Genomic DNA, 55,902 nt, shown 5'->3' on the forward strand with positions numbered 1-55,902 from the left:
GCGTGCCACGCGTGCTCGGTGATGCCGAGACCGGGGAACGGTGACGTCGCCGATCGTTGCGAACCGCGTCGCGGACTCCTGGATCACCAAACCCCTTTTCCACAAACAGGATTGGGCGATGACGCGGCCGCGAATCTCGAGCCGCAAACCGCTGACGTCGGTGACCACCATCCGCGACGCGGTTCGAAACGATCGTCGACGGTCGACCGTTCACCGGTCTCGGCATCACCGAGCACGCGTGGCACGCCGGTCTGGTGGGCTCGCTGCGGGTGCTGCCGCGGATGGGCCCGGCGGCGCGGATGGTCATGCCCTGATCAGGGCATTGCCTCCGCCCAGGCGATGTGCCCGGCAAACTGCAGCGACCTCGCCATCTCGCCGTAGCGATTCTTCAAGTCCGCGTACGCGGCGGCGTCTCCGCGGGCGTGCGCCACAAGAGCTCTCAGTCGCAACAGCCAGATGTCGCGCATGGCCGAACCGTCGGTCGGCGCCGCCGCCAACCGATCGATCGCGGCCTCGGCCTCGGCGACGTCGGCGTCGGTCCCGCGGTCCAGCAGCGTCTCCACCAGGACCCCCGTCGCCGGAAAGCCCCAGGCTCCGCACATCTGCTGCCCGTCGCGGAACAGATCGTTGACGGCGGCGCGCACGAGCAATACGGCTTCGTCGCGATCTCCACCCCGCGCCCGCTCCCGCGCCAAATACGCGTCGACGAACCGCAATTCGCCCAGGTTCGCTCTGCGGCGCCGGAACATGTCGCTGAGCTCCGCCAGCAGCTTCTGGCCGCGCTCACGGTCGGCAGCCGCCGGCCGGTGCATCAGCGCGACGCCCGGCGCCATCTGGGTGAAGGCCAACGCGACGTCGTCACCGGATCGTTCAACGATCCGCAGCGCATCTTCGCTCTCGCGCACGGCCCGATCGTCGGCCGCCAGGACGCCGAGCGGGATGCCCGGGTTGTAGATGTAGGCGACGACCAAGGCGTATGACATGGGGTCGGCCTTGCGGGCCATGGCGAGGCCCTGCTGCTGGTCGTCCTGCCATCCGGGTAGGCCCAGGCTGATCCGGGCGAGCGCCCGTGTCGTAAGGGCGACCGCCAGGGGGGACCCTACGAAGAAGTTGCCCTTGGACGGGTCACCGTTAGCCAGGTCGATGACCGCCTGTGACCACCGCAGCACGTCGGACCACTGATTGTTTTCCATCTTGGCGAAGATCAGCGAAACGGACAGCCCCACCGTCAAGGTCGCGTCGCCGAGCGCCTCGGCGAGCGTCCAGGCTTCGGACGCCAGCTCCGCGGCCTCGGGCGCCCGGGCCTGATGCGCGTGCTCCATCACCAACCCGGCCATCCCGATGGCCAGTGACACCTTGTCCCCGACGGCGGCGCACAACTCCCGCAATTCGTCGAATCGGTCGGCGACCCCGCGCGCGTTGATCCGCCAGGCGATCCCGCACAACATGGTGCGCGGGGCGATGCGCATGGTTGCCCGATGGGGGTCCTCCGCGGGCAGCCGGTCGGCGATCGTTTGGGCTCGCTCCCAACTCAGTCGAGCGGCGTTCGCGTCGCGGTTGGTGGCCCACGTCGCCGCACGCATGTGCCAGCTGAATGCGGCATGCGGATCACCGGCGGCCTCCAGGTGCTCGGCGATCAGCGCCGCGTTCTGGTCGACCGTCGCCTGGTCGCGGGATTCGATCGCGGCGGCGACACGCCGGTGTAGCTCGGCGCGATCCGATCGCAGCTGTGATTCGTAGGCCACGGTGCGGATCAGCGGATGGCGGAACACGTACCTTGGTTCCCCGGTGAACGTGATCTGGTCGATGAGCTCGGCCGCCAGCAGGTCGTCCAGGCTGGGTTCAATGCCAAGCGTTTCCAGCAGGTCCGGGCTGAATCGCGACCCGATCACCGCCGCGGCGCTCAGGGTGCGCTTGGCCGCCCAGTCCAGGCGGTCGATACGCGCTGCGATAGTCGCCTGCAGCGTGACCGGCACGCGGACTTCGGTGACCGCCGCCGCCGATACGTAAGCACCGCGGTTGCCGCGCAGCACACCGCGCTCGGCGAGGTCGCGCACCATCTCCTCGACGAAAAACGGATTACCGGCGGCGCGCTCGGCGATCAAGGCCGCCAAGTCGCCGACCGACGGGTCCGGCCCGAGCAGCTCGCCGGCCAGTGCCGCGGCTTCCGAATCACTCAGCGGCGCAAGGGCGATGGTCTGCGCGCCGGTCACCTTGCTCAACGGGCCCCGATATTCGGGACGGTAGGTGAGCAGCACCAGCGAGGGTGTCTGCGGGGCCACCGCGACGAAGTCGGCCAGCATCGAGCCGCTGACCTGGTCGATCCAGTGCACGTCCTCGATGACATAGACGGCCGGGGATTGGCGGGCCAGCAACGCGGCATTGACCAGCGCCGTCAACCGCCGCCGCCGGGCATCCGGGTCGATTGTCGGCAGCGCGACGTCGGGATCGGCGATGCGCAACAGGTCGTCGAGGAGCAACAGGTCATCCGGCTCGGCGTCGGGCACCCGCGACCGCAACTCCGCGCGCGCTTCCGGCGGGTCGAGATCGGCCACCCGGAAGCTCGCACGCAGCATCCGCGCCACCAAATAGAAGGGGACGTCGCTTGCGTGCGATTCGCAGAAGGCGGTGAACACGTCGACACCCCGGGCCGCCGCCATCGCGGTGACTTCGCGCGCCAGGCGGCTCTTGCCGATGCCCGGCAACCCCACGACACTGACGACGGCGCCGTGCACGTCGATCGCGCGCTCCAGCAACCCCTCGATGGCCGACATTTCCCACTGCCGACCGACCAGATTCGACTCGGCACGCCGGACGGCACGATGGTCATCGCCCGCGCCCAACAGCCGATGGGCCCGGACCGGCGCGTCGACACCCTTGATTTGAACCAGCTCGGATTCACCGATAGCCGCGGCGCCCTCGACAAGCCGTGCGGTCGACGCGCTGAGCATCACCGCACCCGGCGGGGCCACCGATTCCATCCGCTGAGCGAGGCCGACCTGCTCGCCGATGGCGGTGTAACCGAACGGCCCGGAACCGATTTCGCCGGCGATCACCTGACCGGAATTTAGGCCGACGCGCAACCGCAGTTCGATGCCGTCGCGCTTGTCGACCTCGGCGGCCAACCGGGTGGTTTCTTCCTGGATGCCCAGTGCCGCGAGGCACGCCCGGAGGGCGTGGTCCTCCAACGCGACCGGCGCGCCGAACACGGCCATGATGCCGTCGCCGGTGAACTTGTCGACCGTCCCGCCGTACCGCTCGACAACCGCGGCACAGCGATCAGCCAGATCCGCCATGATTTGCAGCAGCCGTTCCGCACCGACCGCGGAAGCGATTTCCATCGAGCCGACCACGTCGGCGAACAGGACCGTGACCTGCTTGTACTCGGGGTGGGCGTCGCCGTCTTGGACTGCCGAGCCGCAGCTGTGGCAAAACCGCGCGTCCTTGAAGGGCTCCGTGCCACACATCCGACACAGTGCTCCGGCCGTCATCCGACCTCCGCCAATTCGGGCCCCCGATCGCTGGGTGCTCTAAGGATATGTTGCCGCGGCCACAAGAGCATGTTTGATATCAGTGTCGGCGATTTTGACCTGCGGGGATGACGATCGGTAAGCTGCTCGGTTGGCGTGCGGTACGCCGGGGCCTCGGGTCAATGTCGGTCGCCGAGAATTAGCCCCACCGCGGACGCCTGACTGGCACCCGGCTCGACCCGGGATCCACACCCTCGTACAAGAGGCCTGAGAAGAGAAGGTAAGCGCTGTGCCCACTTACGCGCCAAAGGCGGGTGACACCACGCGGTCGTGGTACGTCATCGACGCCACGGACGTGGTGCTTGGCCGCCTTGCCGTCGCGGCAGCCAACCTGCTGCGCGGCAAGCACAAGCCGACGTTCGCCCCCAACGTCGACGGCGGTGACTTCGTCATCGTCATCAACGCCGAAAAGGTCGCCCTGTCCGGCGACAAGCTGCAGCAGAAGCTGGCCTACCGCCACTCGGGCTATCCCGGCGGCCTACACAGCCGCACCACCGGCGAGTTGCTGGACAAGCACCCGACCCGCGTCGTGGAGAAGGCGATCGTCGGCATGCTCCCCAAGAACAAGCTCAGCCGGCAGATCCAGCGCAAGCTCCGCGTCTACGCAGGTCCGGAGCACCCCCACACCGCTCAGCAGCCGGTTCCGTACGAGATCAAGCAGGTGGCCCAGTGACCGAGACAACCGAGGCGCTCGAAACCCCGGAGACCCCGGAGACCCCTGCGGCCCCCGAGGCCGAGGCTCCCGCCGCCCGCCCCGCCGAGGCGTTCGTCTTCGAGCGGCCCATCCAGACCGTCGGGCGCCGCAAGGAGGCCGTGGTGCGGGTGCGCATCGTGCCCGGCACCGGCAAGTTCGACCTCAACGGCCGCAGCCTGGAGGACTACTTCCCCAACAAGGTGCACCAGCAGCTCATCAAGGCCCCGCTGGTCACCGTCGACCGTGTGGAGAGCTTCGACGTCTTCGCCCTGCTGCACGGCGGCGGACCGTCGGGTCAGGCCGGCGCGCTGCGCCTGGGCATCGCCCGGGCGCTGATCCTGGCCTCGCCCGAGGACCGGCCCGCGCTGAAGAAGGCCGGCTTCCTCACCCGTGACCCGCGTGCCACCGAGCGCAAGAAGTACGGGCTGAAGAAGGCGCGCAAGGCGCCGCAGTACAGCAAGCGCTGATCAGCATCACTTTTCGGCCGCAAAACCGCATCGTGCGGCGTGTCTGCGCGCGTTCGTGCCTGGTTTCGGTCAGAAAAGAACGGGCACGTTAGGTGTCTGAGCGTCAACTGTGAGAGGTTTTACCGCATGGGTCGACTATTCGGCACCGACGGTGTTCGCGGGGTCGCCAATCGCGAGTTGACCGCCGAGCTGGCGTTGGCCCTGGGCGCCGCGGCGGCCCGGCGCCTGGCGAGTTCGGGCGGACCGGGCCGGCGGGTGGCCGTGATCGGTCGCGATCCGCGGGCCAGCGGCGAGATGCTGGAGGCCGCGGTGATCGCCGGGCTGACCAGCGAGGGCGTCGACGCGCTGCGGGTCGGGGTGCTTCCCACCCCCGCGGTGGCCTACCTGACCGGGGCCTACGACGCCGACTTCGGGGTGATGATCTCCGCGTCGCACAACCCGATGCCCGACAACGGCATCAAGATCTTCGGCCCCGGCGGTCACAAGCTGGACGACGCCACCGAAGACCAGATCGAAGAGCTGGTTGCGGCGGGACCGGGGCTGCGCCCCGTCGGCGCCGGGATCGGCCGGGTCGTCGACGCCGAGGATGCGGCAGACCGCTACCTGCGCCACCTGTCCAAGGCGAGCACGCTGCGCCTGGACGGCCTGACCGTGGTGGTCGACTGCGCCCACGGCGCGGCGTCGTCGGTGGCCCCGCGCGCCTACCGCGCGGCCGGGGCGCGGGTGATCGCCATCAACGCCGACCCCAACGGGCTCAACATCAACGACGGCTGCGGTTCGACGCACCTGGACGCGGTGAAGGCGGCGGTCGTCGACCACCGCGCCGACCTGGGCCTGGCCCACGACGGGGATGCCGACCGGTGCCTGGCCGTCGACGCCAACGGGGAGCTGGTCGACGGCGACCACATCATGGTCGTGCTCGCGCTGGCGATGCGGGACGCGGGCGAGCTGGCCTCCGAGACGCTGGTGACCACCGTGATGAGCAACCTCGGGCTGCACCTCGCCATGCGGTCGGCGGGCATAGCCGTCCGCACGACCGGCGTCGGCGACCGCTATGTGCTGGAGGAGCTGCGGTCCGGCGACTACAGCCTGGGCGGCGAACAGTCCGGGCACATCGTGATGCCCGCGGTGGGCTCCACCGGCGACGGCATCGTCACGGGACTGCGATTGATGAACCGCATGGCGCAGACCGGCGCCTCACTGGCCGACCTGGCCTCGGCGATGCGGGCGCTCCCGCAGGTGCTGATCAACGTCAAGGTGGCCGACAAGGCCACCGCAGCCGCGGCGCCCTCGGTGCAGACCGCTCTCGAGCAGGCCGAGGCGGAACTGGGTGACACGGGCCGAATCCTGTTGCGCCCCTCGGGAACCGAGCCGATGATCCGGGTCATGGTGGAGGCGCCCGAAGAGGATGTGGCGCAGCGGGTCGCCAGCCGGGTCGCCGAAGCTGTGAGCGGCGCGCGCTGATCCCTTAGCGGGGAACCCCGGCGCGCCATCAGGCGTCGGATTAGGCATGAGATTCGATAGCTCGGTAGTGCTCAACGTCGCTGACCGGATGGACGCGGCCGCCGATCTCCTCAACCGCGCGGTGGCAGATCACTTGGCGCGGTTGACTTTCGGCGGTGCTGTCGCCGGCCGGGCGCACACCGCGCGCGGCGACGCCCTGCGGGTGCAGCTGGAGCGACTGGCGGCCGAGGTGACGCGGTGGTCGCGCGCGGCGGCAGAGACGGCCGCGGCCCTGCGGGCGGGCGCCGAGAACTACGCCGACGCAGAGTTGTACGCCGCGGCGCGGATCGCCTGATCGTGGCCGACCGGTTGGACGTCGCCGAGCGCCTCGCCGAGGGCCACTCCGCCGTCGAGCACACCGAGGCTTACGTGCGGGCCTGCCACGCGCTCGGCTATCAACATCCCGGCCTGACGGCGCATCCCGCCCAGGTCCGCGAGTGGTACGACGGCGAGGAAGGCCTGGACCTCCGCGTGCTCGACAACGACTGCGCGGAATTGCGGGCCGCGGCCGCGGCGGTCATGGAGGCGCTCGGGCTGCAGCGGACGCAGCTTGCCGAGCTCGCCGGGGCATGGCTGGGGTCGGGCGGCGACTCCGCGGTTCGGTTCCTGGAGCGCCACTGTGACGCCGCGAGCGCGGTGGCCGCCGAGGTCCGCGCTGCGGCCCAGCGGTGCGAGTCGCTGCGCGACAACCTGTGGTACCTGGTCGATTCCAAGGTCGCGACGGCCATCGCCATCGACGAGGGCACGCGCGCGCAGCGGCCGGCGTGGTTGGCCGCGGCCGCCGCGGTCACGACGGGCGCGGGGGATCGGGTCGGCGCCGAGGAAGTGGTCCGTCAGGAGATAACCCCCTACGTGGACAACGAGATTCGCGACGACTGGCTGACCACGATGCGTTCGACGGCCGAGGGGGTGGACACGTCCTACGCCATGGTGATCGACCGGATGGCCGCCGCGCCCGCGGCGTGCTTCGAGGTGCCCGGCGATCTCGGGCCCGGCCGGCAGCCCCACCCGTCGAACCCGCCGGCCGCGCCCCCGCCGTCCGCGGCCGGCTCGTCGGGGCGGGCGGTCGCGCCGACCCCGCTTCCCGGGCCGCCGGCGGATCCCGTTGCGGCGCCGGCGTTGTCGACCACCCCACCGGCGTTGCCCGACCTGGGGGCGGCGTCGGCATTGCCCGCGGGTGAGGCGGGCGGCGGCCCGGGCGGGCTCGGCGGGCTCGGCGGGCTCGGCGCGCTGGCCAATCGGATCGTCGATGCGATGGGCTCGCTGCTGGGCCCGCCAGACGACCAGGCGGCCGTCGACGACGCGTTCGACGAAGGAGATCCGTTCCACGACCCGAAAGACGTTGCCGAGGAACATGACTCGGAAGAGGCCAGGCCGGTGCAGGAGGGTGAGCCGGTTGACGAGGCGGCGGCCCCGGCGGCAGCGGCGGCTCAGCCGGTCGACGCGCCGGTGCCGGCCGCCGCGCCCGCGCCAGTGCCGGCGCCGCCGCAGCCGGCACCGGCGCCGCCGGCAGCCGAGGTATCGACGCCGTGCGAGATTGCCGCGGACCAGCTTCCGCAGGCCGGGCAGTGACGGCTCAGGCGGGCCGCATCTCGAGTACGTCCTCGACGAAGCGCATGGCTTCGCCGGGGTCGGCCGCCAGGGGGTTGACCAACAGCGTCGTCACGCCGGACTCGGCGAAGGCGGCCAGGCGTTCGGCGACGTATCCGCGGGGGCCGACGAGCGACATCCCGCGCACCAACTCGTCGGGCACTAACGCGGTGGCCTCGCGCTTGCGGCCCGACAGGTACAGCTCCTGGATCCGGTCGGCGACTTCGCCGAAGCCGTAGCGCGTCGCCAGGTTGTGGTAGAAGTTGCGGCCCTTGGCGCCCATCCCGCCGAGGTAAAGGGCCAGCTGCGGCTTGCTCCACGCCAGCCGGTCTTCCACGTCGTCGCCGATCGCCAGCGACGCGTGCACCATGACGTCGAGCGGCCCCAGCGCCGGGTCGCGCTTGGCGGCGCCGGCGGCCAACGCGTCGCCCCACACCAGGTGGGCCTTGTCCGGAAGGTAGAAGACGGGCTGCCAGCCCTCGGCGATCTCGGCGGTGAGCTCGACGTTCTTCGGGCCCAGCGCCGCGATCGAGATTGGAATTCGTTCGCGCACAGGATGATTGATCAGCTGGAGGGCCTTTCCCAGCCCGGTTCCGCGGTCCGCGGGCAACGGGATCTGGTAGTGCTTGCCGGCGTATTGCACCCGCTCGCGGCGCCACACCTGCCGGCAGATCTCCACGATCTCGCGGGTGCGGCCCAGCGGCGCGTCGAACTCGACGCCGTGGAACCCCTCCATCACCTGTGGCCCCGAGGTGCCTATGCCGAGGCGAAATCGCCCGTCAGACACGAAGTCCAGGCCCGCGGCGGTCATCGCCAGCAGCGACGGCGTGCGGATGTAGATGGGCAACACCCCCGACGCCAGCTCGACGGTGTTGGTCTTGGCAGCCAGATACCCGAGCTGGCTGACGGCGTCGAAGGCATACGCCTCGGCCACCACCGCGACCTCGATGCCGGCCTTCTCGAGTTCGACGACGCGGTCGACGGCCTCGTGAAAGCCGCCCGAGTAATCCAGAGCGATCCCGATTCGCATCAACGACTCTTACCACGGGCGTCGCGGCGCGCGGGCCGCGGGCGCGGCCGGGCATTAGTGCATCTCGTGGATGACCAGCCACACCAGCAACGCCACAACAGCGGCGAGGAACAACGCCAGCAACGCGAGTCCGTACACCATCGCGAACCGTTCTCGGCGGTCGAGCTTGCCGGAGGCGTACTCGTCGACGACCAGGGCGCCCAAGCCAAGCCTCCCAACAAGGTTCAGCCATTCGTCCTCGGTGACCAGATGGGTGGGGCCCTGTATCGACGAACGCGCTACGTTGCGGCGCCAGGCGTATCGGAATTGCTTGCCGCTCCACGCCGAATCTCGCAGTGGCGCGGTCCCGATCCTCAGGGCGGGCGCACCGGGAACCTGCAGGAGTAGCAGGGACTGCGTGTACTCCTTCTTCGGGGGGCCTTCGGGGTCATCGGGCACCATGCGTGCGTATCTGGCCGGTGTCGCGTCGATCTGGGCGAGCCCACGCGAGGCAACGACCCGTTCGGCGCCATCGACGACCCCGATGGCGCCCTCGACGCCGAAGTCGAGGATCAGGGGCGGCGGTGGCGGCACCTCGTCCAAGGGGGAGGGGACCGGAATCAGCTCACAGCGGACGGGATTCACCGACCGAGCCGATCCGTCGTCGCCGAAAGCCCGATCCATGGGCGCACGCTAGCACCGACCAGGCGCTACCGATCCCTACCCGCGGCGCGCTACTTCAACAGCGCCACGACCTTCTCTTCGAGCGCGACCGGCTCGGCCTCGCGGTCCACCGGAACGGTCCGCGGCAGCTTCACGTCCGGATCGGCGAAGTCGCGATACTTCTTGTCGCCGCCCAGCGCGTAGAGCAGGTATCCGGTCAGCAGCGCCCGGACCGATCGCTGGGTGCGTCGGTGTGGGCCCGGCAGCCCGACCGCCTTCGTCAGTCGCCGACCCTCGATGAGCCCCCCGGGCTGGGCCTTGGCGACGATGCGCAGCGTGGCCGCCTCCCACGCGGCATCCAGCGCCAGGGCGTTGGAGTTCAACGACTTCGGGTCGCCCGGCGCGGTCAGGATCAGGCCCGGGACCTTCAGCGCCGCGGCGGGCTGCTCGGCCGGGGGACTGGTGACCGCCGGGAAGAGCGCCGCGACGGCCGCGGGCTTGTCGGGCATCCCGGCCGCGGCGAACACGGCGGCCGAGCCGCCGAAGCCGTGCCCCACCACGCCGAGCTTGGCGGGATGCACGCTGATGTTGCCGGGCCCCAGGCGCACGCCCGCCACGATGTCGAGGGCGGTACCGAGATCGAAGCCGAAGTTCAGCACGGAGGGCGCCAGCCCGCGCTGGGTGTCGGGGGCACCGGCCACGATGCCCCAGGAGGCGAGGTGCTCCAGCAGGCCCGAATAGCGAGCCGCGCCGGCCAGCCAATCATGGCCGAACGCGATGCCGGGCAGGTTGAGGCCGGCTTCGGGCGTGTAGACCACTCCTGGCAAACCGGCGAAGGCCAGGTCGCCGCGCAAAACCCGGTGCGGGCCACGGCGGCTGAGGGCTGCGACGAGCTTGCGGGTGCGGGCCACGCAGTCGACGTTAGCGCATGGCGTACTAGGCGATGACCTCGATCACGCCCACCCGCCACAGCACCGCGTAAAGCTGACGCAGTGGGATGCTCAGCAAATGCGCGGCCGCGTCCGCCAAGGGGTCGCCCCCGGCGCCGATCGGCGACCGGCGAGGCCGCTTCGGCGCCGGCTTGACGGCCGCTCGGGCCGCGGGCGGGCTGGTCGCCACGTCGTCGTACAGAACAGCGGTCATGGTTCCCTCCTGGAAGCTGTTACGCGGGCGAAAGATTCAAGAGTTGTCTTTATCTGAATGCGGAAGACGCCCGATATTCGATTTGCTTTTGCGTTCACAGATTGCGGAAAATGACGCGTCTCCGGATTAGCTGAACAGTCGTCATTCATGATCTGACGAGTGTCAGTGCCGTCCCTTTCCGCTGGCCCGATGCCATAGATTTCGCAGTTCGCATTACTCCCCGGTGGTTGCCAGTACTAGCCGATGTCGCGAAGCTTAAATGCACAGTTCGCTGCAGCAATGACGCGCCCGAAAACGTCGGCGATACATCAGGTGAAATGAGCTTCGGGTTTATGAATAAGGCATGAATTCAAATGAACCCGCGGTGACGTCGGGTGGTCGGGCCTGGCGTGGGATTCCGGTCCGCGTCGCCGGCCTGACGGCGGAGTGCCCGGGTTAGCCCCAGGTCAACCGCGTAAAAGCGGTTTGCCGGGATGCCTGCCGTACCCTAGTCAGAATGTGCGGGATCGTCGGCTACGTCGGGCAGCGCCCGGCCTGCGAGGTCGTCATGGACGCGCTGCGCCGGATGGAGTACCGCGGCTACGACTCGTCGGGAGTCGCGCTGGTCGACGGCCACGGCAAACTCACCGTGCGGCGACGTGCCGGCCGGCTGGCCAACCTGGAGGCGGCCATCGAGGAAGCGGCCGCGACGGCGCCGCAATCGCTGGCCGGCACCACCGGCCTGGGCCACACGCGCTGGGCCACCCACGGCCGGCCCACCGACCGCAACGCGCACCCGCACCGCGACGCCGCGGGCAAGATCGCGGTCGTCCACAACGGCATCATCGAGAACTTCCCGGCCCTGCGCCACGAGCTGGAGGCGGCCGGGGTCGAGTTCGCCAGCGACACCGACACCGAGGTCGCGGTGCACCTGGTGGCGCAGGCCTACCGAGATGGAGCGACTGCTGGTGATTTCACGGCCTCGGTGCTGGCGGTGCTGCGCCGGCTCGAGGGCCACTTCACCCTGGTGTTCGCCAACGCCGACGAGCCGGGCACCATCGTCGCCGCCCGCCGCTCCACCCCGCTGGTGATCGGCATCGGCGACGGCGAGATGTTCGTCGGCTCCGACGTGGCGGCGTTCATCGAACACACCCGCAACGCCGTCGAACTCGGGCAGGACCAGGCGGTGGTGATCACCGCGGACGGCTACCGCATCACCGATTTCCACGGCAACTCCGACGTCGAGTACCGCGAGTTTCATATCGACTGGGACCTGGCCGCGGCCGAAAAGGGCGGCTACCCCTACTTCATGCTCAAGGAGATCGCCGAGCAGCCCACCGCGGTCGCCGACACGCTGCTCGGGCACTTCGTCGACGGCCGGATCGTCCTGGACGAGCAGCGGCTCTCCGATCAGGAGCTCCGCGAGATCGACAAGGTCTTCGTGGTCGCCTGCGGCACTGCGTACCACTCGGGGCTGCTGGCCAAGTACGCGATCGAGCACTGGACCCGGCTGCCGGTCGAGGTCGAGCTGGCCAGTGAATTCCGCTACCGCGACCCGGTGCTGGACCGCAGCACCCTGGTCGTCGCCATCTCGCAGTCCGGGGAAACCGCCGACACCCTGGAGGCGGTCCGGCACGCCAAGGACCAGAAGGCCAAGGTGCTGGCGATCTGCAACACCAACGGCTCGCAAATCCCGCGCGAATGCGACGCCGTGCTCTACACCCGCGCCGGCCCCGAGATCGGCGTGGCATCGACGAAGACCTTCCTGGCGCAGATCGCCGCCAACTACCTGGTCGGCCTGGCGCTGGCGCAGGCGCGCGGCACCAAATACCCCGACGAGGTCCAGCGCGAGTACCGCGAGCTGGAGGCGATGCCCGACCTGGTGGCCCGGGTGCTCGCGACCATCGAGCCGGTCGCCGCGCTGGCGCATCAGTTCGCGCAATCGTCGACCGTGCTGTTCTTGGGCCGGCACGTCGGCTACCCGGTGGCGCTGGAGGGCGCGCTGAAGCTCAAGGAACTGGCCTACATGCACGCCGAGGGGTTCGCCGCCGGCGAGCTCAAGCACGGCCCGATCGCGCTGATCGAGGACGGCCTGCCGGTGATCGTCGTGATGCCCTCGCCCAAGGGTCAGGCCACGCTGCACTCCAAGCTGCTCTCCAACATCCGCGAGATCCAGACCCGCGGGGCGGTGACCATCGTCATCTCCGAGGAGGGCGACGACACCGTGCGCCCCTACGCCGATCACCTGATCGAAATCCCGTCGGTGTCAACCCTTCTGCAGCCGCTCTTGTCGACCATCCCGCTGCAGGTGTTCGCCGCGTCGGTCGCGCAGGCCCGCGGCTACGACGTCGACAAGCCGCGAAACTTGGCCAAGTCCGTCACCGTCGAATAGTCTCTCCGCGCGGACAATTCATCCGAGTGAAGGGGAGGCACGTTGTCGGCCGATGGTCCGTCGCCGCGGGGGAGACGCTTCGGAAGGGTCTTGATCATCGGCCTGGTGGTCCTCTTCGTTGCGACCTATGCGATTACGGTGGGGCTCTACTCCAAGTCCGGGTGCGGCTGCCCCCGTCAGGTCACCGAGGGCCAGCCGGCGCCCGACGGCACCACCGTGACAGTCGATCTGCAAGAGCTTCAGTCGGTGAAGGGCGGGCTGACCGGCAACGTCACCGTGTCGCCCGGGCCCGAGCTGTTGGATCCGCTGACGGGCGGCCTCAAGGAGGACCTCACTGTCGCCGTCCATTCGGCGGTGTCGCCCACCCGGCGGACCTGGTCGAAGGGCATGGTGCCGGGCGTGATTCCCGTCCCGCTGACCATCACCGGGGACCCGTCGGATTACCCGTTCGATCACTACCATTCGGGGCCGGTCACGGTCGACCTTCTGCACGGGGCCTCCCAAGTGCCGCAACGGGCGTCGGTGACGTTCGTCGACCGCCTTCCTGGTTGGCGCGTCGACATACCCGTCAGCGGCAAGTCGGACATCCCCGCGCCCTACCGGGTGGAGCTGCACCGGTCGCCGAGCACGGTGGCCTTCGCCGCCGTCATCGTCGCCATGCTGATCGCGCTCGCCTCGATAGGCCTCTTCGTCGGCGTGCAGACGGCGCTCGACCGGCGCAAATTCCAGCCGCCGATGACGACGTGGTATGCCGCGATGCTGTTTGCGGTTATGCCCCTGCGCAACGCTCTGCCCGACTCACCGCCCATCGGGTCGTGGATCGACGTGACCGTCACGCTGTGGGTGATCGTCGCGCTGGTGAACGCGATGCTGCTCTACATCTACTGCTGGTGGCGCCACCTGCGACCCGAGGCGTCTTAGCCGAAGTGTTACCGCGTCACGCCAGGCGTGCCAAAGTGGACCACGTGGCGAACGCATCGGTCGGGACACGGCTGCGGCGAATCTGGTTCGCGGTGTGGCGTTTCGTCGTCACCGCGCCGCTGACCTACACCTGGCTGGTGGTGCTGGCGATCACGACGATCATCCAGAACGAACTGCCCGGGCGGCAACTGCACTCCGTGCTGTTGCACCGCTCCACCAACATTCACGCGCTCGGCACCGACCCGCTCGACGTGCTGTTCTCCAGCCTGCTGTGGATCGACGGCAAGAACCTGGAACCGTACCTGCTGCTGTTCTCCCTTTTCCTCGCGCCGGCCGAACACTGGCTGGGCCAGCTGCGTTGGCTCACAATAGGATTGACCTCGCACATCCTGGCCACCTATATCAGCGAGGGCATCCTGTACTTCGCGATCGAGGAGCACGAGGCGCCGGAACGGCTGGTGCACGCCCGCGACATCGGGGTCAGCTATTTCCTGGTCGGCGTGATGGCGGTGCTGACCTATCACATCGCGCGGCCCTGGCGCTGGGGCTATCTCGGCGTGCTGCTGGTCATCTTCGGGTTCCCGTTGCTGACCATGACCCGCCACGGGGTGAACTTCACCGCGATCGGTCATTTCGCCGCGATCCTCATCGGGCTCTGCTTCTATCCGATGGCCCGCGAGCGCAAGCGCCCGCCGCTGAATCCGGCGAAAATCAGGGCGGCTTTCCGGCGAATCGGAACGCGCGAGGGCTAGGCGATGGGGCGGCAGGTACGCGCGCTCTACGGCGCGTCGCTGTCCCCCGACGCCACCGCGTTCGCCCACCTCGTCGACGACGGCGGCTATCCCCATGCGGTGCAGCGCTTCCTGCGCGGCCGCCGGGCCAGCTCGTCGCGCAACGTCGAACTCCCGGTCGAGGGCCCGGTCTCACGGGTGATCCACTCCGCGGACGGGCACTGGCTGGCCTGCGAGGTGGCCCCGGAGGGCTCCACCCGCCGGCAGATCTGGGTCGTCACCACCGATCCCGACGACCGGATGGCCTGGCGCATCGACCGCGAAGAGGCCGGCACCGCCGAGCTGATCGGGTGGGACGGCACCCGGGTGGCGGCGATCCTGACCGGTGAGGACGGGGTCGGGCAGTCCTGCCTGATCGATCCGGCCGACGGCAATTGCGTTGTGCTGGACCGCCGTTCCGGCGCCCGGCTCGTCGACGCGTGGGCCGGGGCGGCGCTGATCCGGGTCGGGCCGCGCGGCTACCAGGAAATGGTCATGCTGCACGGGGAGACCGAAATCGCCCTGTTGCCTTCAGATCCCGGCTCGGTGACGGCCAAGGGCGTCATCCTCGACGACCACCATCCGCGCCGCCTGCGCTACGGCCCGACCGGCGAGCTGACCAGGCTGTACCGTCCGGGCGCGGGCGGCGACGGGTACTTCCGGGCCTTGCTCATTAGCGACAACGGCTGCGAGCACGCCCGGCTGGTGGAGGTCACCGCCACCCTGGACGGGGTCAGCTACTTCGTGGTCGCCGAGCGGCCCGACTGCGATCTGGACGAGTTCGTCGTCAGCGACGACATGTCCACCGTCGCGTTGCTGTGGAACCTGCATGGCCGCAGCGAGTTACAGATCCTGCACTACACCGACTACTCGCTGGCCGAACCGATCCCGCTGCCCGGCGACGTCGCCGGCGAGCTGACCATCAGCGCCGGCGGCTCGATGGTGGCGATGACCGTGCAGGGCCCGGCGATGCCGCGAACCGTCGAGCTGTTCGACACCCGCATGCGGGCATGGCAACTCATCGACTCAGAACCCAGTCGCGGCCCGATCGCCTCGGGCTTGGCCGCCCGGCCGTCCCTGGAGACGATCACGGCACGCGACGGCCTGCAGCTGCCGTCCTGGCTATACCGGGCGACCGAAACCTGCTCAAGCGCTTTGGTTTACCTGCACGGCGGCCCGGAGGGCCAGGCCCGCCCCGACTACAGCGAGATCTTCCCCGAACTGCTGGACGCCGGGATCAGCGTGCTGACGCCGAACGTGCGCGGTTCCGGCGGGCTGGGCCGCAGCTTCGTGCACGCCGACAACAAGGGCAAGCGGTTCGCCGCCATCGACGACGTCGCCGACTGCGTGCGCTTCCTGGTGGACAACGGGCTGGCCGACCCGGGACGGATCGCGTGTGCGGGCTGGTCCTACGGCGGCTACCTGACGATGGCGGCCCTGACGTTTCACCCGGACCTGTTCGCGGCCGGCGTCACCATCTGCGGCATGAGCGATCTGACCACGTTCTACCGCCACACCGAGCCGTGGATCGCCGAGGCCGCCTACCCGGAGTACGGCCACCCTGTCAATGACCGCGAGCTGCTCGAGCGGCTCTCGCCGCTGCGCCGGGTCGACGCGCTGACCGCGCCGCTGCTGGTGGTGCACGGCGCGCACGACACCAACGTCCCGGTCAGCGAGTCGGAACAGATCGTCGACGCGTTGCGGCGCGCGGGCCGGCCGGTGCGCTACCTGTTGTTCGCCGACGACGGCCACGAGATCACCAAGCGCGAGAACCGCGCCGCCCTGGCCGAGGCGATGACCGCATGGCTGACCGAGGCGTTCGCCCGGCGCGCCTAGGGCATGGAATGCTTGCGTTGATGCGGCACTACTACTCCGTAGACGCCATCCGCGACGCCGAAGCGCCGCTGCTGGCCAGCCTCCCCGACGGCGCGCTGATGCGCCGCGCGGCCTTCGGGCTGGCCACCGAGATCATCGCCGAGCTGACCGCCCGCGCGGGTGGCGTCGCCGGCCGGCGGGTGTGCGCGGTCGTCGGCTCGGGCGACAACGGCGGCGACGCGCTGTGGGCGGCGACCTTCATGCGCCGCCGCGGGGCGGCCGCCGACGCGGTACTGCTCAACCCGGAGCGCACCCACCGCAAGGGGCTGGCGGCGTTCCGCAAGGCCGGCGGCCGTGTCGTCGAAAGGGTTTCGCCCGCAACCGATCTCGTGATCGACGGCGTCGTGGGCATCTCCGGCTCCGGCCCGCTGCGACCGGCGGCGGCCGAGGTGTTCGCGGCCGCCGCGGGAATCCCGGTGGTCGCCGTCGACATCCCCAGCGGCATCGACGTGGCCACCGGCGCGATCACCGGCCCCGCGGTACACGCGGCGCTGACCGTCACCTTCGGTGGGCTCAAACCCGTGCACGCGCTGGCCGACTGCGGGCGGGTCAAGCTGATCGATATCGGCCTCGACCTGCCCGAGACCGACCTGCTGGGTTTCGAGGCCGCCGACGTCGCGGCCCGCTGGCCGGTGCCCGGGCCGCACGACGACAAGTACACCCAGGGGGTGACGGGCGTGATGGCCGGCTCGTCGACCTACCCCGGCGCCGCCGTCCTGTGCACCGGCGCCGCCGTCGCCGCCACCTCCGGCATGGTCCGCTACGCGGGCAGCGCGCACACACAGGTGCTGGCGCACTGGCCCGAGGTGATCGCGTCGCCCACCCCGGCCGCGGCCGGGCGGGTGCAGGCGTGGGTGGTCGGGCCGGGCTTGGGCACCGACGAAACCGGGGCCGCGGCGCTGTGGTTCGCGCTGGAGAGCGACCTTCCGGTGATCGTCGACGCCGACGCGCTGACCATCCTGGCGGCCCACCCCGAGCTCGTCATGAGCCGCGCCGCGCCCACGGTGCTGACCCCGCACGCCGGTGAATTCGCCCGGCTGGCGGGCACGCCGCCCGGCGACGACCGGGTGGCCGCGTGTCGCAAACTGGCCGACACGTTCGGCGCCACCGTGCTGCTCAAGGGCAACGTCACGATCATCGCCGACCCAGGCGGACCGGTCTATCTCAATCCTGCCGGGCAGTCCTGGGCGGCCACGGCCGGTTCCGGAGACGTGCTCTCGGGGATGATCGGCGCGCTGCTGGCGTCCGGTTTGCCGGCGGCCGAGGCCGCCGCGGCCGCGGCGTTCGTGCACGCGCGCGCGGCCGCGCTCTCGGCCGCCGACCCGGGTCCGGGCGAGGCGCCGACGTCGTCGTCGCGCATGGTCCCACACATCAGGGCGGCGCTGGCCGCACTGTAGCCGTCACCGAGAAAGGACTCCCGCTTTGGCCAGACGAGACCGCTGGGTGCCGTCACATTCGATCGCGCCCGCCTACACCACCCGCTTGTTCACCGCCCCAATCCCCGCGCTCCGGCTCCCCGAGGAGTCCATGGATCCCGAGGCCGCGTACCGCTTCATCCACGACGAGCTCATGCTCGACGGCAGCTCGCGGCTGAACCTGGCCACTTTCGTCACCACCTGGATGGATCCCGAGGCCGGGAAGCTGATGGCCGAGACGTTCGACAAGAACATGATCGACAAGGACGAGTACCCGGCCACGGCGGCCATCGAGCAGCGCTGCGTCTGCATGGTGGCCGACCTTTTCCACGCCGAGGACCTGCGCGACGACGACCCGAACAGCGGGATCGGGGTATCCACCATCGGGTCCAGCGAGGCGGTGATGCTGGGCGGGCTGGCGCTGAAGTGGCGCTGGCGGGCCAAGGTCGGAAAGGGTTGGGAGAAGCGCACTCCCAACCTGGTGATGGGCTCGAACGTCCAGGTGGTGTGGGAGAAGTTCTGCCGCTACTTCGACGTCGAGCCGCGCTACCTGCCGATGGAGGAGGGGCGCTACGTCATCACCCCCGAGCAAGTCGTCGACGCCGTCGATGAAGACACCATCGGGGTGGTGGCGATCCTGGGCACCACCTACACCGGTGAGCTCGAGCCGATCGCGCAGATCTGTGCGGCGCTGGACAAGCTGGCGGGCGGCGGAGGCGTGGACGTCCCCGTGCACGTCGACGCCGCGAGCGGCGGCTTCGTCGTACCCTTCCTGCACCCGGAGCTGGAGTGGGACTTCCGGCTGCCGCGGGTCGTGTCGATCAACGTCAGCGGCCACAAGTACGGGCTGACCTACCCCGGCATCGGGTTCGTGGTGTGGCGCAGCGCCGAGCACCTGCCCGACGAGCTGGTCTTCCGGGTCAACTATCTCGGCGGAGACATGCCGACGTTCACCCTGAACTTCTCCCGGCCGGGCAACCAGGTCGTTGGCCAGTACTACAACTTCCTGCGGCTGGGCCGCGAGGGATACACCAAGGTCATGCACAGCCTTTCGTCGACCGCGCGCTGGCTCGGCGAGCAGCTGCGAGAGGGGGAGCACTGCGAGCTGATCTCGGACGGCTCGGCGATCCCGGTCGTTGCGTTCCGGCTGGCGAAGGACCGCGGTTACACCGAGTTCGACGTCTCGCACGAGCTACGGGGGTACGGCTGGCAGGTGCCCGCGTACACCATGCCCGAAAACGCCACCGACGTGTCGGTGCTGCGCATCGTGGTGCGCGAGGGGCTGTCCGCCGACCTGGCCCGAACCTTGCACGACGATGCGCGCGCCGCCCTGGCGTCGCTGGACAAGGTCAAGCCGGGCGGGCACTACGACGCCCAGCATTTCGCCCACTGAGCCTCTCTGCTTGTCACATCCGTCACATTGTCCCCGGCGCGGGAGGGATGTCTCTTTGTGCCCGCCTCAGAGCGACAGCCCGGATGCGGTGGCGATTTGTCGCGGTGAGGCGGGCGCATCGTGGGCCGCCCCGAACGGGTGACCGCCGTGCCGGCTGAGGGCGAGGCGCGCTTCTCCCCGAAGGGGTCTGGGACAATGGGGGCCATGAAAGGGCCCGCCGCCGTTACGCCGATCTCCCTGACGCCCGGGGTCCTCGCCGAGGCCGTGGTGGACCTGGGCGCCATCGCGCACAACGTGCGGGTGCTGCGCGAGCACGCCGGTGGCGCGGGGGTGATGGCCGTGGTCAAGGCCGACGGCTACGGCCACGGCGCGACTCGGGTCGCCCGCGCGGCACTGGCCGCCGGGGCGGCCGAGCTGGGGGTCGCCACCGTCGACGAGGCGCTGGCGCTGCGCGCCGACGGGATCACCGCGCCGGTGCTGGCGTGGCTGCACCCGCCCGGCATCGACTTCGGCCCCGCGCTGCTGGCCGACGTGGAGATCGCCGTGTCCTCGGTGCGTCAGCTCGACGAGGTGACCGACGCGGTGCGCCGCACGGGACGAACGGCGACGGTGACCGTCAAGGTCGACACCGGGCTGAACCGCAACGGCGTCGCCCCGGCGAACTACCCGGCGATGCTGACCGCGCTGCGCCAGGCCGTCGCCGAGGACGCCATCCGGCTGCGCGGGTTGATGTCGCACATGGTGTTCGCCGACCAGCCCGAGAACCCCATCAACGACGTTCAGGCCCAACGGTTTTCCCACATGCTGGCGCAGGCGCGCACCGAGGGCCTGCGGTTCGAGGTTGCGCACCTGGCCAATTCGTCGGCCACGATGTCGCGCCCCGATCTGGCCTTCGACCTGGTGCGTCCCGGCATCGCGGTTTACGGGCTGAGCCCGGTGCCCCAGCTCGGTGACATGGGGTTGGTCCCGGCGATGACGGTGAAATGCGCTGTCGCGCTGGTTAAATCGATTCGCGCCGGCGACAGCGTGTCCTACGGGCACACCTGGACCGCGCAACGCGACACCAACCTGGCGCTGATGCCGATCGGGTACGCCGACGGCGTGTTCCGCTCGCTGGGTGGGCGCCTGGAGGTGCTGATCAACGGCAGGCGACGCCCCGGTGCGGGACGCATCTGCATGGACCAGTTCGTCGTCGACCTCGGTCCCGGGCCGCTCGACGTGGCCGAGGGCGACGAGGCGATCCTGTTCGGGCCGGGCACCCGGGGCGAGCCCACCGCACAAGAGTGGGCAGACCTGCTCGGCACCATCCACTACGAAGTGGTCACCAGCCCGCGGGGACGGATCACCAGGACCTATCGCGAGGCCGAAACCATTGAGCCCTGACAAAACCCGCAGGCGCCACGGGGGCAGAGCCTGGCTTGCGGGAGGGGCCGGGGTGACCGCCGTCGCCACCATCGTCGGAGCCTCCGCCCGCCGCTCGATGACCCAGCGCGCGACCCTGCTCGAAGACCCTTACGCCGACGAGGATTTCGACACGATCGACAACGACCGCGCCTACGTGGTGACCACGCCCGACGGGGTCCCGTTGGCGGTCCGCGAGGCCGGCCCGCGCGACGCGCCGGTGACCATGGTCTTCGTCCACGGATTCTGCCTGCGCATGGGCGCCTTCCATTTCCAGCGCACCCGGCTGCCGAATCGGTTGGCCCCGCCCGTCCGAATGGTGTTCTACGACCAGCGCGGCCACGGGCGATCCGGCGCCGGCGCGCCCGAAACCTACAACCTCACCCAACTGGGTGAGGACCTGGATACCGTGCTGAGGGCCGTGGCCCCCAGCGGGGTGGTGGTGCTGGTCGGCCACTCGATGGGCGGCATGACGGTGTTGTCGCACGCACGCCAGTTCCCCGGCCAGTACGGCAAGCGGATCGTCGGCGCCGCGATCATCTCCTCCGCGGCGGAGGGCGTGACGCGATCGCCGCTGGGCGAGATCCTGAAAAACCCTGCGCTGGACGCATTTCGATTCACCGCCCGCTCCGCGCCCAAGCTGATGCACCGCGGCCGCAACGTGTCCCGGTCGCTGATCGGCCCGATCCTGCGCGCCGCCTCCTACAGCGACCTGCAGGTCAGCCGCAGCCTGGACGCGTTCTCCCAGCGGATGATGAACGGCACCCCGATCGACACCATGGTTGGCTTTCTGGATGCCCTGGAAAAACACGACGAGACCGCCGGGCTGTGGACGTTGCTCAAGGTGCCGACCCTGATCGCGTGCGGCGACCATGACCTTCTCACCCCGGACGAATACTCGCGGAAGATGGCGGCCTCGCTGCCGCGCTCCGAGCTGGTCATCGTCTCCGGGGCCAGCCACCTGGCGCTGCTGGACAAGCCCGAGGCAATCAACGACGGGCTGGTCCGGCTCGTCCACCGGGCCGTCCCGGGCGAGATGGCGCTGCGGTACCGGCGACTGCGGGAAAGGTTGCGGCGCAATGGCTGATCGCGTCGACGGGCAGGGCACGGCCACCTGCGAGCGCGTCGAGGACACCGTCGCGCTGGGCTCGCGGCTGGGTCGGCAGCTGCGCGCGGGCGACGTGGTGGTGCTCTCCGGTCCACTCGGTGCGGGAAAAACGGTGCTGGCCAAGGGGATTGCGGCGGCGATGGACGTCGACGGCCCGGTCACGTCGCCGTCGTACGTGCTGGCGCGCGTGCACCCGCCGCGGCGACCGGGCGCGCCGGCGATGATTCACGTCGACATGTACCGGCTCCTCGATCAGGGCCGCGCCGACCTGCTCGGGGAACTCGACTCGCTGGACCTCGACACCGATCTCGACGACGCGGTCGTCGTGGTCGAGTGGGGCGAGGGCCTGGCCGAACGGCTTTCGGAGCGGCACCTCGACGTCCGGCTGGAGCGGGTCAGCCACTCCGACGTGCGGATCGCGACCTGGGAGTGGGGGCGCTCGTGAACGTGCTTGCGCTCGACACCGCCACCCCCGCCGTGACGGCGGGCGTCGTACGACTCGAGGACCTGACGGTCCTGGCCGAGCGGGTCACCCACGACGCCCGCGCGCACGCCGAGCGGCTGACCCCGAACGCGCTGGCCGCCCTCGCCGACGCCGGGCTGACCATGGCCGACCTCGACGCCGTCGTGGTGGGCTGCGGACCCGGCCCGTTCACCGGCCTGCGGGCCGGGATGGCGACCGCCGCCGCATACGGGCACGCGCTGGGCATCCCGGTGCGCGGGGTGTGCAGCCTGGACGCCATCGGGGTGCGCACCACCGGCGACGTACTGGTGGTCACCGACGCCCGCCGCCGCGAGGTCTACTGGGCCCGGTATCGCGACGGGTTCCGCATGGCGGGTCCGGGGGTCAGCGCCCCAGCCGACGTCGACCCCGGCACCGCCGTTGCGGTCGCCGGCTCGCCCGAGCACGCCGCCCTATTCGGCCTGCCGGTCTGCGGGCCGGTGCACCCGACGCCGGTCGGCCTGGTCGCGGCGGTACCCGACTGGTCCGAGCGCCCACTGCCGCTCGTCGCGCTGTACCTGCGCCGCCCCGACGCCAAGCCCCTGGCGGCACCCCGATGACCGCGTGCAGCGAGCCCGTGACCATCGGCGCGTTGACACCCGCCGACGCCGAGCGCTGCGCCGAGCTGGAGGCCTTGCTGTTCCACGGCGACGACCCCTGGCCCGCGGTGGCGTTCAACCGCGAGCTCGCCGCCAAGCACAACCACTACGCGGCCGCCCGGGTCAGCGACATCCTGGTCGGCTACGCCGGCATCTCGCGATTGGGCCGCGTCCCGCCCTTCGAGTACGAGGTGCACACCATCGGGGTGGATCCGGCCTATCAGGGCCGGGGCATCGGCCGGCGGCTGCTCGACGACCTGCTCGATTTCGCCGGCGGCGGCGTCGTCTACCTGGAGGTCCGCACCGACAACGAGGCGGCGATCGGCCTGTACCGCAGCGCGGGATTCACGCAGATCGGCCTGCGCAAACGCTACTACCGGGTCAGCGGCGCCGACGCCTACACGATGCGGCGGGAGGCGCTCACATGATCATCCTGGCGATCGAAACCTCCTGCGACGAAACGGGAGTCGGGATCGCGCGCCTCGACGAGGACGGCGCCGTGACCCTGCTCGCCGACGAGGTGGCGTCCAGCGTCGACGAACACGTCCGCTTCGGCGGCGTCGTCCCCGAGATCGCCTCGCGCGCGCACCTGGAGGCGCTCGGCCCGGCCATGCGCCGCGCGCTGGCGACGGCGGGGCTCGACAAGCCCGACGTCGTTGCGGCCACCATCGGGCCCGGGCTGGCCGGCGCCCTGCTGGTGGGAGTGGCTGCGGCCAAGGCGTATTCGGCCGCCTGGGGGGTGCCGTTCTACGCCGTGAACCACCTGGGCGGGCACCTGGCCGCCGACGTCTACGAACACGGACCGCTGCCCGAATGCGTGGCGCTGCTGGTGTCGGGCGGGCACACGCACCTGCTGCACGTACGCTCCCTCGGCGAGCCGATCGTCGAACTGGGCAGCACGGTCGACGACGCCGCCGGCGAGGCCTACGACAAGGTGGCGCGGCTGCTGGGGCTGGGCTACCCGGGCGGCAAGGTGCTCGACGAGCTGGCCCGCACCGGCGATCCCGACGCCATCCCGTTCCCGCGCGGCATGACCGGTCCCCGCGACGACCCCTACGCGTTCAGCTTCTCCGGGCTCAAGACCGCCGTCGCGCGCTACGTGGAAAGCCACCCCGACGCGACCACCGCCAACGTCGCCGCCGGGTTCCAGGAGGCCGTCGCCGACGTGCTCACGGGAAAGGCGGTGCGCGCGGCGAGCGAACTCGGCGTCTCGACGCTGCTGATCGCGGGGGGAGTGGCCGCGAACTCGCGCTTGCGGGAGCTGGCCACCCAGCGCGGCGCGGCGGCCGGCCTCACGCTGCGCATCCCCCGGCCCCGGCTGTGCACCGACAACGGGGCGATGATCGCCGCCTTCGCCGCGCACCTGGTGGCGGCCGGCGCCGCGCCGTCGCCGCTGGACGTCCCCACCGACCCCGGCCTGCCGGTGGTAAAAGCCCAGGTGGGCTGACGTTCGCTCAACGCGGACACGCCGGGAGGCGAGAAGCAACACGGCGCCCTTGAGTGCTAGCACTCGCATGTATAGAGTGCTAGGTGGCAATCGGCCAAGCCCCTGTGTCGGCACCCGCGACGACGGCGCGAGGGCACGGATGGATGCTGGGTCAACTGATAATCCGGCCGGGGCGAACGCCCCGGACCCGGATCTACACATGTCCGGGGCGAAGGCTCCGGCCCGATCTAACTAGTGGAGGGCTCCAATCGTGGCGAAGGTGAACATCAAGCCACTCGAGGACAAGATTCTCGTGCAGGCCAACGAGGCCGAGACCACGACCGCGTCCGGTCTGGTCATTCCTGACACCGCCAAGGAGAAGCCGCAGGAAGGCACCGTCGTCGCAGTCGGCCCGGGCCGGTGGGACGAGGACGGCGAGAAGCGGATCCCGCTGGACGTCTCGGAGGGTGACACCGTCATCTACAGCAAGTACGGCGGCACCGAGATCAAGTACAACGGCGAGGAGTACCTGATCCTGTCCGCGCGCGACGTGCTGGCTGTCGTATCCAAGTAAGGACCGTGTTCCGCCCCGGCGATCCCCGCGCATCCCGCGGGTGATTTCCGGGGCGGCATGCGTTGTGAAGGAGCCTGATGAGCAAAATTATTGAGTACGACGAAACCGCGCGCCGCGCCATGGAGGCCGGCGTGAACAAGCTCGCCGACGCCGTCCGGGTGACGCTGGGGCCGCGCGGCCGGCACGTGGTGCTGGCCAAGGCATTCGGCGGACCCGCGGTCACGAACGACGGTGTCACCGTCGCGCGGGAGATCGACCTCGAGGACCCGTTCGAGAACCTGGGTGCCCAGCTGGTGAAGTCGGTGGCCACCAAGACCAACGACGTCGCGGGCGACGGCACCACCACCGCGACCGTGCTGGCGCAGGCGCTGGTCAAGGACGGACTGCGCATGGTCGCCGCCGGTGCCAACCCGATCGCGCTGGGCGTCGGGATCGGCAAGGCCGGCGACGCGGTGTCCGAGGCGCTGCTGGCGGAGGCCACCCCGGTCTCCGGCAAGGAGGGGATCGCGCAGGTGGCGACCGTGTCGTCGCGCGACCCGCACATCGGCGAGCTGGTTGGCGAGGCGATGACCAAGGTCGGCGCCGACGGCGTTGTCAGCGTCGAGGAATCCTCCACCCTTAACACCGAGCTGGAGTTCACCGAGGGCGTCGGCTTCGACAAGGGCTTCCTGTCGGCGTATTTCGTCACGGACTTCGACTCGCAGGAGGCCGTGCTCGACGACCCGCTGATCCTGCTGCACCAGGAGAAGATCAGCTCGCTGCCCGACCTGCTGCCGATGCTGGAGAAGGTCGCCGAATCGGGCAAGCCGCTGCTGATCGTCGCCGAGGACATCGAGGGCGAGGCCCTGGCGACGCTGGTCGTGAACTCGATCCGCAAGACGCTGAAGGCCGTTGCGGTCAAGGCGCCGTTCTTCGGTGACCGCCGCAAGGCGTTCCTCGAGGACCTGGCGGTGGTCACGGGCGGGCAGGTGATCAACCCCGACGCCGGCCTGCTGCTGCGCGAGGTCGGCGCCGAGGTGCTGGGCTCGGCCCGCCGCGTGGTCGTCAGCAAGGACGACACGATCATCGTCGAGGGCGGCGGCTCCAAGGAGGCGGTCGCGAACCGCGTCAAGCAGTTGCGCGCCGAGATCGAGAAGAGCGACTCCGACTGGGATCGCGAGAAGCTGCAGGAGCGGCTGGCCAAGCTGGCCGGCGGCGTGGCCGTCATCAAGGTCGGTGCTGCCACCGAGACGGCGCTCAAGGAGCGTAAGGAAAGCGTCGAGGACGCCGTCGCGGCCGCCAAGGCCGCCGTCGAGGAGGGCATCGTCGCGGGTGGCGGAACGGCGCTCATCCACGCCCGAAAGGCGTTGCAGGAGCTGCGCGCAACCCTCAGCGGCGACGAGGCGCTCGGCGTCGACGTGTTCTCCGCGGCGCTGGCGGCGCCCCTGTACTGGATCGCCACCAACGCCGGGCTGGACGGCTCGGTCGCGGTGAACAAGGTCAGCGAGCTGCCCGTCGGGCAGGGCCTGAACGCCGAGACGCTGGAATACGGCGACCTGCTCGGCGCCGGCGTGATCGACCCCGTCAAGGTGACCCGGTCGGCCGTCGTCAACGCGGCGTCGGTGGCCCGGATGGTGCTCACCACCGAGACGGCGGTGGTCGAGAAGCCCGCCGAGGCCGAGGACGACCACGGCCACGGTCATCACCACCACTAGGTAGCGCTACACAGAACACCCCCGGCCCGACAGGGCCGGGGGTGTTTCCGTGTGTTTCGAGGTGGTGGGGATACGTGCGCACGGGATCTGAGCTGCTGCGCGACGTCTCGACGCGCGTTAGTGGAGCTCTCATGTCGGAGGTGGCGGATAGCGTGTGGTCTGCTCTCGCGTTAGCGCGTCGCTGCGTTCGCGAACCACCGGACAATCTCCCGCGAGTTCGACAGACAGGATGGATGAGGCATGGCCAGCATCGAACCCACCGAAACCCAGATGGCTGCACTACTATCGGCCGCGGCTGAAAGCGATGCGCCCGTCGTCATGGTCAACCTGCTGCAGTTCGGACCCGGTGGCGACAAGAGCTATCACCGCTATGCCGAAGAGGTCAAACCATTCCTCGAATCGGTGGGAGCCACCGTGCTGTATGCGGGAGACGCGAGCCATGTCGTGGTCGGTGATATCGACAAGCCGTGGTGGGACGCGATCCTCGTGGTCCGATACCCGTCACGTGCAGCCTTCCTAGCTATGGCAGGCAACTCCGACTACCACGAGAAGGCCAACGCGCACAGGGTGGCGGCGCTGGAAAGCACCCATCTGATCGCCACCGACCCGTGGAAGGTCAGCCGCTGACGAATCGCGGCGCAACGTGGCTGTAATTCGCTACCACCGAGACGGCGGTGGTCGAGAAGCCCGCCGAGGCCGAGGACGACTACGGCCACGGTCACCACCACCACTAGGTCAAGCGGTTAACGAGGCACCCCCGGTCACCGCGGCCGGGGGCGTTTTCGTTCTGAGCGGCCCGGCAGCAAGACGGGGTGGCAGCGGTGGCCCCTCGGTGGGAGCATTCGCTGATGGAGGCGAACGACCCCGAGCAACGCATCGCCGAGCTTGAGCGGCAACTTGCCGAGCAGCAGGGCGCTACAGAGCCGCGCCGTTTCGTGGCGACCAGTCCCCGGATGCAGACATGGCTCTACGTTTGCATTTACGCGGCGTGGGCTGCACTCGCGGCCGTGTTCGCAGTGATGTTCGCGGTTCGTTCCGCGTTCGCGATTGGCTGGGTGGTTATCGGCGTCATTGCTATCGGACTAGCCCTTTTCGGTGTCGTCGGCGTTCGGCGATGGGGTTGGAACAAAAGGATTCCGATTTACCTCACCAGCGATGCCCTGACGGTCAAAGACAGGACAGGCGAGGCCTTTTCATTCAAGGACGCGAAGCTGGGCCTGTTCACCGTTGGGCAGTCCATCACGTTGTCGGGTACGGCGCTTCACCTGCAATCCGGTCCGCACCGCTTTGTTCTCGGGGGACGAGACCATCGCCTCAGCACTGCAACACCACTGCGAGCCCCGCTCGCCAACACAGTCGACGGGTGGTTGCCGGCGGCCGACTTCGATGAGGTCCTCAACATGGTCGCCCGCCGCTCTGGGCTGGATGTCCGCGGGCCTGCTCCAGGCGAGCCGCTTCGCTGTCTGCTGTATCCGTCCGAACCGATGGGGCCGCGCGTAATCGGACGAAAACCACCAGCCCCGCGTCCCCCGCTTCTCCTTGAGGTGGGCAAAGATGCGGTCCGGGTGTTCGACCCGAACACCAACGCACTCATTGCCTCGGCTTCACAGGCTCAGGTGACGGCGACACCGGCAAATTACCGGCAGGTCGATGACACGTCGACGCGGAACGTGCCGCTCCTGGTCGTGAGCATTCCGGACTTGCAAACCCTGACCATCCGATGTCGCGGTAGGTGGCGTGGCCAGGTGCCAAAGCAAAAGACGGGACCCGATTTTAGGGTCACCGACGCGGATTCGCGGGCGCTCGTCGAGGAATTCGGCTTGACCGCGAACCTGGACGGTTAGGTAGCTGGGACTGACCCACCGGGTGCTCACGCCCTGAAGGGCAAGTCGAAGCCCCTTCGCCGGCGGGGATGGTTGACGCGGCTGCCGTACGAGGTGCAGTGTGATACTCGTCATATGACCACTGGTCATACCGGGCGGAGAGGCGAGAACTCATGACCACCAGGGACAAGTACACGGACGTACCCGAGCCCTACTCGTGGACGGTCCCCAGTGCCGGCGATGCGCGCTTCACCTGGGAGTACGACGAGGGTCGGGCCCGGCTCCTCTCTCTGTACCAAAAGGGAAAGGACAAACAGTGGGATGCGCAGTCGCGCATCGACTGGGCGCAAGACGTCGACCCCGACAACCCGGTCGGGCTGCCGGACGAGTTCCATCCGCTGTTCGGCAGCCCGGTGTGGGAAGCCGCAGACGAATCGCGTCGCGCGGAGATGCGCCGGCATTCCCAGGCCTGGCAGTTCTCCCAGTTCCTGCACGGCGAGCAGGGGGCGATGGTGTGCGCGGCCAAGATCGTCGAGGTCGTCCCTGACTTGGACGCGAAGTTCTACGCGGCCACCCAGACCATGGACGAGGCCCGGCACGTGGAGACGTTCTCGCGGTTCCTGCAGGAGAAGGTCGGTCTCGTCTACCCGATCAACAAGAACCTGACCCAATTGCTGGACGACACCCTGCGCGACTCGCGTTGGGACATGCCGTATCTCGGCATGCAGGTCCTCATCGAAGGGCTCGCACTCGCCGCCTTCGGGACGCTGCGCGACTTGGCGCCGCCGGACTCGCTGGCCAAGCAGGTGCTGGCATACGTCATGCAGGACGAGGCCCGGCACGTGGCCTTCGGCCGAATCTCGTTGAAGGACTACTACTCCGCGCTGACCGAAGCCGAGCGCGATGAGCGTGAAGAGTTCGTTGTCGACGCCTGCTACCTGATGCGCGACCGGTTCCGCGGCGAGGAGGTTTTCGAAACCCTCGGCCTCGACGTCAAGGCGTGTGCCGAGTGGGTCGACACGTCGCCGCTGATGATCCAGTTCCGCTCCCACCTGTTCAGCCGGATCGTGCCGATCGTCAAGGACATCGGGTTGTGGGGCGACAAGGTGCAGAAGGCCTTCACGGAGATGGGCGTCCTCGACCTGGCGGGCTCCAACATCGAGGCGCTGATGAAAGCCGACGAGGATCAGGCCTATGCGCTGGACAAGGCACACGCCGAGATGGCCGACCGGGCGCTCGAAGTGGACGAGGTGATCGCGGCGGGCGCGAGCTAACCCAACTAGCGCGGAGGAAGGCTGGGCGGGGTCGTCCAGGTGTAGCTCGGCGTGGTCGTGACGGTCGGGGTGCTGGTGACGGTGACGGTGCTCGTGCTGGTGCTGGTGGACGGCGGGGGCACGGCGGTCGTCACCGTGGTGACGGTGGTGGTCTCCGTGGTCGACGACGTCGTCGTCGCGGCGGCCGCGGTGATGACGCCGCAGGCCAGCCGCTTACCAGAATCACCGCTGGACGTGCCGCCGAGATTGTCGGCGGCCTGGTGGATGACCAGCGCGGTGCCCGAGCTGTTTCTCAGGTCCGCGGCGGTGAACGAGTTCGTGGTGGTGACGAGCTTCGCCGAGCCGTCGGAGCGCACTTGCAGCGCGGTCAGGTCGCCGCTAGCCGGATAGCCCGTGTGGCCCGGCGCCTGATACACGCTCCCGGCGGAGCTGAAGTCCCCGCCCTCGCACTTGCCCACCGCGTGGATTTGCAGCCCGTGGAAGCCCTGGGTCAGGACCTGGTTCGGGCCGGCCTCCACGGTCACCGTGGCGTAGCCGCTGGTGAAATCGATGGTGGCGTTGGCGACCTGGGTGCCGTCGGCGCTCTTCAACTGGGTGGTCATCCTCTCCGCGCCGGCCGACGCGCTCGAGGACGGTGACGTGGTGGACTGGTTGCCGCCCTGGTTTGCGCATGCGCCCAGCGGCGCGATGGTCGCGGTGAGCGCCGCGACCGCAAATGCCACTTCCCGTTTCATGGGCTGGGCCTACCCCGATGAGCAAATATCAAACGCCGAAAAAGATATGAGAGGTATGTGAGCAGGGTCGCGGCCGATGCTCCTCGCGCTCGCGGTGTGCGAGCGTGGGTTGGGTGGTCTCCGAACCGCAATTGGCGGAAGCGCTCAGGCAGGCGTCGAGCTACCTCTGGATAGCCGACGTGGCCCGCACGCGGAATCTGCCCATGATCCAGTCTCTCTACAGCTTTGCCGCCCGGCAGATGGTCGCGTACACCGAAGACGGCCAAGAGTGGCACCTGCGGGCCGCCATCGCCGCCGCACACGATGCCACCGCCATGCACAACCTGCTTACCGGCCGCGTTCCGCGCACGCCGGGCGCGCTGGGCGCGCCGACGAACCTCTGAAGGGCTACCCGCCCAGCGCGCTGAGCAGCGCCTTACGCCCGCGAACGCGGAGCCGGTGGATGCTCGATTCACGCAGCTCGACGATGCGCTCGATCATCCGGTTTCCCAGCGCCTCGAGCAGGACTGCATTCAAATCGATTGGGGCCGGGCATAAGTCGCGCTCTTCCTCGCTGGCGTGGGCGTCCAGCACGGTGACGAACGAGTGGCCTGCGGCGCGCGGCCCACTCCTAAGACACGGACTGCGGCCGCGAATTGTTCACCGACAAATTCGGCAAACAAGGAACTGTGCAGAATTCGCCAAGCCCCGCCCGGCACGCTCGGGACCAAGAGCGAAGCCGGAGGGAAAGAAATGACGATGCGCGGGAATAGCCTCGTGGCTCGCGGTGATGATCTCCTCCGGCGGCCTGTTGGGCGCCGGGGCGCACTAGGCCGAGCGGCGGATTCCGCGGTTGCGGCCGATGTCGCCCTTCAGCAGCATGTCGCGCTCGGATTCCGACAGGCCACCCCAAACTCCGTACGGCTCACCAACTTCCAGCGCGTGGGACCGGCACTCCTGGATCACCGGGCACCGCCGGCACATCTCCTTGGCGCGCTGCTCGCGCTGCATGCGGGCGCGGCCGCGCTCGCCGTCGGGGTGGAAGAACATCGACGAGTCAACGCCGCGGCACAGGCCTTGCAGTTGCCAGTTCCAGATGTCGGCGTTGGGGCCAGGTAGCTGCTCCGGCTGTGGCATTGGATCGTTCCCTCTCTGCACGGCACGCCCAGAAGTTCAGGTTCGCGAAGCGTCCGACAAGCGATTGTGCAACCGATTTTCGAGTGGGGTCACCGCTGACTACCCGTCGAAGTAGAACTTAGGGCGGGCGGCGAATTTCCGTCAATAGCCACTTAGGTCGCCAAAATATGTAAGCGTTGTAAGAGAATTAACTCGCCGTTCATGTGCCACGCTTTTGCTGACCAAAGACCGTGCTACCAGGCGCTTGACCGGACCGTGATTTCCCAGCTCAGCGCGCAAGACAGTGGGGGGAGCAATTAGTACGCAGCTCTTGGCGATTAACAGCTCGGTAACAAGAACAGCACGAAGTGTTTACTACTATCACCGTGATTGAAACTGGTCACACTTCGGTGATTAAGAGCACACTGGCCGCCGCCGCCTTCGGGGAGCAACCCGGAGCCTGGCCGCTGCCGTCCGCGAGCACTCCGCAGCAACTGTGGTGGCGGGCCGTCGCTGCGGGCGGGCAGGGCCGCTACGGCAGCGCCTACCACGACCTGGCGGAGCTGCGCCGCACCGGCGGCCGGTTGACGTCGCTGGCGCACAGCACACATGGCTCGTTCCTGCGCCAGCTCGGCTGGCATGAACTGGCGCGGGGCTGGGACGGCCGCGCGCTCGCGTTGGCCGGGGCGGACGCCGAGGCGCGCGCCGATGCGCTGATCGGGTTGGCGGCCGACGCGCTGGGGGTCGGCCGGTTCGCCGCCGCGGCAACGTTGTTGGGCCGTGTGGACCTGGGGGCGGTCCCGGACCGTCTCCCGGTGCGCCAGGGATGGGTGGCCGCCGAGTTGGCGATGGCCTCCGGGGACGGTGCGTCGGCCGTGCGCCACGCCGAGGAGGCCGTGCGGCTGGCGGAGGCGATGGTCGTTTCGTCGGTACGGCACCGGGTCAAGAGCGACGTGGTGCTGGCCGCGGCGCTGTGCAGCGCCGGCCGAATCGAGCGCGCCCGCGCCGTCGCCGAGGCGGCGCTGGACGCCACCGGCCGGTCCAATCTGATCCCGCTTCGATGGGCGCTGGCTTGCTTGCTGATCGACATCGAAAGTGTCACGTTTTCAACACAAAAGCTGCGTGAAATTCGCGATATCTGCGCAGGCCAGGTGCGGCGCGCCGGGGGCGCGTGGCGTTCCGCTTGAAACGGCCTTCGGCCCGTTATTGTCATTGCGTTAGTTAGCCCGCGATGTGTCCCGTTCGTAACGTTGGAGCAACCGCCGTCGATGACAATTCAAGGGGAACGTCTCGACGCTGTGGTTGCGGAGGCCGTGGCGGGGGACCGGAACGCCCTACGGGAGGTGCTGGAGACCATCCGTCCGATCGTCGTCCGATATTGCCGCGCGCGAGTCGGCACGGTCGCACGGGGTGGTCTGACAGCCGACGACGTGGCTCAGGAGGTGTGCTTGGCCACCATCACGGCGCTGCCGCGCTATCGGGAGCGGGGACGCCCATTCCTCGCGTTCCTGTACGGCATCGCGGCCCACAAGGTCGCCGACGCGCACCGGGCCGCCGGTCGTGACCTCGCCTACCCGGCCGAGACCATCCCCGAACGCTGGTCGACCGACGCGGGCCCGGAGCAACGCGCCATCGAGGCCGACTCGGTCAGCCGAATGAACGAGTTGCTCGAGATCCTGCCGGCCAAGCAGCGCGAGATCCTGATCCTGCGAGTGGTCGTCGGCCTGTCCGCCGAGGAGACCGCCGCCGCCGTCGGCAGCACGACGGGGGCGGTCCGCGTGGCCCAGCACCGGGCGCTGTCCCGGCTCAAGTCCGAAATCGTCGCGGCGGGTGACTATGCCTGAATCCCTGGACGAATTCGCCAGCACCGACTTGCTTCTCGACGCGTTGGCCGAGCGTCGGCCGGTCGATCTGGACGACCCCAACGATGACGCGTTGGCCGTCCTGCTGGCCGACTGGCGAGACGACCTGCGCTGGCCGCCGGCCAGCGCGCTGGTTTCCCCGGAAGAGGCCGTCGGGGCGCTGCACGCCGGGCTGGCCGAGCGACGGCGCGCCCGCCGCGGCCTCGCCACGATCGGATCGGTGGCCGCCACACTGCTGGTGCTGAGCGGTTTCGGGGCCATGGTGGTCGAGGCCCGTCCCGGCGACACGCTGTACGGCCTGCACGCGATGTTCTTCGACCAGCCGCGGGTCAAGGACAGCCAGATCGAGCTGTCGGCCAAGGCCGAACTGGCCAAGGTTCAGCAAATGATCGACCAGGGCCAGTGGACCCAAGCGCAGAATCAGCTGGCCGAGGTCAGCACCACAGTGCAGTCAATGAACGACGGGGCCAGCCGCAACGACCTGTTGGACGAGGTGAACCTGCTCAACACCCGGGTCGAATCGCGCAACCCGAACGCGACGCTGCCGCCGGCCGCGCCGAAGCCCAAGGCGCCGGCCGCGTCGTCCACCTCGCCCGCCGCGCCGACTACGACCCCACCGAGCCCATCAGCAAGTTCGACGACGAGCCCCACAACGAGCCCGTCGTCCGGGCGGCATCGGCATCACGGACACTCGTCCACGCCGCCCTCAGCGGCGCCGGACGACACGCCCTAGCTCAGCGGCGGTGAAACCCGTCCGCGTCTGACGTCGCTTCGTTCAGCGAGGCGTCGGCGTATCCCCGGCAGTAATCCCACGTGACATAGGAGTCGGGTTCGGGGTCGTAGGCGGGCTCGTGCGGGCGGACGGTGCCGTCGATGAGCAGTTGCAACAGGTTGGCGCGCAACATGTCCCAGTCGTGGTAGTGGTCCTGCTGACATTCGTCGCAGCACACCACGAGTCCGCGAATTCCCTTGTGCGCCAGCAGGGCCTCGTAAACGGCCAAATCGGCCAGGTCCGCCTCGACCGCCATCCGCTCTTGCTGATCCAGGGGTTGCCCCGGTTCGACGGCTTCGAGCGCAGCCGACGGATCGCAGGGGTCGTCGGCGAACGGGTCGGGTGGCAAACCCGGTGGGAGGTGGTCACGCACGCCTCTAGACTACGCAGGCGGGCCGTCATCGCGCCAGCAGGGAGACGCGCGCCGCGTGGCGCCCGGGCAAGCGGGTCCGCTGTCCCTGCGAGCCGATAGGATGGGCTTCTCACTCCGCGCGCGTATGGAGGGCCCCACCGATGTCCCGTGGCATGTCCCATTTAGAAGACAGCTCCGACCTGGTTGCCAGCCCGTACCTGCGCGACCCCCACATCCCCGGACTGGACCACGACCCGTTGCCTACCGGGGGCGACAACCCCTACAAAATCGCGATGCTCGGATTGACGTTCGACGACGTGTTGCTGCTGCCCGCGGCCTCCGACGTGGTCCCGGCCACGGCGGACACCTCCAGCCAGCTCACCAGGAAGATCAGGCTGAAGGTGCCGCTGGTCAGCTCGGCGATGGACACCGTCACCGAGTCGCGGATGGCGATCGCGATGGCCCGGGCCGGCGGCATGGGGGTCCTGCACCGCAACCTGCCGGTCGCCGAGCAGGCCGGCCAGGTCGAGATGGTGAAGCGCTCCGAGGCCGGCATGGTCACCGATCCGGTCACCTGCCGCCCCGACAACACGCTGGCTCAGGTCGACGCGCTGTGCGCCCGGTTCCGGATCTCCGGGCTGCCCGTCGTCGACGACGACGGCGCGCTGGTCGGCATCATCACCAACCGCGACATGCGCTTCGAGGTGGATCAGACCAAGAAGGTCGCCGAGGTGATGACCAAGGCCCCGCTGATCACCGCCCAGGAGGGCGTCAGCGCCGACGCGGCGCTGGGGTTGTTGCGCCGCAACAAGATCGAGAAGCTGCCGGTCGTCGACGGGCACGGCCGGCTGACCGGGCTGATTACCGTCAAGGACTTCGTCAAGACCGAACAGCACCCGCTGGCCACCAAGGACAGCGACGGGCGGCTGCTGGTCGGCGCCGCCGTCGGCGTCGGCGGTGACGCCTGGGTCCGCGCGATGATGCTGGTCGACGCCGGCGTCGACGTGCTGATCGTGGACACCGCGCACGCGCACAACCGGCTGGTGCTCGACATGGTCGGCAAACTCAAGGCCGAGGTCGGCGAGCGCGTCGAGATCATCGGCGGCAACGTGGCCACCCGGGCTGCGGCCGCCGCGCTCGTCGACGCCGGGGCCGACGCGGTCAAGGTCGGGGTGGGCCCGGGTTCGATCTGCACGACGCGGGTGGTGGCCGGCGTCGGCGCGCCGCAGATCACCGCGATCCTGGAGGCTGTAGCGGCCTGTCGCCCATCGGGCGTGCCGGTCATCGCCGACGGGGGCCTGCAGTACTCCGGCGATATCGCCAAGGCGCTGGCCGCCGGCGCGTCGACGACCATGCTCGGCTCGCTGCTGGCCGGCACCGCGGAGGCGCCCGGCGAGCTGATCTTCGTCAACGGCAAGCAGTTCAAGAGCTACCGCGGCATGGGGTCGCTGGGCGCCATGGCGGGCAGGGGCTCCGGCGGGTCGGGCGGGGGCAAGTCCTACTCCAAGGACCGCTACTTCGCCGACGACGCGCTCTCCGAGGACAAGCTGGTGCCCGAGGGCATCGAGGGCCGGGTGCCGTTCCGCGGACCGCTGTCGTCGGTGATCCACCAGCTCACCGGCGGCCTGCGCGCCGCGATGGGCTACACCGGCTCGCCCACCATCGAGGCGCTGCAGCAGGCGCAGTTCGTCCGGATCACCTCGGCCGGGCTGCGCGAGAGCCACCCGCACGATGTCGCCATGACCGTCGAAGCGCCCAACTACTTCGCGCGGTGAACAGCGAACTGGCAATGGTCGAGATCGGCATGGGCCGCGTCGCCCGTCGCACGTATGAACTGAGCGAGATCAGCATCGTGCCGTCGCGGCGCACCCGGTCGTCGAAGGACGTGTCGACGACGTGGCAGCTCGACGCCTACCGCTTCGAGATTCCGGTAATCGCCCACCCCACCGACGCTTTGGTGTCGCCGGAGTTCGCGATCGAGCTGGGCCGGCTCGGCGGGCTGGGCGTGCTCAACGGCGAGGGGCTGATCGGCCGGCACGCCGACGTCGAGGCCAAGATCGCGCAACTGCTCGAGGCCGCCGAAAAGGAGCCCGAACCGTCTGCGGCGATCCGGCTGCTGCAGGAACTGCACGCGGCGCCGCTGGACCCGGACCTGCTGGGGTCGGCCGTGGCGCGCATCCGCGAGGCGGGGGTGATCACCGCGGTGCGGGTCAGCCCGCAGAACGCCCAGGCGCTGACGCCGGTGCTGCTGCAGGCGGGGATCGACCTGCTGGTCATCCAGGGCACGATCGTGTCGGCCGAAAGAGTGGCCAGCGATGGGGAGCCGCTGAACCTGAAGACCTTCATCTCCGAGCTCGACGTGCCGGTGGTCGCCGGCGGGGTGCTCGACCACCGCACCGCGCTGCACCTGATGCGCACCGGCGCCGCCGGCGTCATCGTCGGCTACGGCTCCACCCGGGGCGTGACCACCAGCGACGAGGTGCTGGGCATCAGCGTGCCGATGGCCACCGCGATCGCCGACGCCGCCGCCGCGCGCCGCGAATACCTCGACGAGACCGGCGGCCGATACGTGCACGTGCTGGCCGACGGCGACATCCACACCTCGGGCGAGCTGGCCAAGGCCATCGCCTGCGGCGCCGATGCGGTGGTGCTGGGCACGCCGCTGGCCGAGGCGGCCGAGGCGCTCGGGGGCGGCTGGTTCTGGCCGGCCGCCGCGGCGCACCCGTCGCTGCCCCGCGGGGCGCTGCTGCAGATCGCGGTGGGTGAGCGGCCGCCGCTGGAGCGGGTGCTGGGCGGCCCGTCGGACGACCCCTTCGGCAGCCTGAACCTCGTCGGCGGCCTGCGCCGGTCGATGGCCAAGGCCGGTTACTGCGACCTCAAGGAGTTCCAGAAGGTCGGCCTGACCGTCGGGGGCTGATTACTCGCCACTGGTTCGATCACAAAGCGGTCAGGAGTTCGACGTCGCGACCGTTCGCGAGAGTGACGATGGCCGCGTCGAACGTGACGAGGCGGACGCCCCTGCGGCGGGCAAGCGCCAGCAGGTGTGCGTCCGTCACCTGGCGATAACCGGCAATCGGCGGGATGTCCTCGTCGGCAAGCGACACATCGTCGACCAGAAAGCGATGACCATCGGTGGCCCTCAGTGCCGATAGCACACGTCGTGCATCGGCGATCCCGATCGGACTGGCAAGCACCTTCGGGTTCGTCGATACGCGCACGAAACCGCTTTCGGTGACCGGGCAGGTTGCCCAGCCGCCCGACGCATTGGCGACGAACCACTCACGCATCGGGACGTGGTGGATGTGTGAATCCCATGCCAGGGCGACGAGGGCATTGACATCTAGCAAACCCACAGCGGGTCAATCTTCGTCGAGGGCGCGCCGCACCATCTCAGGCGTGATCGCCGGCGTGCCGGGTGGGACGCGGATGATCGGCAATCCGTCCTCCGCCTCAACTCGCGCCGGGGTGAGGCCGCGGCGCGCCAGCTCGGAGATGACGGCGCCTAACGACCGCCGCTCGCTTGCCGCGAGTTCGCGGGCCGCAGCCATCACGTCATCGTCGAGGTCGAGAGTCGTTCGCATCTTTTGATGTTATCGCATCAAAACATCAATGCGGATTACAACCACTGGTTTGTTACCGGCCGGTATGGCCATACTGGTGCAATGAAGCCGGATTACGACGTCCTGATCATCGGGTCGGGATTTGGGGGCAGCGTCAGCGCGCTGCGGCTGACGGAAAAGGGTTACCGGGTGGGCGTGCTGGAGGCCGGCCGCCGCTTCTCGGACCAGGATTTCGCCGAGACCTCCTGGGACCTGCGCAAGTTCTTGTGGGCGCCCCGGCTGGGTTGCTACGGCATCCAGCGGATCCACCCGCTGCGCAACGTGATGATCCTGGCCGGCGCCGGGGTGGGCGGCGGTTCGCTCAACTACGCCAACACCCTGTACGTGCCGCCGGAGCCCTTCTTCAAAGATCGGCAGTGGGCGCACATCACCGACTGGCGCGACGAGTTGATGCCGCACTACGAGCAGGCGCAACGGATGCTGGGCGTGGTGGAGAACCCGACGTTCACCGACGCCGACCGCCTGATGAAGGAAGTCGCCGACGAGATGGGGTGCGGCGACACATTCGTGCCGACCCCGGTGGGGGTGTTCTTCGGGCCGAACGGCACCAAGGCGCCCGGCAAGACCGTGCCGGACCCGTTCTTCGGCGGCGCCGGGCCGGACCGGACCGGCTGCCTGGAATGCGGCTGCTGCATGACCGGCTGCCGCTACGGCGCCAAGAACACGCTGGTGAAGAACTACCTCGGCCTCGCGGAAGCCAATGGCGCGCAAGTCATTCCGATGACCACGGTGAAGGGCTTCGAGCAGCGTCCCGACGGCCTGTGGGAGGTCCGGACGGTACGCACCGGAAGTTGGCTACGCCGCGACCGGCGCACCTACACCGCCTCGCACCTGATCCTGGCCGCGGGCACCTGGGGGACGCAGCACCTGCTGTTCAAGATGCGCGACAAGGGGAAGCTGCCGCGCCTGTCGGAACGCCTCGGCGTGCTGACCCGCACCAACTCCGAGTCGATCGTCGGCGCCGCGACGCTGGAGGTGAAGCCCGAGCTGGACCTCACGCACGGGGTGGCGATCACGTCGTCGATCCACCCGACGTCGGACACCCACGTCGAACCCGTCCGCTACGGCAAGGGTTCCAACGCGATGGGGCTGCTGCAGACGCTGATGACCGACGGCCACGGACCGGGCGGCACCGATACCCCGCGCTGGAAGCAGCTGCTGGACCAGGGCCGCGAGGACCCACGTGGGATCCTGCGGATGATCAACGTGCGGCAGTGGAGCGAGCGCACGGTGATCGCGCTGGTGATGCAGCACCTGGACAACTCGATCACCACGTTCACCAAGCGCGGCAAGCTCGGAATCCGTTGGTATTCCAGCAAACAGGGGCACGGCGAGCCCAACCCGTCGTGGATCCCGGTCGGCAACGAGGTCACCCGCCGCATCGCCGCCAAGATCGACGGCGTGGCCGGCGGCACCTGGGGCGAGCTGTTCAACATCCCGCTGACGGCGCACTTCCTCGGCGGCGCGGTGATCGGTGACGGTCCCCAAAGCGGCGTCATCGACCCGTATCACCGGGTCTACGGCTACCCGACGCTCTTCGTCGTGGACGGCGCGGCGATCTCGGCGAACCTGGGCGTCAACCCGTCGCTGTCCATCACCGCGCAGGCCGAGCGGGCCGCGTCGCTGTGGCCGAACAAGGGCGAGAACGACCTGCGCCCGCTGCAGGGCGACACCTACCGCAGGCTGTCCCCGATTCCGCCCGCGCACCCGGTGGTGCCAGCGCATGCGCCGGGCGCGTTGCGCTGGCTGCCGAGCAACCCCGTGAGCACCGCAGGCTGACCCCTCAAATCAGCTTGCGATCGCCTCTGGGGTGGTGGCATCGAGCAGGGCCCCGCTGACGACCCGGCTGCGTTCCCCGTGCACGTTGACGGGCACGTCGCCCATCAGCGTGACCCGGTGCATGAGCCGATGCTGGTTGTCGTAGTCGTCGATGGCACGGTGTTGCGTGGCCCGGTTGTCCCAGATGGCGACGTCGCCGTAGCTCCAGGTCCAGCGAATGGTGTTCTCGGGCGCGGTGATTCGCCGTTGCAGCAGCTCGTGCAACACCGTCGATTCGTAGCTGTCCAGCCCGACGAACCCGCGAACGAAATCGCCCAGCACCAGCGTCCGCTCACCGGTCTCGGGGTGCACGCGCACCACCGGGTGCTCGGTCCGGAAATCGGGCTTGTCGAACGCCTGCCGAAACGCGCGCTGCGCCTCGGTCATCGTCTCGACCGATTCCGGGGTCACGTAGTCGTAGCGGTTGGTGTGCAGCGCCCACAAGTTCTCGACCAGTGATTTGAGCGGCTCGGGCAGCCCGTCGTAGGCCGCCGCGGTGGAGGCCCACAGCGTCGACCCGCCGTAGCTGGGCAGCGTGACCGCGCGCAGGATCGATGCCGCGGGGTAGTTCGCGGCGAACGTGACGTCGGTGTGCCACCGCGTCGCTTTGCCGTATTCGGAGTTGATGGGCGTGATGGTCGGCGCGTCCTTGCCCGCCAGGAAGGCGGCCGCGGGGTGGCCGATCGGGGTGCCCAGCAGCCGCGCGAACTCGAGCTGTTGCTCGTCGTCGAGGTGGTCCTGCCCGCGGAAGAAGATCACCTTGTGGGCCAGCAGAGCCCCTCGGATCTGGTCGACGGTGGCCTGGTCGAGGTCGCCGCCCAGCTTCACTCCGTCTACTCGGGCGCCGATCCGGCTGCCCAGCTTGGTGACGGTCACTGGCTGTGTCATTTCAGTCGTCCTTTTTGCCGTAACGCGGTAGTAGTCACTTGACTAACGTGTAGTGTAGTCATGTGACTAACAATACCGCAAGGGTTGAGCGCCGCGAGAATCCCACCGGGAGGGAAGAGGTGGTGGCGGCGATCCTGGAGGCGGCCACCGACCTGTTCGCCGAGCGCGGTCCGGCGGCCACGTCGATCCGCGACATCGCCGCGCGATCAAAGGTCAACCACGGCCTGGTGTTCCGGTACTTCGGCGCCAAGGAACAGTTGGTGGGCGCCGTGCTCGATCACCTAGGCGCGACGACGACCGCGTTGCTGGAGGCCGACCCCTCTTCCCCGGAGGCCGAGCGGGCGCTGGACCGCCACATGCGCGTGATGGCCCGCACGTTGCTCGACGGCTATCCCGCGGGCAAGTTGCAGTCGCGGTTTCCGGGCGCCGACCTGTTGTTCGACCGGTTCCGCCCGACCCACCAGGACGACCGCAGCGCCCGTCTGGCCGTGGCCAATGGCTTCGCGCTGCAACTGGGTTGGCGACTGTTCGCGCCCTTCCTGCGCTCGGCCACCGGTCTCGAAGAGCTGACCGACGACGAGATGCGCGAGGCGGTGCAGGCCGAGGTGGCCCGCATCGTCGAGCCTCACTGACTCCGGGCCAGCGCGCGCCGGTGCAGCGGCTCGCGGCCCGGCGGCTGCTGCGGCGCCGGAAGCAGCGGCTTGCGCATGTGCACCGCAACGGTCGTCGGCGCGTCGGTGTGCAGGGTGAGCTGTTCACCGGCGTGCCGGATGTCCAGCTCGTGGTGCGGCCCGTCGTGCACCGTGTAGGTGACTTCGGAGTGGTTGACGTCGACGGTCAGCCGGAAGTCGCGCCAGCGCAACCGGAACCGCAGCCGCGAAATGCCGTCGGGCAGTAGGGGATCCAGTGACAGGACGCCCTCGTCGTCGCGCAGGCCGCCGAACCCGACGACCATGGTCATCCAGGCCCCGGCCAGCGAGGCCATGTGCAGCCCGTCGCGGGTGTTGTGGTGCAGATCGCGCAGGTCGATCAGCGCGGCCTCGTAGGCGTAGTCGTGGGCCAGCTCCAGATGGCCGACCTCGGCGCACATCACGGCCTGCGTGCAGGCCGACAGTGACGAGTCGCGCACCATGCGCCGCTCGTAGTAGTCGACGTTGCGCGCCTTCTGTTCGGGCGTGAACGCGTGGCTCTGCCACTGCATCGCCAGTACGAGGTCGGCCTGCTTGATCACCTGTGCGGGGTAGAGCCGCACGTAGGCCTCGTGCAACAGCAGGGGATAGGTGGTGTTCTTTTCGAAGTCCCATTCGGCGAAGGTGGTGAAGCCCTCGCACTGCTGATGGACGCCGAGCTCCGCGTCATAGGGAATGTTGACGGCGCCGGCGGCGTCGCGCCAGGCGGCCGCCTCCTCGTTGGTGACCTCCAGCGCCTCCGCCTCCTCGGGGTGGCGGTTGCAGGCGTCAGCGGCCGTGATCAGGTTGTGCGCCGCCATCAGGTTGGTGAAGACGTTGTCGCGCACGACCGCCGTGTACTCGTCGGGGCCGGTGACGCCGTCCAGGTGCCAGACGCCGTGCCGGTCGTGGTGACCGAGCGACATCCACAGCCGGGCGGTCTCGACCAGCACCCGCAGCCCGCACTCCCGCTCCAGCTCGTGGTCGCCGGTGACGATGCGGTACCGCTCGAAGGCCATAGCGATGTCGGCGTTGATGTGCCAGGCCGCCGTCCCGGCCGGCCAGTAGGCCGAGCACTCCTGCCCGCGGATAGTCCGCCAGGGGAAGCTGGCGCCGTCGAGGCCGAGCTCGGCCGCGCGCTCCTTGGCGAGGTCGAGCGTGGACGCCCGCCACCGCAGCGCGTCGGCGACGGTGTGCGGCGCGGTGTAGCTCAGCACGGGCAGCACGTAACCCTCTGTGTCCCAAAAGGCGTGGCCGTCGTAGCCGGTTCCGGTGAGCCCCTTGGCGGCGATGGCGCGGCGCTCGGCGCGCGCGCTGGCCTGCAGCAGGTGAAACATCCCGAACCGCACGGCTTGCTGGGATTCGGGGTCGCCCTCCACCTCGACGTCGGCGTTCTGCCAGAAGTCGTCGAGGTAGGACCGTTGCGCGTCCAGCAGTCCCTGCCAGCCGCTGTAGCGGGCGCTGTGGATTGCCGCGGCGGCCTGGTCGCGCAGCGCCGGGCGGGAGCGCATGCTCGACCAGCCATACGCCAGGTACTTGACGATCCGCAGCTTCTGGCCCGGGCGCAGCCCGCAGATCACCGTGGTGCGTGCCAGGTCGGGACGGGCGTCGGTGCTGAACTCGACGCGGCCGGGAACGTCGATCTCGTGGTCCATCGCGGCGGCCATCATCAGCGCGCTGGCCCGGGTCCGGTGCATGAGAACTGCTCCGGTTTCGGTGTTTTCGTGGTCGACGGCCTCGAGCGGGTTCTCCAGGATCGCCGACACCCGTGGGTCGTCGGAGGTCTCGGGCTGATCCTCGTTGGTGACCAGTTCGGACTGCACGGTCACCCGCACGAATTCCTCGACCGCTTCGACGACGTACTCGATGGCGGCGACGCCGCGCTGGGCCAGCGAGACCAGCCGGGTGGACACGACCCGGACCTGCTTGCCGTTGGGCGAGCGCCAGTGCGCGCGGCGGGTCAGCGTCCCGGCACGCAGGTCGAGCACCCGCTCGTGGGAGAGCAGCTCGCCGTAGCGAACGTCGAACGGCTCGTCCTCGACCAACAGCCGGATGATTTTGCCGTTGGTGACGTCGACGAGCGTCTGGCCCGCCTCCGGATAGCCGAAGCCGGCCTCGGCGTAGGGCAGGGGCCGGATCTCGTAGAAGGAGTTGAGGTAGGTGCCCGGCAGGCCGTGTGGCTCGCCCTCGTCGAGGTTGCCGCGCAGCCCGATGTGCCCGTTGGACAGGGCGAACAGCGATTCCGACTGGGCCAGCAGGTTCAGGTCGAGCCGGGTCTCGCGGATCTGCCACGGTTCGACGGGGTAGCACTCCTCAGTAATCATCGGGGATCATGCCTCACAGCAGGTCCGCGAGATCGGTGACCACCACGTCGGCGCCGTTGCGCCGCAGGTCCTCGGCCTGGCCCACCCGGTCGACGCCCACCACGTAGCCGAAGTTACCGGCCCGGCCCGCCTGAACGCCGGACAGCGCGTCCTCGAAGACGGCCGCGGCTTCGGGCGGGACGCCGAGCAGCTCCGCCCCGCGCAGGTAGGAGTCGGGGGCCGGCTTGCCGGCGATGTGCTCGTCGCGCAGCGTGACGCCGTCCACCCGCTTCTGGACGAATCGGTCGAGCCCGGTGATCTCGAGGACGTCGCGGGTGTTGGCGCTCGAGGACACCACGGCGATGCCGAGGCCGGCGGCCGAGACCGCCTCCAGGTAGCGGCGCGATCCCTCGAACACCTCCACGCCGTCGTCGCGCAGGACCTTCTGGAACATGTCGTTCTTGCGGTTGCCCAGGCCGTATATCGTCTCGGCGTCGCCCGGGTCGTCCGGATTGCCGTCCGGCAGCTCGATTCCCCTGCTCTCTAGGAACGACCGGACGCCGTCCTCGCGCTTCTTGCCGTCCACGTACTTTCGGTAGTCGGCGGCCGCGTCGAAGGGGACGAATTTTTCTCCCGTTCGCTTGGCCCGCTCGGCCAGGTAGGCGTCGAACATGGCCTTCCAGGCCTTGGTGTGAACGCTCGCGGTATCGGTGAGCACCCCGTCGAGGTCGAACAGGCAGGCGCGCACCTTCTCCGGCAGACCCAGCACGGGTGACCTCACTCTCGGGTAACGGGCGACTACTTGGTGCGATACCCACTCCACCATGCCGGGATGCCTGCCGCCAGGGATCGCGGCCGTCGCGGCGCCCGTTCACGCGTCGTTCAGCAGGCCGCGCTCGATTAGGTCGAAAACCTGGGCCCGTGCGAAACGGACGGCCGCAGGGCTTTGTGGGAGCGGTCCGTCGAGCAGTAGGCAGGCCAGCCCGTGCACCGCTGACCAGGCGGCGATTTCGGCTCCCGGCCTGCGCCGCGCGTCCAGCAGGCCGGCCGCCTGGGCCTCGTCGAGCACCTGGCCGAGGACCCCGAATGGGTCGGCGGTGGTATCGGTTGCGCCGGGGGACGTCGCGGGATGCGAGGTGAACGCGGTGCGAAACAATCCCGGCTCCGACATCGCGAAGTCGATGTAGGCGGTGCCGACCGCGCGCAGCCTCTTGCGCGGGTCGTTGGTGCGATTGACGCGCCGGCGCATCTGCGCGGCGAGCTCGTTGCGCGCGTAGCTCGACACCTCGGCCAGCAGCGCCTCACGGTCGGCGAAGTGGCGGTAGGCGGCCGAGTGCGAAACCCCGGCGGCGCGGGCCGCCTCGCGCAGGATCACCCGGTCGGGCCCGCCCTCGCGGGCCAGCGCGATGCTCGCCTCGACCAGGGCCGAGCGCAACGCACCGTGGTGGTAGCCCTTTTTGGCTGGGGGGCCGACGGAACTCATGCCATCACGATCTCACGGCGGTCGAGATGTTGACAACGGTCACATCGCGGTCGCATACTGCGGATGTAACCATCGGTCACATTTCGGTTCGAAGCGGAAGGAACTTCAATGACGAACACACGTGTGCTGGTCACCGGCGCGACGGGAAGGATAGGCGGCGCCGTGGTGGCCCAGTTGCTGGAAAGGGGCGTGCCGACGCGGGCGTTGGTGCGTCGCGACGACGCACGCAGCGCCCGGTTGCGGGAATTGGGCGCCGAGGTCGTCGTGGCGGATATGCTTGACATTCAACAGGTTCGGGCCGCGGTCGAGGGCGTGGGCCGGTTGTTCTTCAACCCCCCGTACCACCCGCACGCGCTCGACAGCGCGGTCAGCTTCGCCGTGGCCGCGCGCGACGCCGGCGTCGAGGCGGTGGTCGCGCTGGGTCAGTGGCTGGCCAGCCCCGAGCATCCGTCGCTGATGACGCGCCAGCACTGGTTGTCCGACAAGCTGTTTCAGTTGCTTCCGGACACCGCCCACGTCGCGGTCGATCCCGGGTTCTTCGCGGACAACTATTTCATGGCGCTGCCGGTTACCGTCCAACTCGGGGTGCTGCCGGCGCCGAGCACCGGGGGACGACTCAACGCGCCCCCGTCCAATGAAGACATCGCCCGGGTCGCGGTGGGCGCACTGCTCGACCCGCATCGCCACGACGGTCGCGCCTACCGCCCGACCGGACCAAAGCTGTTGTCCGGCAAAGAGGTTGCGGAGGTGGTGGGCGACGCCATGGGGCGGCGGGTCCGGCTGATGGAAATGCCCCCGTGGATGTTCATGCGAGCGGTGCACGTTAACGCCAAGCGGCTCGGAGTCGACACGTACTTCGAGTCCGGATTGCGCCACTACCTGCCCGAGACCGCGCTGGGGGTCTGGGAGGTGGGCGGACCGACCACCCATGTGCGCGACGTCGCCGGGGTCGAACCCGAAGACTTTGTCACCATCGCACGCCGCTACGTCGAGGCGGCGGACACCCGGCGCACGCCGGGAAAAGTGTTGCGCGAGATCGGGAATCTCATGCTGACCGGCCTGGTGCCCGCGCACCGGCTCAACCGCTTCGACAGGCGCCAGCAACATCCCCAGCCCGCCCGGCCCCGGTATTCGGCCGAGTCGGCCGTGTGGCGACGCGAGCACGCCCCGTCGATCGACCCGGCCCGCTACCGGTACGGCCTAGGCAAGTTGGCGGTCGATGTCCAGTAGGTGGTGGCGCACCTCGTGCAGCGTGTTGACGGCCACCCAGCGGAGCGTCCGCTGGGTGCGCCGCGGCCAGTTGTAGACGATGCGGAGCTCCCAGTCGGCGTCGTCGAGTCGGCGCAGGGTGTTCGCCAGCAGCCGCGCCGCGATCGTCAGCTCCTCGGCGACTTCGGCCGGATTGCTTTCGGCGTAACCCTCGTGGGCGACGCGTTCGTCGCGGCCCATCGGCACGGCGGTGGGCACGTCGACGCGGCGGGCCAGCAGCACGCGCTCACGCTGCGTGATCAGTACGTCGCGGAGGTGACAGGCGTACTCCAGCGGTGACCACAGCCGTGGCGCGGTCCGCCGCGCGAGGGTGGCCGGCTCGACGGTGGCGAGCAGCCGGACCAATTCGGCGACGCCGCCCCGGATCTCGTCGCCGGCCCGCGTTGCGGCGGTCAGGTCGTATGCGAATCCGCACTCCTGGCAGCGTTCCACCAGCACAGCTTATGGACGCCGTGCGCGCCGGATGATGCGGATCCGTGTCGTTTGACCGCGGCTCCTGCGGGTGTCGCGCGGCTCCTACCGATCATTGATGCGCCGCCTGACAACCGCCTCACCCTCGGCCAGGGCCGACAAACCTAAACGTGTGGCGCTCCACTTCTGATTGCTAATGCTTTCCCCCTGGCCGCTCAAGTAGACCAATTCGGCATGCTCGAGCACCTGCACGGCTTCCCGTAGGGCGCCCTCCAAGCGCGGCGCCAGCGGGCTCCGCAGGGGCAGGGGTGCACCGGAAAGCAGCCATTCAGTGAGCTCGACGCAGCGGAGGCTTACCGGGTTACCGGGTAATGGCTTGGCATTCGGCGCTGCTCCATGTGGGCCGAACGCCGGCATGAGCTCTGCGGCCAGCTCCGCCGGTGCCAGCGCCATCAGCCGCTCCGCCTCGAGCCCCGCGGCGCGGTTGGCCTCATCCTTGGCCGCCTGGTCCTTATTGCCGAACATTGGCATGACCTCTCCCGTCGTAGAACACCGCCAATCCCACGGATAGTCGCTCCATAGAGCGCACACTATTCTCGTGTGGACAGGGACGACTGGTAGATCGCGACATACGTTCGTGGTTGGGTCGTTTCGCCGGTTGCCGGCCATCGCTCCGGCGAAAGTGGACACCGCGGCGAGTCCCACGGGCTCATCCGCGCCTGCGGGACATCCGGTGGACGCTCGACGGCCTCCCCGAATACGGCTGGCGAATAGGCGGTTTCGTTTGGCCTGGCCGCTCAACGTCCCCGGGCGTTCCGGATGATGCGGACCATCTCATTGGGGCGTTCGAGGGCCGAGAAGTGGCCCGCGCCGCTTACCGTGACGGCCCGGACACCCAGGAGGCGGGCGACCTGGTCCCGCTCCGCGGGGCGCGACCAGTCGTGCTCGCTGTAGACCAGCGTGACCGGCGTCTTCACCTGCGGGTAGCGGTCTTTCGCGTTGATCAGCCCGGGGAGGACGCGCATGATGGCCCGACTCACCCGGGGGTAGCCGGGACGGCGGCCGCTGCGGCGCAGCTCGACGAGGAAGTCCTTCGGCAGCGCGCTGTCGTCGGCGAAGCCGCCGGCCAGCACGCCGCGCAGGATGAGGCGATTCTCTAGTGCGGCGAAGACCGGGCCGGAGCCGGGCAGGCGGACGCCCGTCCCGATCACGCGGGCGAACCAGTTGCCGCGCTCGAGGCCGCCGGGGTAGTCGTAGGGGTTGAAGGCGATCACGTTGCTCACCCGGTCGGTCAGCTCGATCGAGGCCAGCAGCGCGAGCGCGCCACCCATCGATTCGCCCGCCAGCGTGACGTCACGCAGGTCTAGCGTCCTGACGAATTCGACGACTGCACCACGCAATTCGGCCTCCCCATACCGGGCGCCGGGTACGACATCGGACCAGCCCATGCCGGGCAGGTCCAGCGCGTACACGGTGAAGTCGTCCCACAGCGCAGGCACCACTCGCTGGAAGTAGTCCAGCTGCGTGCGGACGGTATGCAGCAGGACGAGCGGTGGGCCGGTTCCCGCCGTGAAGTAGCGCAACCGGGAGCCGTCCGGCCGCCGGAGGAACCTGACCTCGCCGCGGCCGCCGCTCCACCCCAGCGTGTAGTGTTGGTCCGGAATCGCGTTGGGCGCCAGGGTGTTCATCGTTCGCACAGCCCCTGGATCGCGCGCAGGCGCCCGTCGGCCAGGGCCTGCGTCAGGTTTTCGGCCTTTCGGCGGAAGTCGGTGACGAAGGCGTGCAGGCCCAGCGGGCCGTCGGGCTGGGCCAGGATGGCCTGCATGACCGCGGCCGCCTCGTCGGTGAGGTCGTTCCACGCTGTGACGGTGAAGCCGGCGGACTCGACCGCGGCGCGCAGGTCGTCGGGGGTCGCCAGGTGGCTGCGCGCGGCTTCGTCGGCCCAGGGCAGGGGATACGCGAGATGGCCGCCGCCAATCGTGATGTCCCACAGGGCGAGCCGCCCGCCGTCCTTGAGCACCCGATGCGCCTCGGAGTACAGGCGCGCCTTGTCGGCCACGTTCATCTGGACGTGCTGGCTGATGGCGACGTCGAACGTGTCGTCGGCGAAGGGGAGTTCGGTGACGTCGGCCTGACGAACCGAGATCAGGTCGCCAAGTCCGACCAGCCCGTTGAGCCAGCGGTTGGTTTCGCAGTATTCGTCGGTGAGGTCCACCGCGGTGACTCGAGCGCCGAAGCGGTCGGCGACATAGCGCGCGGTGCCGCCGACGCCGCTGCCGGCGTCGAGGACGTCGCTGTCATTGGTGATCCCGGCCAGGTCGATCAGTTGGGCGGTGGCGATGCGGCCCATGGTGTGGAAGTCCTCCAGCATCGCCAGGTCGGCGGGCGCCAGGTGGTCGAGGTCCATCCCTGCGGAGAGCAGCGCGCGTTCGATGTTGCTGCGGGACAAGCCTGTCGAGTACTGGGCCTGGATTATCGAGGTCATTTCAGCACCTCCGCCCATGCGGTGATGATGGAAGGCATGGTGATCAGGGCGTCGGCCGCCAGCGCCTCCTCGCGGAAACGCGGCACGAACTCGCCGATGTCGCCGAGATCGTCGAGGCCAAATCCGCCTTGTTCGGCGATGGGCGAGACGAGCCGCCAGACTTCCGCGCCGTAGGCGAGGATGTCGGCGTCGGCGGCGGTGCCGATCGGCGCGCCGATGGCCAACTGCGGCGCCCCCAGGCCGGCGTCGGCGAAGACCGTGTGCAGCGTGGTGCCGAACCGCGGGCTGATGCCCATGGCCTCGAAGGCGCGGACGATGCCCGCAATCACCTGGCTGAACAGCGGCAGCTCCGGGACGCTGCGCGCCCGGGTGATGTCGATCTCGGCGAACGCGATCACGCCGCCGGGGCGCACCAGAGAGCTGAGGCGCCGCAGCGTGGCGGCCGGGTCGGGCAGGTGCATCAGGATCAGCCGGCCGACCACCGCGTCGACCGGTTCGTCCAGGGCGATCGCGTCGATCGAGGCCTGCGTGAAACGCACCGTGGCCAACCCCTTTTCGGCGGCGCGGGTGCGGGCCAGCTCGACCATCGCGGGCGCGGCGTCGACGCCGAGGACGCTTCCGGTCGGGCCGACCAGCCGGGCGGCGACGAACGACACGTCACCGGGCCCGCTGCCGATATCGAGCACCCGCATGCCCGGTCGCAGCCCGGCCAGCCGCAGCGCGTGCTCGGTGTAGCCGTCGTAGAGCCGTCCCTGCAGGAGCAGCCGCTGCACCTCCTCGTCGGCGTGCCCGAGGACATAGCTGCTTTCGGTTGTACTCATTGGTTTCCTGCCTTTCTGTGGTTGGGAGTTGTTAGGCCCTGGCCAGTTCGGGGGACGGCGTCGCTTGGCGCGCGCGGGCCGGCAGGAGCCAGGCCACGACGATCGCGGAGCCCAGCGCGATGCCCGCGCACACCAGGGAGCTCACCTGCATGCCGTCGAGAAAGGCGCGATCCACGACGGCGCGGACGTGGCCCGCCTGTTGGATGGGCAGCCGTCCGATCACCGTGTGCGCCACCGCCATCGAGCGCCGCATCGCGTCGGCGGGCAGTCCGGTCAACGCGGCCGTGCCGAGACGGCCGGAGTACACCGACGCGAAGACGCTGCCCGCGATGGCGACGCCGAGGGTGCCGCCGAGTTCGCGCGTGGTGTCGTTGACGGCCGAGCCGACGTCGGCCTTGTCGACCGACAGCGATCCCATGATGGCCTCGGTGGCCGGGGAAACGGTCAGGCCCAGACCACCGCCGAGGAGCAGCATCTGTAGGGCGATCTGGATGTAGGGCGTGGCGGCATCGGCCGTGGACGCCCACGCCAGGCCGGCGGCGAATACGGTCAGGCCGCCGGCGACGACGGCCGTGGTGCCGATTCGTTCCACCAGTCGCGGTCCCAGGATGCTGGCCACCGCGATGGAGACGGCGACCGGGAGCAGCCGCATGCCGGCCTGAAACGCGGTGTAGTCCTTGATGAATTGGAAGTACTGCGTGATGACGAAGATGAACCCGAACAGGGTGAGGAAGCCGGCGGTGATCGCCAGGCTGCCGCCGGAGAACCGCCGATTGCCGAACACCGAGACGTCCAGCATCGGGTGGGTGCTGCGCCGCTCCCACACCGCGAAACCGGCGAGAACGGCTGTCGCGAGGGCGAATCCGGCTGTGGTGCGGACGTTGGTCCATCCCCAGGTTGGCGCCTCGATGACGGTGTAGACCAGCGTCGTGATTCCTACCGCGGACAGGATCAAGCCGGGGACGTCGACGCGTGGCGCCGCGGGGTCGCGCGAGGTGGGGACGAACAGGATCCCCCCGGCGATGGCCAGCGCCGCGATGGGGATGTTGACCATGAAGATCGAGCCCCACCAGAAGTGTTCGAGCAGCCAGCCGCCGCTGATCGGCCCGACGGCCACCCCCACGCCGACCATGGCCGCCCACAGCCCGATCGCCTTCGCGCGTGGGACCGAGTCGGTGAAGATGTTGGTGATCAGGCCCAGCGTGGTCGGGAAGATCACCGCGGCGCCGATGCCCATGGCGGCGCGGGCCGCGATCAGCGCGTCGGCCGAATTCACTTGCGCGGCAACGGCGGAGGTGAGCGCGAACAGCGCGAGTCCGGAGTTGAGCCAGCCTCGCCTACCGTAGCGGTCGGACAGGCTGCCGGCCGACAGCAGCAGCCCGGCCATGACCAGCGTGTAGGCGTCGACGATCCATTGCAGCTGGGCGGTGTCGGCGCCGAGTTCGCGCGACAGGGTGGGCAGGGCGACGTTGACGATGGTGGCGTCGACGCTGATGACGAAGACGCCGAGGCAGATGACGGCGAGCGCGGCGATCGGGCGGTTTTTGAAGATCGGGAAGACGGGTTCGGTACTCATGCACAAGACGCTAAGGCTAGGAGACAAATAAATCAAGTAGAAAGTTTAAAAAAACGTCCTACGAGTAGGGTGACATGGCGGCGTCCCGCGGGATGTGGAACCAGAACTGCCCGATCCCGGGCGGACGCGACTCCCCTAGAGGGGCTTTTCCGAAATCGTGGATTTTCGCCCCACGGTGCAATACAGTCGTATCGCCTCCGACCTGTTTCGCCTGGCACGCATGTCCATACGAAGGGATGGCTGTGATGAGTTTTGCGGTGCTGCCACCAGAGGTGACGTCCGCGCAGATGTATGCCGGCGCCGGCTCGGGGCCGATGCTGTCCGCCGCGGCGAGCTGGGCCGGGTTGGGCGACGAGCTCGGCTCGGCCGCGGACTCGTTCTCCTCGGTGACCTCGGGCCTGGCGGACGGGCCCTGGCAGGGTCCGGCGTCGGCGGCCATGGCGGGCGTGGCCGCGCAGTATGCGCAGTGGCTCAACGCATCGGCGGCTCAGGCCGCCGGAGCTGCTGCGCAGGCCAGTGCGACGGCCGAGATCTTCGAGGCGGCCAAGGCGGCGATCACGCACCCGGCGGCCGTCACCGGCAACCGCCTGCAGCTGCTGTCGCTGGTGCGCTCCAACTTGTTCGGGTTCAACGCCCCGGCGATCGCGGCCACCGAGGGCGCATACGAGGAGATGTGGGCCCAGAACGTCGCCGCGCTGTCGGGCTATCACAGCGCGGCGTCGGCGGTGGTCGCCCAACTGGCGCCCTGGCAGCAATTGCCATCGGCCCAGGCGACTCCGGCGGTGGCCCTCGGTGCTACCCCTTGGGCTCAAATCGCCGCGGCGCTCGCCCCCGCGCGAACCCAGGCCAACGTGGTTGTCGACCTGGCATCCGAGACGGGCAAAGCCGCGCTCCGGGCTGACCTCCAGCTATTGAACAATGTTGCCCGTCCCCTCGCGGCGATGCCCGTACCACCCCCGGTGCAAGACGTCGAACGCAGCGTGGAAGAGCTCGCCGACGGAATGGCTAGGCTGGGCAGAGGGCTTGAAGCCGAAGCCGAAGCCGACGCCGTTTCGCTCATCACTACCGGAGCTCTACCGGCTCCGCCTGCTCCGCCTCCGCCGACCAGTCCGCTCCCGCCGTAGCAATCCTCACCAGGACACCGGGAGTTCGGCGAGCCCGCCGGCCAGCACATCGCGACGCGTCGGCAGTGTCTCGGGATCGACGGTCAGGCGCATCGACGGAAATCGCGGAATCAGTTGTCCGAAAACGGTTTTCAGCTCGATGCGGGCCAGGGGGGCTCCGATGCAGTAGCGAGCGCCGTGCCCGAACGTCAGGTGGGCGGTCTCCTTGCGGGCGACGTCGACACACTGCGGGTCGGGGAAGGCCGTGGGGTCGTGGTTGGCGGCGTTGATGTCCAGCAGCACCAGGTCCCCGGCGTGGATGGCCACGCCGTCGATGTCGAAGTCGGTGCGCGCGTAGCGCGGAACTCCGCCCACACCGCCGCCACCTGACGTCGCCCGCAGCAGCTCCTCGACGGCGTGGGGGATCAGCGCGGGATCGTCGACGAGCGCCCGCCATTGATCGCGATTGGTCAGCAACAGCATTGCGCCCAGCCCGATTTGGACCACCGTGGTCTCGTGCCCGGCGAACAGCAGGGACATCGACATCGTGGCGGCCTCCTCGTCGGAGACGCCGTCGGTGGCGCACAGCCGCGACATCACGTCGTCGCCGGGATGGGCGCGTTTACGCTCGACCATCCGGCGGCCGTAATCGAACAGCTCGGCCAGCCCGCGCTCGGAGCGGGCGTGATCGCGCACGTTGCCGGCGTCCTCCGCCCAGGCCCGGAACTGCTCACGGTCGGCGTATGGCACCCCGAGCAGCTCGCAGATCACCAGGATGGGCAGCGGCAGCGCGAGGCGCGCGTGCAGATCGGCCGGGGATCCCTGCGCCGCAAGTTCGTCCAGCAGGCCGGCGGTGAGCGCCGTGACCCTGGGTTCCAGCGACCGCAGGTGCCGCGGTGAGAAGTGGGGCTGCAGCAGTGCGCGCATCCGCGAGTGATCGGCCTCCTCGGTGTCGAAGTCGCCCAGCGGCCCACCGAACAGCGCGGATTCCCCCGTGCGAGAGGCGGTTTCGGGGTTCCGATGCGAGCGACCGAGGCGATCGTCGTCGAGCAGCCGCCGCACCTGCGCGTAGTCGGTGACCAGCCAGGCCTCGTGGCCGACCGGCGTGCGCACCGCATGAATCGCTGTCATGGCGCCACCTTGTATACAGCAAGTTATACAAGATTACTTGTACACTCTCCTCTAGACAAGAGGAGGCTGAGATGACGGTGGTCCGGTCCGAGTCGACCCGGCGGATGCCCCGCGCGCAACGGCGGGAACAGATCCTCGAGGCCGCTACGCGCGCCTTCGCCCGCGGCGGCTTCGCGAACACCGGACTAGACGCCATCGCCGCGGAAGCCGGTGTCACCCCGGTGATCCTGTACCGGCACTTCGCCTCGAAGGCCGACCTGTACCGGGAGGTCGTTGAGGGCGGTCACGCGCGCCTTCGCGAAGCCACCGGCCCCGACGACTTCGACGACGCCAGCATCCCCGCGCTAATCCGCGCCGCCGCAGCCGATCCCGACACGTTCCGGCTGCTCTACCGCCATGCCGCCCGCGAAGCCGACTTCCGGGACATCATCGACACCCTCGTCGAGCGTTCGGCCGAGATCACCCGCCGCCACCTCGAGGGCATCGCCGACGAAGGTTGGCGCAACTGGGCGGCGCGGCTGCTGCCCACCATGACGATCGACGCCGTCATCGCCTGGCTGGACGCCGGTCAGCCCGACCCCGATCAAGCCGCCGCCCGAATCCGCAGCGTCGTCGACGCCGTGATCCAGGCCGCGTCGGGCTCTAGCCGAGCAGGGCGTCGATCCACGCCTGGGCGATGAACTTGCCGTAGCGGGTGGCCGACCAACCACGTTCGAGCACGAGAAGCTCGTAGAGCTCGGGCGCGTGGTAGGTCCACAGGATGTCGCGCGCCTGCGTGGCGCTGACCCGAAGCTGTCCGGTGCCGGCGAGGCCGGCGGCGAACATCGTCATGGCCGTGAGGGTTTCGTGCCGGATCTGCTTCCAGACCTCTGCGGCGTCAGCCGACGACGCGGCGCCATCGCGGGCCAGCAGTTGGACCGGGGCGCTGCGCGGCATGGTGGCGGCCAGGTGCTTGGCGTAGAGCTCGAGCTTGCGGGCGGCGTCCGGGGCGTCGCGCACCTTCTGGATGACGTCGCGCTCGGCCATCGGGATCGGCTCGTCGTCACCCGCGACGGACACGTCGAAGAGCGCCTTGAGCACCCCCGCCTTGGTTGCGAAGGCCTTGTACACCGTCTCGACCGACACGCCGGCGTCCCGCGCGATCTCCGCGATGGTCGTCGCGGCATAGCCCTGCACCAGGAAGCGTTGGCGGGCGGACGTGAGCACCGCGCGCCGATTCTGTTGGGCCTGTTGGCGTCGACGGCTCGAGTCGTAGCGGCGCGGGGGCTGGCTCTTGACAGATCCCATATTTCAGTACATGCTCCTGTATCTATTACAGATTACTGTATCAGAAAAAGGGGAGCCGACATGACAACCGCGACACGCGCCGCCACTTTGGCCGACGGCGACCATCCCACGGCGGTAGCCCGCGCCATGGCAACGGAGATCACGCGGGCCGCCGACGACGCCGAGGCGCTCGGCACGCTGCCGATCGAGCTGGTGGCGCGGCTGCGTGCGGCCGGCGTCTTCCGGGCGGTGCAACCGCGCGCGCTCGGCGGATTCGAAGTGGCCCCGGTCGACTACATCGAGATGATCGAGGAATTGGCGCGCGCCGACGGCTCGACGGGCTGGATCGCGGCCATCGGCGCCGGCGCACCCGCATTTACCGCCTGGCTCGAGCCGGCCGTAGCCGAGGACTTGTTCGGTTCGAACGCGGACTTCTTGGCGGCCACCGTGTTTTCCCCCACCGGCCGGGCCGTCCCCGACGGCGGGAGCCGGTTCGCCGT

The 55,902-nt window shown here is 69.2% G+C and carries 56 protein-coding genes and 1 pseudogene (1 of these 57 only partly in view); 34 read left to right on the top strand and 23 right to left on the bottom strand.

Features of this window, described 5'->3' with window-relative positions; translation table 11 throughout:
* Nucleotides 1–314 precede the first annotated feature (314 nt).
* Nucleotides 315–3,491, bottom strand: coding sequence for an adenylate/guanylate cyclase domain-containing protein (locus A5706_RS28690; RefSeq protein ID WP_068138927.1), 3,177 nt, complete (start codon nt 3,489–3,491; stop codon nt 315–317).
* Nucleotides 3,492–3,759: 268 nt separating this feature from the next.
* On the opposite strand from A5706_RS28690, the gene rplM reads away from it, so the two are divergent.
* The 5 genes from rplM (at nt 3,760) to A5706_RS28715 (ending at nt 7,766) form a co-directional block, all read left to right on the top strand.
* The gene (gene rplM, locus A5706_RS28695; protein WP_068138930.1) at nt 3,760–4,203 is read left to right on the top strand and encodes a 50S ribosomal protein L13; all 444 of its coding nucleotides are present in this window, start codon (nt 3,760–3,762) and stop codon (nt 4,201–4,203) included.
* On the top strand, nt 4,200–4,691 hold the full coding sequence (gene rpsI, locus A5706_RS28700; RefSeq protein WP_082964706.1) for a 30S ribosomal protein S9: 492 nt from the start codon (nt 4,200–4,202) through the stop codon (nt 4,689–4,691). The genes rplM and rpsI overlap by 4 nt, the downstream gene beginning before the upstream one ends.
* A gap of 126 nt (nt 4,692–4,817) precedes the next feature.
* Entirely contained in the window at nt 4,818–6,155 is a 1,338-nt protein-coding gene (gene glmM, locus A5706_RS28705) for a phosphoglucosamine mutase (protein ID WP_068138931.1), read from the top strand.
* 46 nt (nt 6,156–6,201) lie between these two features.
* Nucleotides 6,202–6,489, top strand: a complete 288-nt coding sequence (locus A5706_RS28710) for a hypothetical protein (protein ID WP_068138934.1) — start codon at nt 6,202–6,204, stop codon at nt 6,487–6,489.
* A 2-nt stretch (nt 6,490–6,491) separates the two neighbouring features.
* Nucleotides 6,492–7,766, top strand: coding sequence for a hypothetical protein (locus A5706_RS28715; protein WP_068138937.1), 1,275 nt, complete (start codon nt 6,492–6,494; stop codon nt 7,764–7,766).
* Between the two features lie 4 nt (nt 7,767–7,770).
* Here A5706_RS28715 and A5706_RS28720 read toward each other — a convergent pair whose 3' ends face one another.
* From A5706_RS28720 to A5706_RS28735, 4 genes are read right to left on the bottom strand one after another with little or no spacing between them, the layout of a single operon-like run.
* Nucleotides 7,771–8,814, bottom strand: a complete 1,044-nt coding sequence (locus A5706_RS28720; protein ID WP_068138940.1) for an LLM class F420-dependent oxidoreductase — start codon at nt 8,812–8,814, stop codon at nt 7,771–7,773.
* Nucleotides 8,815–8,868: 54 nt separating this feature from the next.
* Entirely contained in the window at nt 8,869–9,477 is a 609-nt protein-coding gene (locus tag A5706_RS28725) for a hypothetical protein (protein WP_068138945.1), read from the bottom strand.
* A gap of 50 nt (nt 9,478–9,527) precedes the next feature.
* Nucleotides 9,528–10,367 (bottom strand): dienelactone hydrolase family protein, encoded by an 840-nt coding sequence (locus tag A5706_RS28730; RefSeq protein ID WP_068138948.1) that lies wholly within the window; start codon nt 10,365–10,367, stop codon nt 9,528–9,530.
* Nucleotides 10,368–10,392: 25 nt separating this feature from the next.
* Nucleotides 10,393–10,599 carry an Rv1535 family protein gene (locus A5706_RS28735; protein WP_068138951.1) on the bottom strand — a complete coding sequence of 69 codons (207 nt, stop codon included), beginning with the start codon at nt 10,597–10,599 and terminating at the stop codon, nt 10,393–10,395.
* 496 nt (nt 10,600–11,095) lie between these two features.
* On the opposite strand from A5706_RS28735, the gene glmS reads away from it, so the two are divergent.
* The 17 genes from glmS to A5706_RS28820 all read left to right on the top strand — a co-directional run bounded on the left by glmS (nt 11,096) and on the right by A5706_RS28820 (nt 29,745).
* Nucleotides 11,096–12,970 (top strand): glutamine--fructose-6-phosphate transaminase (isomerizing), encoded by a 1,875-nt coding sequence (gene glmS / locus A5706_RS28740; protein ID WP_068138954.1) that lies wholly within the window; start codon nt 11,096–11,098, stop codon nt 12,968–12,970.
* A gap of 90 nt (nt 12,971–13,060) precedes the next feature.
* Nucleotides 13,061–13,891, top strand: coding sequence for a DUF4436 domain-containing protein (locus A5706_RS28745; protein WP_068138956.1), 831 nt, complete (start codon nt 13,061–13,063; stop codon nt 13,889–13,891).
* A gap of 44 nt (nt 13,892–13,935) precedes the next feature.
* Entirely contained in the window at nt 13,936–14,643 is a 708-nt protein-coding gene (locus tag A5706_RS28750) for a rhomboid-like protein (protein WP_369831970.1), read from the top strand.
* 3 nt (nt 14,644–14,646) lie between these two features.
* Complete coding sequence (locus A5706_RS28755) at nt 14,647–16,497, top strand: S9 family peptidase (RefSeq protein WP_068138958.1); 1,851 nt, start codon at nt 14,647–14,649, stop codon at nt 16,495–16,497.
* 20 nt (nt 16,498–16,517) lie between these two features.
* Nucleotides 16,518–17,933, top strand: coding sequence for an NAD(P)H-hydrate dehydratase (locus A5706_RS28760; RefSeq protein WP_068139097.1), 1,416 nt, complete (start codon nt 16,518–16,520; stop codon nt 17,931–17,933).
* 25 nt (nt 17,934–17,958) lie between these two features.
* Nucleotides 17,959–19,344, top strand: a complete 1,386-nt coding sequence (locus tag A5706_RS28765) for a glutamate decarboxylase (protein WP_068138961.1) — start codon at nt 17,959–17,961, stop codon at nt 19,342–19,344.
* A gap of 204 nt (nt 19,345–19,548) precedes the next feature.
* On the top strand, nt 19,549–20,727 hold the full coding sequence (gene alr / locus A5706_RS28770) for an alanine racemase (protein ID WP_068138963.1): 1,179 nt from the start codon (nt 19,549–19,551) through the stop codon (nt 20,725–20,727).
* A 52-nt stretch (nt 20,728–20,779) separates the two neighbouring features.
* Nucleotides 20,780–21,832, top strand: coding sequence for an alpha/beta fold hydrolase (locus A5706_RS28775; protein ID WP_197518021.1), 1,053 nt, complete (start codon nt 20,780–20,782; stop codon nt 21,830–21,832).
* Complete coding sequence (gene tsaE, locus A5706_RS28780; protein ID WP_068138969.1) at nt 21,825–22,298, top strand: tRNA (adenosine(37)-N6)-threonylcarbamoyltransferase complex ATPase subunit type 1 TsaE; 474 nt, start codon at nt 21,825–21,827, stop codon at nt 22,296–22,298. The genes A5706_RS28775 and tsaE overlap by 8 nt, the downstream gene beginning before the upstream one ends.
* On the top strand, nt 22,277–22,915 hold the full coding sequence (gene tsaB / locus A5706_RS28785; protein ID WP_156767395.1) for a tRNA (adenosine(37)-N6)-threonylcarbamoyltransferase complex dimerization subunit type 1 TsaB: 639 nt from the start codon (nt 22,277–22,279) through the stop codon (nt 22,913–22,915). Before tsaE ends, tsaB begins: the two co-directional genes overlap by 22 nt.
* Entirely contained in the window at nt 22,912–23,382 is a 471-nt protein-coding gene (rimI, locus tag A5706_RS28790) for a ribosomal protein S18-alanine N-acetyltransferase (protein WP_068138976.1), read from the top strand. Before tsaB ends, rimI begins: the two co-directional genes overlap by 4 nt.
* Complete coding sequence (tsaD, locus tag A5706_RS28795; protein WP_068138981.1) at nt 23,379–24,401, top strand: tRNA (adenosine(37)-N6)-threonylcarbamoyltransferase complex transferase subunit TsaD; 1,023 nt, start codon at nt 23,379–23,381, stop codon at nt 24,399–24,401. The genes rimI and tsaD overlap by 4 nt, the downstream gene beginning before the upstream one ends.
* Before the next feature lie 250 nt (nt 24,402–24,651).
* Nucleotides 24,652–24,954 carry a co-chaperone GroES gene (gene groES, locus A5706_RS28800; protein WP_007167930.1) on the top strand — a complete coding sequence of 101 codons (303 nt, stop codon included), beginning with the start codon at nt 24,652–24,654 and terminating at the stop codon, nt 24,952–24,954.
* 77 nt (nt 24,955–25,031) lie between these two features.
* Complete coding sequence (gene groL, locus A5706_RS28805; RefSeq protein WP_068138983.1) at nt 25,032–26,648, top strand: chaperonin GroEL; 1,617 nt, start codon at nt 25,032–25,034, stop codon at nt 26,646–26,648.
* A gap of 240 nt (nt 26,649–26,888) precedes the next feature.
* The gene (locus A5706_RS28810; RefSeq protein ID WP_068138986.1) at nt 26,889–27,275 is read left to right on the top strand and encodes a DUF1330 domain-containing protein; all 387 of its coding nucleotides are present in this window, start codon (nt 26,889–26,891) and stop codon (nt 27,273–27,275) included.
* Between the two features lie 221 nt (nt 27,276–27,496).
* Complete coding sequence (locus A5706_RS28815) at nt 27,497–28,492, top strand: hypothetical protein (RefSeq protein ID WP_068138989.1); 996 nt, start codon at nt 27,497–27,499, stop codon at nt 28,490–28,492.
* Between the two features lie 152 nt (nt 28,493–28,644).
* Complete coding sequence (locus A5706_RS28820) at nt 28,645–29,745, top strand: ferritin-like domain-containing protein (RefSeq protein WP_068138992.1); 1,101 nt, start codon at nt 28,645–28,647, stop codon at nt 29,743–29,745.
* A gap of 5 nt (nt 29,746–29,750) precedes the next feature.
* Here A5706_RS28820 and A5706_RS28825 read toward each other — a convergent pair whose 3' ends face one another.
* Nucleotides 29,751–30,479: a superoxide dismutase family protein gene (locus A5706_RS28825; RefSeq protein ID WP_068138995.1), complete on the bottom strand. Its 729-nt coding sequence runs from the start codon at nt 30,477–30,479 to the stop codon at nt 29,751–29,753.
* 113 nt (nt 30,480–30,592) lie between these two features.
* On the opposite strand from A5706_RS28825, the gene A5706_RS28830 reads away from it, so the two are divergent.
* Nucleotides 30,593–30,862, top strand: coding sequence for a hypothetical protein (locus tag A5706_RS28830; RefSeq protein WP_156767393.1), 270 nt, complete (start codon nt 30,593–30,595; stop codon nt 30,860–30,862).
* 4 nt (nt 30,863–30,866) lie between these two features.
* Here A5706_RS28830 and A5706_RS28835 read toward each other — a convergent pair whose 3' ends face one another.
* A complete protein-coding gene (locus A5706_RS28835) occupies nt 30,867–31,052 on the bottom strand; it encodes a hypothetical protein (RefSeq protein ID WP_068139004.1) in 186 nt (61 codons plus the stop codon).
* 234 nt (nt 31,053–31,286) lie between these two features.
* Nucleotides 31,287–31,595: a WhiB family transcriptional regulator gene (locus tag A5706_RS28840; protein ID WP_067009583.1), complete on the bottom strand. Its 309-nt coding sequence runs from the start codon at nt 31,593–31,595 to the stop codon at nt 31,287–31,289.
* 365 nt (nt 31,596–31,960) lie between these two features.
* On the opposite strand from A5706_RS28840, the gene A5706_RS28845 reads away from it, so the two are divergent.
* From A5706_RS28845 to A5706_RS28855, 3 genes are all read left to right on the top strand, one after another.
* Complete coding sequence (locus A5706_RS28845; protein WP_068139006.1) at nt 31,961–32,761, top strand: hypothetical protein; 801 nt, start codon at nt 31,961–31,963, stop codon at nt 32,759–32,761.
* 81 nt (nt 32,762–32,842) lie between these two features.
* Nucleotides 32,843–33,418 (top strand): sigma-70 family RNA polymerase sigma factor, encoded by a 576-nt coding sequence (locus A5706_RS28850; protein WP_082964707.1) that lies wholly within the window; start codon nt 32,843–32,845, stop codon nt 33,416–33,418.
* Nucleotides 33,411–34,169, top strand: coding sequence for an anti-sigma-D factor RsdA (locus A5706_RS28855; protein WP_082964708.1), 759 nt, complete (start codon nt 33,411–33,413; stop codon nt 34,167–34,169). The genes A5706_RS28850 and A5706_RS28855 overlap by 8 nt, the downstream gene beginning before the upstream one ends.
* Nucleotide 34,170: 1 nt before the next feature.
* Here the strand turns inward: A5706_RS28855 and A5706_RS28860 are convergent, their stop codons facing one another.
* Entirely contained in the window at nt 34,171–34,581 is a 411-nt protein-coding gene (locus tag A5706_RS28860) for a DUF5319 domain-containing protein (RefSeq protein WP_066933952.1), read from the bottom strand.
* A 140-nt stretch (nt 34,582–34,721) separates the two neighbouring features.
* Between A5706_RS28860 and guaB the strand changes: the two genes are divergently transcribed.
* Both guaB and A5706_RS28870 read left to right on the top strand, forming a co-directional pair.
* On the top strand, nt 34,722–36,335 hold the full coding sequence (gene guaB, locus A5706_RS28865; RefSeq protein WP_068139014.1) for an IMP dehydrogenase: 1,614 nt from the start codon (nt 34,722–34,724) through the stop codon (nt 36,333–36,335).
* 14 nt (nt 36,336–36,349) lie between these two features.
* Nucleotides 36,350–37,477 (top strand): GuaB3 family IMP dehydrogenase-related protein, encoded by a 1,128-nt coding sequence (locus tag A5706_RS28870; protein ID WP_068139100.1) that lies wholly within the window; start codon nt 36,350–36,352, stop codon nt 37,475–37,477.
* Nucleotides 37,478–37,496: 19 nt separating this feature from the next.
* On the opposite strand, the gene A5706_RS28875 is transcribed toward A5706_RS28870, so the two are convergent.
* Nucleotides 37,497–37,913, bottom strand: coding sequence for a type II toxin-antitoxin system VapC family toxin (locus tag A5706_RS28875; protein WP_068139017.1), 417 nt, complete (start codon nt 37,911–37,913; stop codon nt 37,497–37,499).
* A 6-nt stretch (nt 37,914–37,919) separates the two neighbouring features.
* Nucleotides 37,920–38,141, bottom strand: a complete 222-nt coding sequence (locus tag A5706_RS28880) for an antitoxin (protein ID WP_068139020.1) — start codon at nt 38,139–38,141, stop codon at nt 37,920–37,922.
* Between the two features lie 81 nt (nt 38,142–38,222).
* On the opposite strand from A5706_RS28880, the gene A5706_RS28885 reads away from it, so the two are divergent.
* Nucleotides 38,223–39,959 (top strand): GMC oxidoreductase, encoded by a 1,737-nt coding sequence (locus tag A5706_RS28885; protein WP_068139022.1) that lies wholly within the window; start codon nt 38,223–38,225, stop codon nt 39,957–39,959.
* A gap of 9 nt (nt 39,960–39,968) precedes the next feature.
* Here A5706_RS28885 and A5706_RS28890 read toward each other — a convergent pair whose 3' ends face one another.
* Entirely contained in the window at nt 39,969–40,886 is a 918-nt protein-coding gene (locus A5706_RS28890; protein ID WP_068139025.1) for a TauD/TfdA family dioxygenase, read from the bottom strand.
* A gap of 62 nt (nt 40,887–40,948) precedes the next feature.
* Here A5706_RS28890 and A5706_RS28895 point away from each other — a divergent pair, with 62 nt between their 5' ends.
* Nucleotides 40,949–41,518, top strand: a complete 570-nt coding sequence (locus A5706_RS28895) for a TetR/AcrR family transcriptional regulator (protein ID WP_082964709.1) — start codon at nt 40,949–40,951, stop codon at nt 41,516–41,518.
* Here A5706_RS28895 and A5706_RS28900 read toward each other — a convergent pair.
* Genes A5706_RS28900 through A5706_RS28910 form a run of 3 tightly spaced genes read right to left on the bottom strand, consistent with a single transcriptional unit; the run spans nt 41,512 to nt 45,340 of the window.
* Entirely contained in the window at nt 41,512–43,878 is a 2,367-nt protein-coding gene (locus A5706_RS28900; protein WP_068139031.1) for a glycoside hydrolase family 65 protein, read from the bottom strand. The two genes, A5706_RS28895 and A5706_RS28900, sit on opposite strands and share 7 nt — an antisense overlap.
* A 13-nt stretch (nt 43,879–43,891) precedes the next feature.
* Nucleotides 43,892–44,683: a beta-phosphoglucomutase family hydrolase gene (locus A5706_RS28905; RefSeq protein ID WP_068139035.1), complete on the bottom strand. Its 792-nt coding sequence runs from the start codon at nt 44,681–44,683 to the stop codon at nt 43,892–43,894.
* A 45-nt stretch (nt 44,684–44,728) separates the two neighbouring features.
* Nucleotides 44,729–45,340 (bottom strand): TetR/AcrR family transcriptional regulator, encoded by a 612-nt coding sequence (locus tag A5706_RS28910; RefSeq protein WP_068139039.1) that lies wholly within the window; start codon nt 45,338–45,340, stop codon nt 44,729–44,731.
* Nucleotides 45,341–45,448: 108 nt separating this feature from the next.
* On the opposite strand from A5706_RS28910, the gene A5706_RS28915 reads away from it, so the two are divergent.
* Nucleotides 45,449–46,570: an NmrA family NAD(P)-binding protein gene (locus tag A5706_RS28915; RefSeq protein ID WP_068139041.1), complete on the top strand. Its 1,122-nt coding sequence runs from the start codon at nt 45,449–45,451 to the stop codon at nt 46,568–46,570.
* Here the strand turns inward: A5706_RS28915 and A5706_RS28920 are convergent.
* The 6 genes from A5706_RS28920 to A5706_RS28945 all read right to left on the bottom strand — a co-directional run bounded on the left by A5706_RS28920 (nt 46,541) and on the right by A5706_RS28945 (nt 51,902).
* Nucleotides 46,541–47,044: a DinB family protein gene (locus tag A5706_RS28920; protein ID WP_082964712.1), complete on the bottom strand. Its 504-nt coding sequence runs from the start codon at nt 47,042–47,044 to the stop codon at nt 46,541–46,543. The genes A5706_RS28915 and A5706_RS28920 overlap by 30 nt on opposite strands.
* Before the next feature lie 81 nt (nt 47,045–47,125).
* The gene (locus tag A5706_RS28925) at nt 47,126–47,545 is read right to left on the bottom strand and encodes a hypothetical protein (protein ID WP_068139045.1); all 420 of its coding nucleotides are present in this window, start codon (nt 47,543–47,545) and stop codon (nt 47,126–47,128) included.
* A gap of 272 nt (nt 47,546–47,817) precedes the next feature.
* Complete coding sequence (locus A5706_RS28930) at nt 47,818–48,708, bottom strand: alpha/beta fold hydrolase (protein WP_068139106.1); 891 nt, start codon at nt 48,706–48,708, stop codon at nt 47,818–47,820.
* Complete coding sequence (locus A5706_RS28935; protein ID WP_068139048.1) at nt 48,705–49,505, bottom strand: class I SAM-dependent methyltransferase; 801 nt, start codon at nt 49,503–49,505, stop codon at nt 48,705–48,707. The genes A5706_RS28930 and A5706_RS28935 overlap by 4 nt, the downstream gene beginning before the upstream one ends.
* Complete coding sequence (locus A5706_RS28940) at nt 49,502–50,326, bottom strand: class I SAM-dependent methyltransferase (protein ID WP_068139051.1); 825 nt, start codon at nt 50,324–50,326, stop codon at nt 49,502–49,504. The genes A5706_RS28935 and A5706_RS28940 overlap by 4 nt, the downstream gene beginning before the upstream one ends.
* A gap of 31 nt (nt 50,327–50,357) precedes the next feature.
* Nucleotides 50,358–51,902, bottom strand: a complete 1,545-nt coding sequence (locus A5706_RS28945) for an MFS transporter (protein ID WP_068139053.1) — start codon at nt 51,900–51,902, stop codon at nt 50,358–50,360.
* Nucleotides 51,903–52,147: 245 nt separating this feature from the next.
* On the opposite strand from A5706_RS28945, the pseudogene A5706_RS34670 reads away from it, so the two are divergent.
* Nucleotides 52,148–52,732 (top strand): annotated as a pseudogene (locus A5706_RS34670) (PPE family protein); the annotation flags it as partial.
* Nucleotides 52,733–53,032: 300 nt separating this feature from the next.
* Here the strand turns inward: A5706_RS34670 and A5706_RS28955 are convergent.
* Entirely contained in the window at nt 53,033–54,136 is a 1,104-nt protein-coding gene (locus A5706_RS28955) for a cytochrome P450 (RefSeq protein WP_068139060.1), read from the bottom strand.
* Nucleotides 54,137–54,207: 71 nt separating this feature from the next.
* On the opposite strand from A5706_RS28955, the gene A5706_RS28960 reads away from it, so the two are divergent.
* A complete protein-coding gene (locus A5706_RS28960; protein ID WP_068139063.1) occupies nt 54,208–54,816 on the top strand; it encodes a TetR/AcrR family transcriptional regulator in 609 nt (202 codons plus the stop codon).
* Here the strand turns inward: A5706_RS28960 and A5706_RS28965 are convergent.
* Entirely contained in the window at nt 54,779–55,423 is a 645-nt protein-coding gene (locus A5706_RS28965) for a TetR/AcrR family transcriptional regulator (RefSeq protein WP_068139067.1), read from the bottom strand. The genes A5706_RS28960 and A5706_RS28965 overlap by 38 nt on opposite strands.
* 60 nt (nt 55,424–55,483) lie before the next feature.
* Here A5706_RS28965 and A5706_RS28970 point away from each other — a divergent pair, with 60 nt between their 5' ends.
* Nucleotides 55,484–55,902 carry the 5' portion of an acyl-CoA dehydrogenase family protein gene (locus A5706_RS28970; protein WP_068139069.1) on the top strand. It continues 778 nt past the right edge of the window, so 419 of the gene's 1,197 nt are visible here — the first part of the coding sequence; it begins with the start codon at nt 55,484–55,486; its stop codon lies off the right edge, out of view.

It is taken from the genome of Mycobacterium sp. E796 (assembly GCF_001672815.1).
Lineage (GTDB): Bacteria > Actinomycetota > Actinomycetes > Mycobacteriales > Mycobacteriaceae > Mycobacterium.

What these genes read in the sequence shown, in the direction of transcription:
- A5706_RS28690 (WP_068138927.1), bottom strand. Translation starts at nt 3,491, where the DNA reads ATGACGGCCGGAGCACTGTGTCGGATGTGTGGCACGGAGCCCTTCAAG.
- glmM (WP_068138931.1), top strand. Translation starts at nt 4,818, where the DNA reads ATGGGTCGACTATTCGGCACCGACGGTGTTCGCGGGGTCGCCAATCGC.
- A5706_RS28710 (WP_068138934.1), top strand. Translation starts at nt 6,202, where the DNA reads ATGAGATTCGATAGCTCGGTAGTGCTCAACGTCGCTGACCGGATGGAC.
- A5706_RS28720 (WP_068138940.1), bottom strand. Translation starts at nt 8,814, where the DNA reads ATGCGAATCGGGATCGCTCTGGATTACTCGGGCGGCTTTCACGAGGCC.
- A5706_RS28725 (WP_068138945.1), bottom strand. Translation starts at nt 9,477, where the DNA reads ATGGATCGGGCTTTCGGCGACGACGGATCGGCTCGGTCGGTGAATCCC.
- A5706_RS28735 (WP_068138951.1), bottom strand. Translation starts at nt 10,599, where the DNA reads ATGACCGCTGTTCTGTACGACGACGTGGCGACCAGCCCGCCCGCGGCC.
- glmS (WP_068138954.1), top strand. Translation starts at nt 11,096, where the DNA reads ATGTGCGGGATCGTCGGCTACGTCGGGCAGCGCCCGGCCTGCGAGGTC.
- A5706_RS28755 (WP_068138958.1), top strand. Translation starts at nt 14,647, where the DNA reads ATGGGGCGGCAGGTACGCGCGCTCTACGGCGCGTCGCTGTCCCCCGAC.
- A5706_RS28760 (WP_068139097.1), top strand. Translation starts at nt 16,518, where the DNA reads ATGCGGCACTACTACTCCGTAGACGCCATCCGCGACGCCGAAGCGCCG.
- alr (WP_068138963.1), top strand. Translation starts at nt 19,549, where the DNA reads ATGAAAGGGCCCGCCGCCGTTACGCCGATCTCCCTGACGCCCGGGGTC.
- tsaE (WP_068138969.1), top strand. Translation starts at nt 21,825, where the DNA reads ATGGCTGATCGCGTCGACGGGCAGGGCACGGCCACCTGCGAGCGCGTC.
- rimI (WP_068138976.1), top strand. Translation starts at nt 22,912, where the DNA reads ATGACCGCGTGCAGCGAGCCCGTGACCATCGGCGCGTTGACACCCGCC.
- tsaD (WP_068138981.1), top strand. Translation starts at nt 23,379, where the DNA reads ATGATCATCCTGGCGATCGAAACCTCCTGCGACGAAACGGGAGTCGGG.
- groL (WP_068138983.1), top strand. Translation starts at nt 25,032, where the DNA reads ATGAGCAAAATTATTGAGTACGACGAAACCGCGCGCCGCGCCATGGAG.
- A5706_RS28810 (WP_068138986.1), top strand. Translation starts at nt 26,889, where the DNA reads ATGGCCAGCATCGAACCCACCGAAACCCAGATGGCTGCACTACTATCG.
- A5706_RS28815 (WP_068138989.1), top strand. Translation starts at nt 27,497, where the DNA reads ATGGAGGCGAACGACCCCGAGCAACGCATCGCCGAGCTTGAGCGGCAA.
- A5706_RS28820 (WP_068138992.1), top strand. Translation starts at nt 28,645, where the DNA reads ATGACCACCAGGGACAAGTACACGGACGTACCCGAGCCCTACTCGTGG.
- A5706_RS28825 (WP_068138995.1), bottom strand. Translation starts at nt 30,479, where the DNA reads ATGAAACGGGAAGTGGCATTTGCGGTCGCGGCGCTCACCGCGACCATC.
- A5706_RS28840 (WP_067009583.1), bottom strand. Translation starts at nt 31,595, where the DNA reads ATGCCACAGCCGGAGCAGCTACCTGGCCCCAACGCCGACATCTGGAAC.
- A5706_RS28850 (WP_082964707.1), top strand. Translation starts at nt 32,843, where the DNA reads ATGACAATTCAAGGGGAACGTCTCGACGCTGTGGTTGCGGAGGCCGTG.
- A5706_RS28855 (WP_082964708.1), top strand. Translation starts at nt 33,411, where the DNA reads ATGCCTGAATCCCTGGACGAATTCGCCAGCACCGACTTGCTTCTCGAC.
- guaB (WP_068139014.1), top strand. Translation starts at nt 34,722, where the DNA reads ATGTCCCGTGGCATGTCCCATTTAGAAGACAGCTCCGACCTGGTTGCC.
- A5706_RS28870 (WP_068139100.1), top strand. Translation starts at nt 36,350, where the DNA reads ATGGTCGAGATCGGCATGGGCCGCGTCGCCCGTCGCACGTATGAACTG.
- A5706_RS28880 (WP_068139020.1), bottom strand. Translation starts at nt 38,141, where the DNA reads ATGCGAACGACTCTCGACCTCGACGATGACGTGATGGCTGCGGCCCGC.
- A5706_RS28885 (WP_068139022.1), top strand. Translation starts at nt 38,223, where the DNA reads ATGAAGCCGGATTACGACGTCCTGATCATCGGGTCGGGATTTGGGGGC.
- A5706_RS28890 (WP_068139025.1), bottom strand. Translation starts at nt 40,886, where the DNA reads ATGACACAGCCAGTGACCGTCACCAAGCTGGGCAGCCGGATCGGCGCC.
- A5706_RS28900 (WP_068139031.1), bottom strand. Translation starts at nt 43,878, where the DNA reads ATGATTACTGAGGAGTGCTACCCCGTCGAACCGTGGCAGATCCGCGAG.
- A5706_RS28905 (WP_068139035.1), bottom strand. Translation starts at nt 44,683, where the DNA reads ATGGTGGAGTGGGTATCGCACCAAGTAGTCGCCCGTTACCCGAGAGTG.
- A5706_RS28910 (WP_068139039.1), bottom strand. Translation starts at nt 45,340, where the DNA reads ATGAGTTCCGTCGGCCCCCCAGCCAAAAAGGGCTACCACCACGGTGCG.
- A5706_RS28915 (WP_068139041.1), top strand. Translation starts at nt 45,449, where the DNA reads ATGACGAACACACGTGTGCTGGTCACCGGCGCGACGGGAAGGATAGGC.
- A5706_RS28925 (WP_068139045.1), bottom strand. Translation starts at nt 47,545, where the DNA reads ATGTTCGGCAATAAGGACCAGGCGGCCAAGGATGAGGCCAACCGCGCC.
- A5706_RS28930 (WP_068139106.1), bottom strand. Translation starts at nt 48,708, where the DNA reads ATGAACACCCTGGCGCCCAACGCGATTCCGGACCAACACTACACGCTG.
- A5706_RS28935 (WP_068139048.1), bottom strand. Translation starts at nt 49,505, where the DNA reads ATGACCTCGATAATCCAGGCCCAGTACTCGACAGGCTTGTCCCGCAGC.
- A5706_RS28940 (WP_068139051.1), bottom strand. Translation starts at nt 50,326, where the DNA reads ATGAGTACAACCGAAAGCAGCTATGTCCTCGGGCACGCCGACGAGGAG.
- A5706_RS28945 (WP_068139053.1), bottom strand. Translation starts at nt 51,902, where the DNA reads ATGAGTACCGAACCCGTCTTCCCGATCTTCAAAAACCGCCCGATCGCC.
- A5706_RS28955 (WP_068139060.1), bottom strand. Translation starts at nt 54,136, where the DNA reads ATGACAGCGATTCATGCGGTGCGCACGCCGGTCGGCCACGAGGCCTGG.
- A5706_RS28960 (WP_068139063.1), top strand. Translation starts at nt 54,208, where the DNA reads ATGACGGTGGTCCGGTCCGAGTCGACCCGGCGGATGCCCCGCGCGCAA.
- A5706_RS28965 (WP_068139067.1), bottom strand. Translation starts at nt 55,423, where the DNA reads ATGGGATCTGTCAAGAGCCAGCCCCCGCGCCGCTACGACTCGAGCCGT.